Here is a 57,671-nt window from a genome sequence, read left to right as displayed (position 1 = left end):
CTACGGCAAGGATACCGTGCGCGGTGTGGAACTCAACGTGACGAGCGAAACGGACGTCCTCTCCTCATTCATCGAAGCGTCGGTCGAGTTCGGAGGCGTCGACATTCTCGTGTCGAATGCGGGCATCGCGTCCTCGGCCCCCGTCGAGGAGACCGATCTCGCCATGTGGAACAAAAACATCGAGATCCTCGCAACCGGCTACTTCCTGGTCTCCCGCGAGGCGTTCCGGCTGTTCCGCCGTCAGAAGCTCGGCGGCAATATCGTCTTCGTCGCCTCCAAGAACGGTCTCGCCTCCTCCCCCAACGCCTCGGCCTATTGCACCGCCAAGGCCGCCGAGATCCACCTCGCCCGCTGCCTGGCGCTCGAGGGTGCGGAGGCCGGCATTCGCGTCAACACGGTCAATCCGGACGCGGTGCTGCGCGGATCCAAGATCTGGTCCGGCGAATGGCGCGAGCAGCGCGCGGCATCCTCCAACCTCGCCGTCGACGAGCTGGAGGAGCATTACCGCAAGCGCTCCCTGCTGAAGCTGAACGTCTTTCCCGAGGATATCGCGGAGGCGATCTACTTCCTGGCCTCCGATGCCTCTGCGAAGTCCACCGGCAACATCATCAACGTGGATGCCGGCAACGCGATGTCGTTCACGCGCTGAGAGGCGACAAGGGAGGAAGCCATGTCAGAACAAATCATCCGCGCCGACATCATCGCCGCCGACAACGAGAAGCGCCTGGCCGCTCTCAAGGCCGACTACGAGGCTCTCGGGGCGAAGCTCGCCCGGGAGGGCGTCGGCATCGACGCGATCACCGACAAGGTGGCGCAATTCTTCGTCGCCGTTCCCTCCTGGGGCGTGGGGACGGGCGGTACGCGCTTCGCGCGCTTTCCCGGCCCAGGCGAGCCGCGCGACATCTTCGACAAGCTCGATGATTGCGCGGTGATCCACCAGCTCACGCGGGCGACGCCCACCGTCTCCCTCCATATCCCCTGGGACAAGGTGGATGACCCGCGGCGCCTGAAGGCCCACGCGGATGCGTTGGGCCTCGGCTTCGACGCCATGAACTCGAACACCTTCTCCGACGCGCCTGGCCAGGAGCACAGCTACAAATACGGCTCGCTCAGCCATCCGGATCCGGCGACCCGTCGGCAGGCGATCGAACACAACATCGAATGCATCGAGATCGGCGAGGCCATCGGCTCGAAGGCGCTCACCGTGTGGATCGGCGACGGCTCGAACTTCCCGGGTCAGTCGAACTTCACCCGTAGCTTCGAGCGCTATCTCGATGCCATGAAGGCGATCTACAAGCAGCTTCCGGATGACTGGCGCATCTTCTCCGAGCACAAGATGTACGAGCCCGCCTTCTATTCCACCGTCGTGCAGGATTGGGGAACCAACTACCTCATTGCGACGGAGCTCGGCGAGAAGGCCTATTGTCTCGTGGATCTCGGTCATCATGCGCCGAACGTCAACATCGAGATGATCGTGGCCCGCCTGATCCAGTTCCGGAAGCTCGGCGGCTTTCACTTCAACGACTCGAAGTACGGCGACGACGATCTCGATGCGGGTTCCATCGATCCCTACCGCCTGTTCCTCGTGTTCAACGAACTGGTGGATGCCGAGCACCGCAGGGCGGACGATTTTCACCCCGCCCATATGATCGACCAGTCGCACAACGTGACCGATCCGATCGAAAGCCTGATCCGCAGCGCCAACGAGATCCGCCGGGCCTATGCCCAGGCGCTGATCGTCGATCGGAAGGCTCTCGAAGAATACCAGGAATCCAACGATGCCCTGATGGCGTCGGAAACGCTCAAGAGTGCCTTCCGCACGGATGTGGAGCCGATCCTCGCCGTGGCTCGCCTGAACGCAGGCGGTGCCATCGATCCGGTCGCGGCCTATCGCGCGAGCGGCTATCGCAAGGCGGTCGGCCAGGAGCGCCCTGCCGTGTCCGCCGGCGGTGGCGGCATCGTCTGATCCCGCCGGCCCTCGCCTCCCAGCCCATTCAATCGCGGCGAAGGCTCCCGGAAGGGGCGGGCCGTCAGTTGCCGATGGCCACGCCCTCGCGGCGGCTGTCGGCACCGCCGGTGAGGCCATTGGGACCCACTACGATCGCCTGAATGCCGGAGTTCATCTCAATCGCCCTGACCTCGTGCCCCTTGGCCTCGAGAGCCGCTTTCCAGGCTTCAGCCTCCGTGCCGGCCTCGATTTCCGTAGGGCCGTTGCGGCTGCCGAAATTCGGCAGATCGACCGCCGCCTGCGGGTCGAGCTTCCAGTCCAGGAGGCCGACCAGGGTCTTGGCCACATAAGTAATGATCTGGCTCCCGCCGGGCGATCCCAAAACCGCGTAGAGATTGTTGTTGGCGTCCAGCACGATCGTCGGCGCCATGGAACTGCGCGGCCGCTTGCCGGCTTCGACCCGGTTCGCCACCGGCTTGCCCTCTTCGGTCGGCGCGAAGTTGAAATCCGTGAGCTCGTTGTTCAGGAGAAAACCGCTCCTGGTCATGATGCGGGCACCGAATCCATCCTCGATCGTGGTGGTCATCGACACGGCATTGCCCTCGCGGTCGACCACCGAGATGTGGCTCGTGCCGAACTCGATGCCGTCGGACGGGGCGAAGCGGAACTCGGTCTTCTGGAACGGCGGGTCGCCGGCCTTGGCCCGGCCCATGGAGCGGTCAGGGCTCACCAGAGCGGCGCGGCTCTTGAGGTAGCCCGGATCGACAAGGCCGCGGACCGGGACACTCACGAAGGCCGGGTCTCCAAGAAAGAGAGCGCGATCCGCGAAGGCGAGGCGGCCGGCCTCAGCCACCCAATGCACCGCGTCGGGACCCGGCTTCATCGCTGCCATATCCTGAGTTTCGAGCACGCTCATCATCTGCTGGACGGCCACGGCGCCGGAGCTCGGCGGACCCATGCCGCAGATGCGGTAGGTGCGGTAGGAGCCGCAGACCGGCGCTCTCTCCTCGATCCTGTAGGCCTTGAGATCGTCCAGGGTCATATCGCCGGGATTGGTGGCGTGGCGCGTCACCGTCGCGACAATGTCGGCCGCGATCTCGCCGGTATAGAAGACGTCCGCTCCTTTCTCCGCGATGTCCCGAAGCGTTTTCGCGAAGGCCGGGTTCTTCAGGACCGTGCCGACGGGCTTCGGAGTGCCGTCCTCCCGGTAGAAGTGAGCGCGGGCGATCGGGTCGCTCGGGAGGAACTTCTCCATGCCGAGAAGGCCGTTGAGACGCGGCGAAATCGGAAAGCCCTCCTCCGCGACGCGCAGGGCCGGCGCGATCACCTGGGACCACGGCAGCTTGCCCCAGCGCCTGTGCGCCGTTTCCAGCAGGCGAAGCGTTCCGGGGATGCCAACGGACCGTCCGCCGACGACGGCATCGTAGAATTTCATGGGCTTGCCGTCAGGCCCCAGAAACCGCTCAGGCGTTGCCGCAGCGGGGGCCGTCTCGCGCCCATCCAGGGTCACGAGGCTCGTTTTGTCCCAGTGGAGCAGGAATGCGCCGCCGCCGATGCCCGAACTCTGCGGCTCGACGAGGTTGAGCACGAGCTGCACCGCGACCGCGGCATCGACCGCGCTTCCGCCGGCGGCGAGAATCTCCCGTCCCGCCTGCGCGGCCAGCGGGTTGGCCGCCGCGACCATGTCGCGGGTGGATGTACCGGCCTGCTTGGCGATGCGCCCGGTCGAGGCTTCGGGAGCCGGAGCAGCGGTCTGGGCCTGAGCACCCGACGTCAGAACGGGAACCAGGGCCAACAGGCCTACACCGAGAACGCGTCGCCAGGGGGAGGAGACGAGACGGGTCATAGAGCGGTCCTCATCAAAGGTGCGCCGATCCTGAAACCATAGCAGCAGGCCCGGGATTCGGCGAACTCCGCCGGTGCCGGAAAGCCCGAGCAGACCGGGACCACACCCCCGCGGAATTCCGATCGGGATCGTTTCCGCAGGCCGGATCCGCGCGCACGGCTACGATATCGTCCCTCTCGGAAGCACGAGGACGACAGGCCCGTCCCGGCGATCTTACGAAAGTCTGCTGCCGCCCAGGAAGTGCCGATAGGCGGGATTGCTGCTCTCGTCCCAGTAAGGATAGGCGAGCTCATCCAGGCTGCGCTTGAGCTGCGGCCGTTCCTTGAGCGGAACCTGGATGCCCGCGAGCACCCGCCCGTAATCGGCGCCGTGGTTGCGATAATGGAACAGCGAGATATTCCAGCGACCGGACAACCCGTTCAGGAACTTGAGAAGCGCTCCGGGCCGCTCCGGGAACTGGAAGCGGAAGATCAGCTCGTCCTCGAGACCGGGCGTCCTCCCGCCCACCATGTAGCGCACGTGGAGTTTGGCCATCTCGTTGTCGCTCATGTCGAGCACGGGATAGCCCTGCTCCCGCAGCATCGCGATGATCTGGCGCTTCTCCTGGTCGCCCTCGACGAGCTGAACGCCGACGAAGATCTGGGCATCCTGCGGATCCGAGTAGCGGTAGTTGAACTCGGTGATCGAGCGCCTCCCCAAGAGCTCGATGAACCGGCGGTAGCTGCCGGGCTGTTCGGGGATGGTCACCGCCAGCAGAGCCTCGCGGTGCTCGCCGATCTCGGCCCGTTCGGCGATATGGCGGAGGCGGTCGAAGTTCATGTTGGCGCCGCTGTTGATGGCGACGAGACCGCGCGAGCGTGCTCCTTCCCGCTCCACATACTTCTTCAATCCGGCCAGGCTGACGGCCCCGGACGGCTCTGCGATGGCGCGGGTATCCTCGAAGATGTCTTTGACCGCCGCACAGATCTCGTCGGTGCTGACGGTGATCACCTCGTCGAGCAGCTCACGGCAGAGGCGGAACGTCTCCTCCCCTGCCTGCCGCACGGCGACGCCATCGGCGAAGAGACCGACCTGGTTCAGGATGACCCGGTCGCCTGCTGAAAGGGCCGCCGCCATGCTGGCGGCATCTTCCGGTTCGACACCGATCATCTTCACCTCGGGGCGGAGGAACTTGGTGTAGACCGCCACCCCGGCGGCCAGGCCCCCTCCTCCGATCGGCACGAACACCGCCTCGAGCGGATCGGGGTGCTGACGCAGGATCTCCATGCCGACGGTGCCCTGTCCGGCGATCACATCGGGATCGTCATAGGGGTGGATGAAGATAAGTCCCTTCTCCGCCTCGAGCTGACGCGCATGGGTGTAAGCCTCGTCGAAGCTCTCGCCATGGAGCACCACCCGGCCGCCCTGCCCCCTGACCGCCTGGGTCTTGATGGCGGGTGTGGTGCGCGGCATCACGATGGTCGCCTTGGCGCCGAGCCTGCGTGCCGCCAGGGCGACGCCTTGGGCGTGGTTGCCCGCAGAGGCGCAGATCACGCCCCGCTCGAGCGCCTCCCGCGGCAGTCCCGCCATCTTGTTGTAGGCGCCGCGCAGCTTGAACGAGAAGACCGGCTGGAGATCCTCGCGCTTGAGCCGGACAGGCCCTCCCAACCGTTGGGACAGGCGCGGCATCGGGTCGAGCGGGCTCTCGATCGCCACGTCGTAGACCCGGGCCGCCAAGATTTTCCTGATGTAGTCCTGCACGTCTCGTGTACTCCTGTCACCCGCACGCTGCCATGTGCCTTTTCCACCAGATGAGCCGGTCCGCACAAGTGCATCCGGCATCCGCCCAGCCGTGCAGGCCGCGCAGAGGACGAGCCGCCGAGAATGGGAAAGTTCACCTTCGGGAATGCCGTGCCTCTCGCTCTACGCGTGAAGAGCGTGGCCGAGCGCGCCGAGCGACGCCTCCTGAAACGCTTCGCCCTGGGTCGGGTGCGCATGGATCGTCCCGGCGATATCCTCCAGGCGCGCGCCCATTTCCAGGGCAAGGCCGAAGGCCGCGGAGAGCTCGGACACGCCGTGCCCGACGGCCTGGATGCCGAGCACCAGGTGGTTGTCCGCCCGCGCGACGACGCGCACGAACCCTTCTTCCCCAACCTTCGTCATGGCGCGTCCGTTGGCCGAGAAGGGGAAGTGGCCGATCCGGACATCGCTGACAGCCCGCCTGGCCTCCTCCGGGCCCAGGCCGACGGCAACGATCTCCGGATCGGTGAAGCAGACGGCCGGAATGGCCCGCTTGTCCCAGACGCGTCGATGTCCGGCAACGATCTCGGCCACCATCTCGCCCTGCGCCATGGCGCGATGAGCCAGCATCGGCTCACCGGTCACGTCGCCGATGGCATAGAGGCCCCGCATCGAAGTCTGACATGTCTCGTCGATGCGGATGAAGGGGCCATCCCTATCCAGCACCAGCTCCTCCATGCCCCAGCCCTGCGTGACCGGCTTGCGTCCGACCGTCACCAGGATCCTGTCGGCGGCGAGCGACACCTCGGATCCGCTCTCCGCCTCGACCAGCAGCGTGCCGCCGGCCTTGGCCAGCCCTTTGGCTTTTGCGCCTGTCATCACGTCGATGCCGAGAGCCTGCAATCTCCTCGACACCGGCCGGGTCAGCTCCGCGTCGTATTGCGGCAGGATGCGGGCCTGAGCCTCCACGACCGTGACCTTCGCACCAAGCTTGGCGAAGGCCGTGCCCAGTTCCAGGCCGATATAGCCGCCTCCGACGACGACGAGCCTTTCGGGAAGCTCGGTCAGCGCCAAGGCTTCGGTGGAGGAGATGACGGCATCCCCGAAGGGCAGGCTCGGAAGCTCGACCGGAGCCGATCCCGTGGCGATCACGACCGTCTCGGCCCGGATGACCTGACGGCCCGTTTCGGTTTCCACCTCCACGGTCTTGCCGTCCCGGAAGCGCGCCTGCCCCTGAACCATCTTGACCTTGGCCCGCTTGAGCAGGCCCGAAACCCCATTGTTGAGGCGGCCCACGATGGCGTCCTTCCAGGCGACGGTCCGAGAGAGATCGATCTCGGGCTTCGTTGTCCTGATGCCCAGCGTGTTCCGACCGGAGGCGAGATCGGCGATCCTGTCGTATTCCTCCGCCGCGTGAATGAGCGCCTTCGATGGAATGCAGCCGACATTGAGGCAGGTTCCGCCGGTTTTCCGCGCCTCGACGATGACCGTGTCGATTCCGAGCTGTCCGGCCCGGATGGCGCAGACATACCCGCCCGGCCCGGCTCCGATGACGAGGAGCTTGCAGGAAATGTCCCTCATCGGTGTCAGGCCTCCACGAAAATCATCGCGGGCGTCTCTAGCAGCGTCTTGATGCGCTGCACGAAAACCGCCGCGTCCCAGCCGTCGACGATGCGGTGATCGAAGCTGGACGACAGGTTCATCATCTTGCGGGGGATGAAGCCCGAACCATCCCAGACCGGACGCATCATGATCTTGTTGACGCCGATGATGGCGACCTCCGGATGGTTGATCACCGGCGTCGTGACGATGCCGCCCATCGAACCCAGGGACGTGATGGTGATGGTCGAGCCGCTCAGTTCCTCCCGCGTGGCGAGGCCGGCCTTTGCGGCCTCGGCGAGACGATTCAGCTCCGCGGCGCAGCCCCAGAGGTCACGGGCTTCCGCGTGTCTGACGACCGGCACCATGAGACCCGATCCGGTCTGCGTCGCAATGCCGATATGGACTCCGCCGTGCTGATGAACCACGCCGGCTTCATCGTCGTAGATCGCGTTCAGATGCGGCTGTTCGGCAATGGCCTTCACCATGGCGCGCATGAGGAACGGCAGGAGCGTGAGCTTCGGCCGGTCGGCCTGCTTGTTGGCGTTGAGCGCCGCCCGCAGATCCTCGAGAGCCGTCACGTCGACTTCCTCGACATAAGTGATGTGCGGAATGCGCGATTTCGCAAGGGCCATCTTCTCGGCGATCTTGCGGCGCAGCCCAATCACCTTGACGTGCTGAACCGAAGTATCCTGAACGAGCCCCGGCGCCTTCGCGACCTGCCGTCCATGGGTGAGGAACGCGTCCAGATCCTCGTGCGTGATCCGGCCGGCGGGGCCGGTGCCCGGAACCTGGCGCAGATCGATTCCGGCCTCCCGGGCCCTGAGCCGAACGGCCGGCGGGGCGATCGGCTTTTCGCCCTCGGTCCGGGGAGCCAGGGGCCGGTGCATTCTCACGGCAGGACCCGGCGGGGATTCGGCGGGCGGGGGTGGCGAAGCGCTCTTCGCCTGCTTCTCGACGATCGCGTCCGATGTCCTGACCGCGCCGTCCGCCTGAGCCTCGATCGGGCCTTTTCGCCCGGGCAGCTCCGCCAGTTGCGCTTTCGCGTCAGCCTCTGAGGAGACGCTGTCGCCGCCGGCTACCTTCAGGCGGATCAACGGCGAACCGATAGCCACCACATCGCCGATCTCGGCGCCCAGCCATTCGACCTCGCCTTCGACGGGCGATGGAATCTCGACGGTCGCCTTGTCGGTCATCACGGCCGCGAGCACCGTATCCTCGCGAACGATGTCGCCGACCTTCACATGCCACTCGACGAGTTCGGCCTCGGCGATGCCTTCGCCCACATCGGGCATCTTGATCAGATGCTCGCCCATCTCACGCCTCCACGGTCTCGACGAGCGCACGGCCGACGCGCGCCGGCCCCGGGAAGTAGTCCCATTCCTGCGCATGCGGGTAAGGCGTGTCCCATCCGGTCACTCTCGTGATCGGAGCCTCCAGATGAAAGAAGCATGTCTCCTGGACGAGCGTCGCCAGCTCGGCGCCGAACCCTGACGTGAGGGTCGCCTCATGGACGACGACGCAGCGGCCGGTTTTCCTCACCGAGGCGGCGATCGTGTCCAGGTCGAGGGGGATCAACGTGCGCAGATCGATGATCTCCGCATCGATGCCCGTCTCGGCGGCGGCCGCCTGCGCGACATAGACCATCGTTCCGTAAGTCAGCACGGTTACGGCCGATCCTGCGCGAACGATCGAGGCTTTCCCGAGGGGCAGCACGAAATGACCGCTCGGCACATCGGCCAGCTCATGCTTGGACCAGGGTGTGACGGGCCGGTCGTGGTGACCGTCGAAGGGTCCGTTGTAGAGCCGCTTCGGTTCCAGGAAGATGACGGGATCAGGATCCTCGATCGCAGCGATCAGGAGGCCCTTGGCGTCATAAGGGTTCGACGGCACCACCGTTTTCAGTCCCGCCACATGGGTGAACAGCGCTTCGGGACTCTGGCTATGGGTCTGACCACCGAAGATGCCGCCGCCGGTCGGCATGCGGATCACGAGAGGACAGGTGAACTCACCATTCGAGCGGTAGCGCAGGCGAGCGGCCTCGGACACGATCTGGTCATAGGCCGGATACATATAATCGGCGAACTGAATCTCGACGCAGGGCCGCAGGCCGTAGGTCGCCATGCCGATGGCGGTCCCGACGATGCCGGACTCGTTGATCGGCGTATCGAAGCAGCGCGTCTTGCCGTATTTCTGCTGGAGCCCTGCCGTGCAGCGGAAAACGCCGCCGAAGTACCCGACGTCCTCGCCGAAGACGACCACCTTCTCGTCGCGGGCCATCATCACGTCCATGGCGTCGCGAATGGCCTCGATCATCGTCATGCGCGCCATGGCCTAGACTCCGGCCTGCTGACGCTGCCGGCGAAGATGCGGCGGCATCTCGGCATAGACGCCCTCGAACATGTCGCGTGCGGAGGGTTTCCCGCCCGCGTGGAGGGTGCCGTAGCTCTCGGCCTCCTTCTGGGCGGTGATCACGGTGTCGAGGATCTCGGCCTCCGCCTGCTTGTGCCGCTCCTCCGACCAGACGCCCTTCACGGTCAGGTGGTTCTTGAGCCGGATGATCGGGTCTCCGAGGGGCCAGGCGTCGGATTCCGTCTTCGGGCGGTACGCCGATGGATCGTCGGAGGTCGAATGGGCTCCGGCCCGGTACGTCACGTATTCGATCAGGGTGGGCCCGAGATTGCGGCGGGCGCGCTCGATGGCCCATTTCGCAACCGCGTGGACGGCGAGATAATCGTTGCCGTCCACCCGCAGCGACGGAATGCCGAAGCCGAGGCCGCGAGCCGCGAAGGTGCCCGAACCTCCCCGCGCGATGCCCTGGAAGGTGGAGATCGCCCATTGGTTGTTGACGATGTTGAGAACCACCGGTGCCTTGTAGGTGGAGGCGAAGACCAGGGCCGCGTGGAAATCGGATTCCGCCGTCGATCCGTCCCCGATCCAGGCAGCCGCGATCTTCGTGTCGTTGCAGATCGCCGAGGCCATGGCCCAGCCGACAGCCTGCACGAATTGCGTGGCGAGATTGCCCGAGATCGTAAAGAAGCCATGCTCCTTGGACGAGTACATGACCGGAAGCTGACGCCCCTTCACCGGATCGCGCGAATTCGAATAGACCTGGCACATCATGTCGACCATGGAATAGCCGCCTGCGATCAGCAGTCCGGCCTGCCGGTAGGTCGGAAAGTTCATGTCGCCCGGCGCGAGCGCCTTGCGGAAGGCGCAGCTGATGGCCTCCTCGCCCAGATGCTGCATGTAGAAGGACGTCTTGCCCTGGCGCTGGGCGATCAGCATTCGCGCATCGAAGGTGCGCAGCGTCATCATGTGACGCATGCCCTCGATGAGCTCCTCGTCGCTTAGCAGGCCGGCCCAGGGCCCGACCGCCTCTCCGTTCCGATTGAGGACGCGAATGATGGAAAAGGCAAGCTCGCGGATCGCTTCCGGATCCACGTCCACGTCCGGGCGGGGAACCGCCCCTGCCCGGGGAATCTTCACATTCGAGAAGTCGGGACTCCCGCCCGGGCGAACGGCCGGTTCGGGTACATGAAGGCTGAGGGGCTTGGGTTCAGACATGACCTTCCGCAATTCCTGAAGGCTCATGCTACCATGCCCCATGCGCAATCGAGAAGAGCGCCGGCGACGGCTTTTCTCTCCTATGCGGGAACAAGCTGGCAGGAGTGTCTCGGATTGGGAGCGCACCCGAGCGACAGGAGCCCGGAGACGTGCTTGCGGGCCCCTATCACCCTTGCTGCAATCGGATCCGGCTGAGATAGGTGGGATCCGGCACTGTCGCCCGTGCGGGCGGAAGATAGAGGGTGGTGGTCGCCGTGATGCCCGACGTGAGAAGCTGCTCCAGGACGATCGGGCGGATCACCGGCTCGCATCCCGGAGCCGAGGGCGCCTCGTAGAGATAGACCGGGTGCGTCCGCGGATAGGAGAGCAGCAGCTTCTCGAGCAGGAGCGGCATCGCCGAGGTGTCATAGGCATAGCGGCGAAAGGTCAGGTCGCCGATCAGGCCTGCCTGCCAGAGGATCAGCTGAGACGAGTTGTCGATGGAGCGCGCATTGAGAAGGAAGTCCGTGGCCTCATAGGACTGGCAGCCATTGGACGAGGGATCGATGCCGAGATCCGCGAAAAGGCAGTCCTCGGCCGATATGCCAGGCAGCATCCTGGCCCGGTAGCCTTCCGCTCGCGCGCGCCGGATCGACTCGTGGGACGCGTAGGCGAAAACCCCCGGGTGACCATAGAAGGCCGCGACGGTCCGCTCACCCGTCCGCACGCTCGTGAGAATGCGGTCGACCATCTCCTGATAGGTCTGCATGCGCGGCTTGCCCTCTCCGTAGAGACCGTAGAGGGATTCGGCTCCATCGGGGCAGAAGCGTCGGATCACCTCCTCGGCCACGGGATCGGCGACGATGTAGAAGATCCGAGCGGCACATTGCATGCAGGCGACCGTTTCGACCGTCAACTGGCCGGTTGTCCGGATTCCCGTTCCAACCACGAGGAGATGATCGTCGTACACAGCAGCCCCCTTCCTTCATGCGGGCAGCGTGCCCGGACAGGCATGAGTTTCCGATCAGGATCGGCCCCGCCTATCGCCACCAGATCGGCATCGGGACCAGCACATACGAGATCTGCGGCGCAACCGCTCCCGGCGGTGGCTGAAGCCACGGGCCGATCTGGGGAGCGAAAGCGCCCGGCGGCGCCTGCTGCCAGAGCGCCACCTGCGGGGCTACGGCTCCCGCCGGCATCTGTTGCCATGGGGCGACCTGCGGGGCTACGGCTCCCGCCGGCATCTGTTGCCATGGGGCGACCTGCGGTGCCACGGCGCCTGCGGGCATCTGCTGCCCAGGCACAACCTGGGGCGCCACGGCTCCGGCTGGCAGTTGCTGCCCCGGCGGGACCTGGGGCATCACGGCTCCCGCAGGCATTTGTTGCCAGGGGATGACCTGCGGTGCGACGGCCCCGACCGGCATCCGCTGCCATGGGGCTATCTGGGGTGCCACCGCGCCAGCGGGCATCTGCGGCCGTCCGCCAATCTGCGAGGCCTCGGCTCCGGGTGGAGGCATCGCATGCATATGGTCGGCGTACATCCTCCGGAGCTGCTCCAGCCCGGCCACCACGACGATTTGTGGCGTAGCGGCGCTACCGGCATCCACGCCCGCGAGGCGTGCCTGTATGGCTGCGAGATCGCCGCTCCGCAGAAGCGCACGATCCTCATCGGCGAGTTCCGCCTGTTCCATGGCGGCATCCGCATCGACGATGAATCCGGCAAGGCTTTTCGGATCGGTCGCAAGATCGGCCAGAAATTCACGCAGCTCGGTTGCCATGGCACCCTCCGTGAAACGCCAGGAGGAAGTGTACCGTCGCGGTGGCACAGTGACTAGCTGAAGTGCTCTCTGAACAGACCGGCGCCCATGGGAATTTCGGGGCAGTCGCATGAAGGCACGAGGATCCGACGTGGCATGAGGATTGCACCTTCGGAGACGAACCGGCGCATCCACGTCATGCTGAGCGCTCCATGCTTCATGGAAACGTCCTAACGAAGCTCGTCGAGGAGATTTCGCGCTTCAGGAAGCTCCGTTGTGCCCCAGCCCTCGGTAAAACCTGCATAGATGGGGCCAAGCAGTGCGTGGCCCTCGCGCCTTTTGCCCTGCTTTGCCCACAGCCGGGACAGAGAAACAGCCGAGCGCAGTTCGAAAGCCTTTGCCCCTTGCTGTCGCGCAATATCGACCGCGGCCTGCAGGATGGCCTCGGCCTCGGCCTCACCGCCACCGCTCGCCAGCTTTCCAAGGGCTTCGACCCGCAGGGCCTCCGCCTCCCAGACCGCCTCGCCGGTCGCCCGTATCATCGACAGGGCCTCACCGGCCGCTTCATGGGCTGCTTCTCCTTCTCCGCCCGTCTCTTGCGCCACGGCGAGATGAACAAGCAGAATCGGAATGAAGCATTGCCACCCGGCCCGGTTCAGCCCGGCCATGCTCTCGCGCGCGAGGGCCACTCCATGCGCAATGTCGCCCTTCATGGCAGCCGACACGCCCACCAGCAGATTCCCGAACAGAACGTAATCCGGAATCCGGTGCTGCATGCTGATCTCGAGCGTCTCCTTGGCAAGAGCTTCCGCTCTATCCCAATCCCTGGCGAGGATCCGGAGCAGTGCACCGTTGCCGAGAGCCTGGACGAGGGAGAATGGCTGCATCGCATTGCGGGCAATCGCCACTGCCTCATCGGCGGTTCGCAAGGCTCCTTCCGGCTGTCCGGTCAGCCATTCGGCGATGGCGAGGTGGAAGCGGATCAGGGAAGACATCTCGTGTCCTGTCAGCCGGATATGCTGATCGCGATCGTCGTCGTGGTAGCACCGGAGAGCCTCCCTCAGGCATTCGACCGCCCCCGTCGGCTCGCCTCGGAAGAGCCGCGTCGCGCCATCGATCATCCAACGGATGCACAGCATCACGCGATCGTCGAGACCGTCCGTAGCGGCACAGATGCGGTGGGCCACCCGGGCGGCGTCCGACCACCTGGCAGCCACGTAGTACGCGCCGAACAGACCACGGAGTGCGTGCACGAGGCTGACGCGATCCCCGAGCTGCTCCGAGAGCTCGCATGCTCGGAGAAACACCTGCTCGGAATCGGGCACGCTGTAGCCTCTGGCGGCGCGGACCGCGACGCCTTTGGCGAGTTGCACCTCGAGTTCCGCTCGCATCTGCTCGCGGGATGGGGGCAGAGCACGAATCTGCATCACGGCCTTGTCGCAATGGGCGATCGCCTCGCTGTTGGCAAAGCGCTGGAGTGCCCTCTCGGCTGCTCTCCGCCAGGAATCGGCAGCCTGCTGCGCCTGCCCGGCTCCGGCATAGTGATGCGCCAGAAGCTCCGGCTGGGCGTCCTTGGCTTCCGGCCAACGCTCCTCAAGGGCTCTTGCGATAGTAGCGTGGATCTGGCGCCGTCTGCTCTTCAACAGACTCTCGTAGGCAGCATCGCGCACCAGCGCATGCTTGAAGCTGTAGACCGCCGCAGGCGGCAGCCCGCCCGACTTCACCAACCCGGACGAGACGAGCTGTTCGAGCATCTCCCGCAGCTCCTTTTCCGGACGGCCGGCGACCGCTGTCAGCATCGCGTAGGAAAAATCGCGGCCTATGGCAGCTCCGACCTGCGCAATTTCCTTTGCTCGTCCAAGACGATCCAAGCGTGAGAGAAGGGAGTCGTGCAGCGTGGCCGGAATGGCGAGCGGGAGAAGAGGTCCGGTCAACGTGTAGCTGGATCCCGCATCGACGAGGATTCCGGATTCGATGACCTGCTTGGTCAGCTCTTCGATGAAGAGCGGTATGCCGTCGGTCCGTTCCAGGATTTCCTCGAGCAACTCTCCAGGAAGCACTTTTCCATCCGCGATCTGCTCGGCGACGGCGGCGCCCTGCTCCCGTCCGAGCCCGTTGAGGGACAGCGCGGTGATACGCCCATGGCCCGCCCAGGGAAGAGGGAAATCCGGTCGGGCGGTGATCAACAGCATCATCCTCAAGGGCTCGATGCGCTGGACCACAAGTCCCAACAGCTCGAGCGTCGTAGGATCGAACCACTGCACGTCTTCGCAGATGAAGAGCACGGGTTGCGCGGCGGCCAGCCCTTCCAGCTGTTCGACCGCTGCCTCGAGGGTCAGCTGCTTCTGGTGCTGCGGCGTCAGGTCGGCAAGCGTGCTGCGGGATTCCGCCGAGATACCAAGCAGGGCCGCCATCAGCGGGATCACCACATCGGGCTGCTGCGTATTGGGGGCGAGCAGTTTCTGCAGCTTGTCGAACTTCACCATGGGCGTATCGTCACGCTCCAGGCCGGCAGCATGAGCGAGATAGTGAATGACAGGATGCAGGGGGGTGGACGTGTGAAAGGGCGAGCCCTGCAAGAGAGGCGCAACATAGGCCTCCCCTCTCAGGCGCTCGCGCAGTTCACTCACGAGCCGCGACTTGCCGATGCCCGGTGGGCCCGACAGAACGACGATCTGACCCTCGCCGCCTTTGACCTGCTGCCATCGATGCAAGAACAGCGAGATCTCCTCCTCGCGCCCGACCAAGCGCGTATAGCCGACCGGATGCTTGGCTTCGAAACGGTGCGGCAGCCGGATCTCGCGTTTGACGCGCCACACGGTCTGCGCGTTCGCGAAGCCTTTGAGGCGCTGCGGGCCCAAATCTTCGAGTTCGAACAATCCGCTGACGAGGCGGCGCGTTGTCGGGCTGATGAGAACCGCGCCTGGTTTGGCAAGGGTCTGGAGTCTCGCCGCGAGATTGGGCGTCTCTCCGATCACCGTGTCAGCCGCTTCCCGCCCGGCCAGGTCTCCGATGACGACCGGCCCGGTTGCGATGCCGATGCGTGCCTGCAGGCGCGTATTGTCAGCAGACCTCAATCGGGAAATCGCTTCGATCAGCGCGAGCCCTGCCGACACCGCCCGCTCGGCGTCGTCCTCATGAGCCTGCGGCCAACCGAAATAGATCAGCACGCCATCCCCCAGGAATTTGGCGACGTAAGCATCGAACCGGGCGGCCACCTTGACGCAGGCATCCTGATAAGCGCCGATGACCTCGCGCAGATCCTCAGGATCGAGTCGTCCGGACAGTGCGGTCGATCCGACCAAATCACAGAAAAGAACGGTCAGTTGCCGTCGCTCGGCGATTCCGGGGGTTGCTTTCTGCAATTCATGGTAACGCTGGGATGCCGTGGCTTCCAGCTGCGTTCGAAGCGCGGCGATCGAATGGAGCAGCCTCTTGCGGTGCCCCAGCGCCGAAATACCCAACTCCTTCAGATCGGCTTCGGTGAGACTGCACAGAATCTCGCCCTCGACGGCATTCGCGGCGAACACCTCGGCGTATTGTCCAAGTCCCTGTTCCGCCAGCCATCGTGCGACGTCAATCACGGCGCGCCTCGACTGCAAACGCCTTGCTCAGCAAGGAAACTAGCATAGATCGCGGCGTACCGAGAACCTTTTCGGCCGCAGCATGACAGCAGCGTCCGGGGATGTCCTTCAGGTCCGCAACCAGCGGAGCGCACAGGGAGCCGCACCCGTGCCTCCTTGAGAACGCCTCAAGGGCTTCCGATCCGCCGCGCTATCCGCTGGAGGATAAGCGCTTCTCCGGTCAAATCCTTCTCGGATGCCTCAGGCGCCGTCGCGCGGGTTATAGGACCGCCTTGCCTGTCGCCGGTACGACCTCGGGTCCCGTCCGGGATCGCCCCGGTCTTCACGGAGCGCACGCGCTGGGCAACGATCTCGTGCATGCGGGCCAGGGCCTCCTGGACATCGGGCCGATTGGAGACGTCCTTGGCCGAGAACTCGTGCCGGCACAGACGGCAGGTCAGATCGGCCCCGAACTGAAGCTTCCGCAGCCGGACCTTGAACATCTTCCGGCACTCGGGGCAGGCCAGGTCGATCCGTGTGCTCCCGTGATCCTCGAACACGCTGCCCTCTCCGATTAAGCTCCGCCCCACCCTTTCGAAGCATGGCAGTAAGGCGACAAAGAGGCGCTTCTTTCGGGATTGGCCTCATGGGCTGGCCTTCCTTTGCGCCCCGGCTGCGATGCGGCAGGCGGTCTTCCCCGCATCCACAATCACATCTTCCGGCTGACGAAGCAGGACCCCGCAAGAGCAAAGCGCCATGGCGCATCCGTCGCGCGCGTGATCCCGATCCGTGGGCCCGCCACGATCTCGACCGGGCTCGCCCGGCCGAGAAGCTGAAACGGGACATGGTCCAGCGGCAAGGCATTGTGGGCGTGCGTCACGCCCAGGGCCTGACTCAGGCGGCCGGGACCGGAGCAGAGAAGGTGCAGATCATGAACGCGCCGCCGCGCCTTCATGATCTCGATTCCCGTTATCGGTTGGAGAGCCCTGACGAGAACGGCGCTCCCCGGCGAGCAGACGAAGTTCAGGCACCAGTGGATCCCATAGGACCGGTACACGTAGGCGTGGCCCGCGGGACCGAACATGGCGGCGTTCCGGAGGGTCGGGCCGCGGAAGCTGTGGGACGCGGGGTCGTCGCCGGTATAGGCCTCGGTCTCGACGATGTGTCCGCCGACTCCGTCGACGAGCAGAACGGCTCCGATCAGGTCCCGGGCGACCGACACGGCGTCGCGGGCGAAGAAGGAGCGGGACAGCGTCGTTTGCATTCTTCCTTCAGCCCAGGAGCCGGCTCAGTCACCGCTCCTAAGTCGCGGCAGCCGGGTTGATGGCGTCCTCGGCCAGCTCGGAGAGGATCTGATCGGTGTTCTCTTCCTCCACCAGGGTCTCCTGGATGAGGCCTTCCGCTTCCGTCAATCCGAGCTGCTTGGCCCATGCCAACAGGGTGCCGTAGCGGGTGATCTCGTAGTGCTCCACGGCCTGGGCCGCCGCGATCAGCCCGGCGTCCAGAGCCTCGCCGCCCCCGAAGGCCTGAGCAATCTCCCGGCCCTCCTCGATGATGCCCTGAATGGCTTTGCACTCCACGCCTGCGGGCTTCTCCCCGAGGAGCTGGAACACCTGCTCCAGGCGCTTCACTTGGCCTTCCGTTTCCTTCACATGGACGGCGAATGCCCCCTTCAGCTCCTCGGCCTGGGCCGCTTCCGCCATTTGCGGCAGGGCTTTGAGGATGGCCTGCTCGGCGAAATAGGTGTCCTTGAGCTGATGCAAAAAGAGTGCCTTGAGGTCCTTCTCGGCCATGCCCCGTCTCCTGCGGTTTCGAGCGATGATCCGGTAACCGTCGATCCGCGCGAACGTTCCGGATCGTCTTTGCCGATCGGAAGATCGCCGGAGGGACTCGAGGTCCGGCCGGGATGGCCTCTTGCGTTTCGGCGGCTGAATGCCCAGGTTAGCTGATATGGGGTCCGGGCCCCTCTGGCGGGTGGGTTGCCGCTCGCGATGTCGGACACCTTCCCGCGCCCTCGCGGCCGGGGACGACAGCAACCGAGGAACCCGCCATGGACTTTATCGGCCACAGAACAACAACCACCCGCCCTCATTCAGGCCGGTTCCTGGCGACCCTCGTCAGATTGGCCATCATGGCGGCAGCAGGAGCGATCCTGCTGGCTCTGGTGCTGGTCGGCTTTCTCGTCGTGCTCCCCCTGATGCTGGTGGGCGGGGTCGCTTCGTATTTCTACCTTCGGCGCCGCGTGCGCCAGGCGCGCCGGCAGCAGCGTCCCGACGTCGAGGTGATCGACGCCGAGTATACGATCATCGATCGCCGCTAGGACGCTGCGGGCCGGCTCGCAGGGTTCCGATCACGGTACGGCCTGACCGACCGTACCTCCCTTGAACGATGGGGAGAAGTGCCCGACCAGGTGATGTCTTTCGCCCGGATAGGTGATCCGTGCCTCGGTGACGAAGGCTCCTGCTTGCCAGGTCCGTCGTTCGAGGACGAGACAGGCCGCTCCCGTCTGTGTCTGGAGCCGCTTGGCCATTGAGGCGTCGGCATTGACGGCACGAACGATATGCTCCGCATCCGTCCACGGAACGCGCCTCAGAAGCCACGTGCCGGGCGGATCATCCCGGAAGGCTTCCTTGTCCGCTTCCGGCACGGTGGCGAGATTGATCAGGCGCTGCTCGAAGGCCTGGGGGACGTCGTCCATGATGTGAAGGGTCGAGACGCAGAGCATCTCTGTTCCGGGCGGCAACCCTGTCCGCTGCGCGGCGGCGGCATCGATGGGCTCGATGGATCGGCTCAGGATCCTGAACCGATAGACGGTGCCGGTGCGCGCCGCCTCGCGGGCGAAATCCTGGATCTCCAGAACGGCCTGCCGGGTGCTCGGCTCCGCGACCACGGAACCGGCCCTGCGCCGCCGCGTGATGAGTCCGTTGACGGCAAGCGTCGACAGCACCTTGTTCACGGTCATGCGCGAGCAGCCGTATTTCGCCATGAGTTCGTGCTCGAAGGGAACCCGGTGCCCCGGGGGCCACTCCCCGGACATGATCTTGGCTTCGATATCGTCGCGGATGCGCTGGTAGAGATGTTTCATGCCTGGCGACATTCCCTCAAGCCACGATGCGGGTCATGGTGCGCGCATAACGGGCCGTAATGGCGTCGTGGGCGATGTGGCGACCCTTCACCACCAGGGACCGGCCGCCGACCATCACCGTATCGACGGCCGCCTTCCCGGCGACGAAGACGTAAGAATCAATCCAGCGATCCTCCGACACCGCAGCAAGATCCGGGTGGGTCTGATCGAGGATCACAAGGTCGGCGCGATGCCCGGCTGCGATCGCGCCGACGCGCCGGCGCAGCGCCTGCGCACCGCCCCTAAGCGCTCCCTCGTAGAGGCTGCGTCCGGTCGACCGGCCCTCCCGCTCCGCCAGAACGTTGCGGGCACGATGCTGGAGGCGCTGGCTGTATTCGAACTGCTTGAGCTCCCCGGGCGCGGAAATCTCGATGTTGGAATCCGATCCGACACCGAACCGTCCTCCTGCCGCGCCGTAAGCGACCCCTTCAAAAATGCCGTCACCGAGATTGGCCTCGGTGATGGGACACAAGCCTGCCACGGCACCGCTGGCCGCGATGCCTGCAATCTCCCGCCCGTCGAGATGGGTCGCGTGGATCAGGCACCAGCGCTGGTCGACCGGCGCATGGTCGAGCAGCCATGCGACCGGACGCTGACCCGACCATGCGCGACAATCCTCGACTTCCTTCACCTGCTCGGCGATGTGGATGTGAATGGGTCCCTCGCCTGCCGTGGCCACGACCTCCTTCAGGCTCTCGGGCGTCACCGCACGCAGGCTATGGGGGGCGAGACCGACAACCGCGTCCTCGAGATCGGCGACGGCCTTGCGGGCGCCTTCCGCCAGCCGGGCATAGCTTTCGACATCGTTGATGAAGCGCCGCTGCCCTTCCGTCGGCGCCGCCCCCCCGAAGCCTCCCTGAGCATAGAACACCGGCAGAAGCGTCAGACCCATGCCCGCCGTTTGCGCCGCGGCCGCGATGCGACCGGACAGTTCCGCGATGTCGGCATAGGGGCGTCCGTCGGAATCATGGTGGAGGTAATGGAACTCGGCGAGCGACGTGAATCCTCCCTCCAGCATTTCCATCATGGCGAAGGCCGCCACGGCCTCGACGTCATCGGGAGTAAGCGCGCCGAGAAAGCGGTACATCACCTGACGCCACGTCCAGAAACTGTCGCCTTCCGGTCCGCGGGTCTCGGCCAATCCCGCCATGCCACGCTGGAAGGTGTGGCTGTGCAGGTTCGGGAGGCCCGGCAATGCAATCCCGGCGATGCGCTCGCGTCCCTCCAGAGAGGCATCGGGCCGCACGGCGGCGATCGTGCCGTCCTCCACGTCGAGACCGACATTCCGGGCCCATCCCGCTGGAAGGAGGGCATGATCGAGAATGAGCCTGCGCATCATAGGCACCTTTGTTCGAGAGCGGCCTGAACTCAATCGTGGGAGCCGCCAAAAAGCCACGCCGGCACCCGACCATCAAAGCCGATTGAATACGTCTAGACAATATCGCTTGCTTCCGATTATGTATAGACATTATTGGGAGCTCACCGGAGCAGGAACATGCGCTTCGACCGGGTCTGGTTCAACGCCCGTCTTGCAACGCTTGCCGGCGATGATCTCGGGATTGTCGAGCACGGGGCGGTCGCGTCGGTGGATGGCCGGATTGCCTTTGCGGGACCGGCGGAGGACCTGCCTCGCGATGTGGATGCCGGAGAGTGCATCGATTGCGAGGGACGCTGGATCACCCCCGGGCTCGTGGATTGCCACACCCACCTTGTTTTCGGCGGGGATCGCGCTCATGAATTCGAACTGCGCCTGAAGGGAGCCAGCTACGAGGAGATCGCGCGGGCCGGTGGCGGCATCGTCTCCACCGTTCGAGCGACCCGGGCTGCGAGCGAGGAGGATCTCGTCGCGAGTGCGCTCCCCCGTCTGGACCACCTCATCGCCGAAGGCTGCACGACCATCGAGATCAAATCCGGCTATGGCCTCGATCTCGAGACGGAAGTCCGGAGCCTGAGGGCAGCCCGCCGCCTGGCCGACGAACGACCCGTCTCCGTGACCACGAGCTTTCTCGGCGCCCATGCGCTGCCACCCGAGGCCAACGGCGACAAGGAAGCCTTCATCGAGACGATCTGTACGCAGATGCTGCCGGCCATTGCCCGGTCCGGTCTCGCCGATGCCGTCGATGCCTTCTGCGAGGGGATCGCCTTCTCGCCCGAGCAGACAGGGCGGGTCTTCGATGCTGCCCGCGCGCTCGGCCTGAAGGTCAAGCTCCATGCGGACCAACTGTCCAATCTGCACGGCGCGCAGCTCGCCGCGAGGTATGGTGCTCTGTCGGCCGATCATCTCGAATATACGGACGAGGAAGGCGCCGCCGCGATGGCGAAGGCCGGTACCGTCGCCGTGCTGCTGCCCGGGGCCTTCTACATGCTGCGCGAGACGAAGGCTCCGCCTGTCGCGGCCTTCCGCCAACATGGCACCCGCATGGCGCTGGCGACCGACTGCAATCCGGGCACCTCGCCGCTGACGTCGCTTCTGCTGACCATGAACATGGGCGCGACCCTGTTCCGCCTCACGGTCGAGGAATGCATCGCCGGCGTGACGCGGGAGGCCGCTCGCGCCCTGGGGCTGCTCGACGAGATCGGCACGCTGGAGCCGGGCAAGTCATGCGACCTCGCGATCTGGAACATCGAACGACCCGCTGAACTCGTCTACCGCATCGGCTTCAACCCGCTTCACGCGCGTGTCTGGAGGGGACATTGGAAAACAAAGTGATTCTTCACCCCGGCTCGGTTGCCCTGGCCGGCTGGCGCCGCGTCTATTTCGACGCGGGCATCTCGCTCGATCCCGATTGCCGCTCCGCCATCGAGGCGGGCGCGAAGACGATCGAGGCGATCGTCGCCAAGGGCGAGCCCGTCTACGGGATCAACACCGGATTCGGAAAGCTCGCGAGCGTCCGCATCGGCGCTTCGGATCTGGCGACCCTCCAGCGCAACATCGTGCTGTCTCATGCCGCCGGCGTCGGCGAGCCCCTGCCCGCCTCCGTCGTGCGGCTCGTCATGGCCCTCAAGCTGGCGAGCCTTGCGCAGGGCGCTTCGGGCGTGCGGTGGTCCACCATCGAGCATCTGACCGCCTGTCTGGCGGCAGGCCTCATCCCCATCATTCCGGGTCAGGGCTCGGTCGGCGCTTCGGGCGACCTCGCCCCCCTCGCCCACATGGCGGCGGCCCTCATGGGCGTCGGCGAGTTCCTGGTCGACGGCATGCGCATGCCGGCGGAGGCCGCGCTCGCGCAGGCGGGGCTCGCGCCGCTGTCCCTCGGGCCGAAGGAGGGCTTGGCCCTCCTCAACGGAACTCAGGTATCGACCGCTCTGGCTCTGGCAGGATTGTTCGAGGCCGAGCGCGTCTTCCGGGCCGCCCTGGTCACGGGTGCGCTGGCGACGGACGCCGCCAAAGGATCGGACGGACCGTTCGATGAGAGGATCCAAAAGCTGCGGCGACACAAGGGGCAGATCGAGGTTGCTGCCTCCCTGCGTGCGCTGATGCAGGGCAGCGCCATCCGCGCCTCGCACCTGACCAACGACGACCGGGTGCAGGATCCCTATTGCCTGCGCTGCCAGCCTCAGGTCATGGGCGCGGTGCTCGACCTGCTGCGCCAGGCCGCTGAAACGCTGGGCACGGAGGCGAACGGCGTCTCGGACAATCCTCTCGTTTTCTCCGATACGGGAGAGGTCATATCGGGCGGCAATTTCCACGCGGAGCCTGTGGCGTTCGCCGCCGACATGATCGCGATGGCCCTGTGCGAGATCGGCTCCCTCGCGGAACGCCGCATCGCCATGCTGGTCGATCCGACCCTATCGGGCTTGCCGGCGTTTCTGACGCCGAAGCCGGGGCTCAATTCCGGTTTCATGATCCCGCAGGTGACGGCCGCGGCGCTCGTGTCCGAGAACAAGCAGCGGGCTTACCCGGCGAGTGTCGACTCCATTCCCACCTCCGCCAATCAGGAAGATCACGTGTCGATGGCGACCCATGGGGCACGGCGTCTTCTCCCGATGGCGGCGAACGCCGCGAACGTCATCGGCATCGAGCTCCTGGCGGCCGGTCAGGGCTGCGACTTCCACGCTCCGATGCGGTCGAGCGATCGGTTGGAGCGCGCCCGTGCTCTGCTGCGCACGAAGGTCTCCCGTCTCGATGACGACCGCCACATGGCGCCCGATATGGAACAGGCGACGGCACTCGTCGTCTCCGGCGCACTCGCCAGCGCCGTCGGAGACGACGTGTTGCCTCTCGTTGCGCCAGAGGTCATGCAATGACGGCTCTGGAACCGTCCTGGCTGACGGTCGTTCGTGGCGATGCGCCGCTCATCGTGAGCCTGCCGCATACCGGCACCGATATCCCGGCTGACAATGAGCCCGGCCTCGTCTCGCCATGGCTTGCCCGAAAGGATGCCGATTGGTGGATCGAGCGCCTCTACGCCTTCGCGGCGGATCTCGGTGCAACCGTGATCCGCACGACGATTTCCCGCACCGTGATCGACGTGAACCGCGACCCCTCGGGCGCCTCGCTTTATCCCGGGCAGGCGACGACGGAGCTCTGCCCCACCACCACATTCGACGGGGAGCCGCTCTACAGGGCAGGCATGGAGCCCACGGCCGAGGACATTGCCGAGCGTCGCGCCCGTTTCTTCGACCCTTATCACGCGGCCCTGCATGCCGAGATCGAGCGGCTCCGGGCACGACACCACAATGTGGTGGTCTATGATTGTCATTCGATCCGTTCGGTCATTCCGCGCCTGTTCGAAGGAACCCTTCCCCACTTCAACATCGGCACCAATGGCGGGAGCACCTGCGCGTCCGCCTTGAGCGGCTCCATTGAGACCATCTGCGCGAGCAGCGGCTTCAGTCACGTGACCAACGGCCGGTTCAAGGGCGGCTACATCACGCGCAGCCTCGGCCGGCCGGAGGATGGCGTCCACGCCATCCAGATGGAGCTCGCCTGCCGCGGTTACATGCGGGAGCCGCTCGGCCCCGTCGCCGAGAACCAATGGCCGACGGTCTATGACGAGAGCTATGCCGCCCCCATGCGGGCGGCGCTGACCCTCATTCTCCAGACCTGCCTCACATTCGCCCAATCCAAAGCCTGATCGAGGACGCCTGCCATGACCCGCATCGACAACGCCCGCGTGATCCGCGCACCCCACGGCACCGACCTGTCGGCCAAGAGCTGGCTGACCGAGGCGCCGCTGCGCATGCTGATGAACAATCTCGATCCGAACGTCGCCGAGAAGCCGGGCGAACTGGTGGTCTATGGCGGCATCGGCCGTGCGGCCCGCGATTGGGACAGCTTCGACCGCATCGTTGCGGCGCTGAAGGATCTGGAGGCCGATGAGACGCTGCTCGTCCAGTCGGGCAAGCCCGTCGGCGTCTTCCGCACGCATGCGGACGCGCCACGGGTGCTGATCGCCAATTCGAACCTCGTGCCGCATTGGGCGACTTGGGACAAGTTCCATGAGCTCGATCGCAAGGGGCTGATGATGTACGGCCAGATGACGGCGGGCTCGTGGATCTATATCGGCACACAGGGCATCGTGCAGGGCACCTACGAGACCTTCGTCGAAGTGGGCCGCCAGCACTACAACGGCGATCTCGGCGGGCGCTGGATTCTCACCGGCGGCCTCGGCGGCATGGGTGGCGCGCAACCGCTCGCCGCCACCATGGCGGGCGCATCCTGCCTTGCGGTGGAATGCCAGCCAAGCCGCATCGAAATGCGCCTGCGAACCGGTTATCTCGACCAGCGTGCGGACACGCTCGACGAGGCGATGGCCATCATCGAGCAATCCTGCCGCGACAGGAAGCCGGTCTCCGTGGGCCTTCTCGGCAACGCCGCCGAGATCTTTCCCGAGATCTACCGGCGAGGCATCCGTCCCGACGCGGTCACCGACCAGACCTCCGCGCATGATCCGATCAACGGCTATCTGCCGAAGGGCTGGACGCTGGCCGAATGGGAATCGAAACGCGAAAGCGATCCCAAGGCCGTCGAGCACGCCGCCAAGCAATCCATGGCCGAGCACGTGCGCGCCATGCTGGATTTCCACAAGGCGGGCGTGCCGACTCTGGATTACGGCAACAACATCCGCCAGATGGCGAAGGAGGAAGGCGTCGAGAACGCCTTCGACTTCCCGGGTTTCGTGCCGGCCTATATCCGCCCGCTCTTCTGCCGGGGCATCGGACCGTTCCGCTGGGCCGCGCTATCGGGTGATCCGGAGGATATCTATCGCACCGACGCCAAGGTGAAGGAGCTGCTGCCGGACAACAAGCACCTGCACAACTGGCTCGACATGGCGCAGAAGCGGATCAAGTTCCAGGGGCTTCCGGCGCGCATCTGCTGGGTCGGCCTGGGTGATCGCCATCGGCTGGGACTGGCTTTCAACGAGATGGTCGCCAGGGGCGAACTCAAGGCCCCCGTCGTGATCGGCCGCGACCATCTCGATTCCGGCTCGGTGGCAAGTCCCAACCGGGAGACGGAATCGATGAAGGACGGGTCGGACGCCGTGTCCGATTGGCCTCTGCTCAACGCGTTGCTCAACTGCGCCTCGGGTGCAACCTGGGTGTCCCTGCACCATGGCGGCGGTGTCGGCATGGGGTTCTCGCAGCATTCAGGCATGGTGATCGTGTGCGACGGCACGCCGGAGGCGGCCAAGCGCCTCGAACGCGTGCTCTGGAATGATCCGGCGACCGGCGTGATGCGCCACGCGGATGCGGGGTACGAGATCGCCGTCGACTGCGCGCGCGAGTTCGGCCTCAATCTGCCGAGCCTGCATCCATGATCGCCCGCGTCATCCGCGAGAACGATCTCATCCGGGTTCCCTGGAAGAACGGCGGCGGCACCACGGCAGAGGTCGCAGCCTTCCCGGAAGGCTCTGGCTTCGAGACCTTCGGCTGGCGCGTCAGCATGGCGGATGTAGCCTCGGACGGACCGTTCTCGGTCTTTCCGGAGATCGATCGCACATTGATCCTGGTCGAGGGCGACCGCATCGAGCTCGACGTGGAAGGCGTCGCCTATCGCCTCGATCGAACCTCGCCGAAGCTCTCCTTCTCGGGCGATGACAGGACCACCAGCCGGCTTCCCTCCGGACCGATCCGGGATCTCAACGTCATGACGCGGCGTGGCCGGTTCCGGCACCGCACACGCTTCGTGGAATCCGGCGTGGCACTGCTGTCAGAGGACACGGCGACAGCCTTCCTCGTCGTGCTGGACGGCCCCTTCGACGTGACGCTCGGCTCGATCATCCATTCCCTCGGACGTCTCGACATCCTCCGGCTCGAAGGGCCGCAGGATCTCATCCTTCTCTCCGGGGCCGGGCGAGCGATCCTCATCGAGATCGCGCCCGAGGTTTCGCGCGGGAAGCATAGTTTTTAGGGCGCGATGCTCAAACCAGCAGCAGGCATAAATGTCTAGACATTTGACATTGACGCGCGGGCGTGGTGGCATTCGCCGGCCTGGAGAACAAAGCTCGGTCCGCAGGTCCTGATCGGACAGCGGAACAGAACGGGCAAGGGATCGGATCGGATGGAGGTAACCATGAAATCGGTATTGGGTGGGCTGGCTATCCTGGCCCTGGCGATCGGCCCCGCCTCGGCGCAGGAGACCAAGGTCGCCGTCGGGATCTCGGGCTGGACGGGCTTCGCGCCCCTGACCCTCGCCAAGGAGGCCGGCATCTTCAAGAAGAACGGCCTCGACGTGACGATCAAGAAGATTCCGCAGGCGAGCCGCCATCTCGCGATCCAGTCCGGCGACGTGCAATGTGCCGCCACCACCGTCGAGACCTGGGTCGTTTGGAACGCGAACGGCGTTCCCACCAAGCAGATCTTCCAGCTCGACAAGAGCTACGGCGCTGACGGAATGGTGGTGCGCAACGACATCGCCTCGATCAAGGACATCAAGGGCAAGACCGTCGCGGCCTCCGCGCCCGGGACGTCGCCCTATTTCGCCCTCTCCTGGATGCTCAAGAAGAACGGCCTCTCCGTGAAGGACGTGACCGTTGTCAACATGGAGCCGGGACCGGCCGCCCAGGCCTTCATCGCCGGGCAGAACGATGCGGCCATGACCTATGAACCTTATCTCTCCTCGGTGCGGGCCGCGCCACAGGCCGGAAAGATCATCGCCACCACGCTCGACTACCCGATGGTGATGGATACGTTCGGCTGCACGCCGAAGTTCCTGAGCGAGAATCCCAAGGCTGCGAAGGCTCTGGCCGACAGCTATTTCGAGGCTCTCGACATGATCGCCAAGGATCAGGCGAAGTCCTACGAAATCATGGGCGCGGACGTGAAGCAGACGGGCGAGGCCTTCGGGGCGTCCGCCAAGTTCCTGCGCTGGCAGGATCGTGAGGCAAACAAGAAGTTCTTCGAAAGCGAGTTCAAGACGTTCTCGGCCGAGGCCGCCGACCTGCTGCTGGAAATCGGCGTCATCAAGCAGAAGCCCGATATGGAAGCTCTGGCGGATACGAGCTTCATTCGTTAGCACTAGGCTCAGGAGCGACGGCGGGTCGCGTCGACCCGGACATCGCCGAAATCATCCATCCTCATTGCTCTCCCGGTTCAGGCACCGTCCTGGCCGGGAGACAGAACAGATTGCCCATGCCTCGTCCTCTCGAACCTGTCAGCCAGGGCACGCGCGTCGTCCTCGGCATATCGTTCTTCGTGCTCTTCTTCGCGGCCTGGGCTTTCGCGACATTGGGAGGCTTCGTCTCCCGTACGTTTCTGGCCGATCCGATCACCATGGTGCAGGATGGCTGGCTGCTTCTCACGCGCTTTGGTTTCATGAGCGATATCGGCGTGACCGTGTGGCGCGTCGTCGGTGGGTTCGTTCTCGCCTCCGTCATCGCCGTGCCGCTCGGGATCATGATGGGCGCTTACAAGTCGTTCGAGGCGTTCCTCGAGCCTTTCGTATCGTTCGCACGCTATCTTCCGGCCTCGGCTTTCGTTCCCCTGCTCATCCTCTGGGCGGGCATCGGCGAGATGCAGAAGCTCCTCGTCATCTTCATCGGTTCCGTCTTCCAGATCATCCTGATGGTGGCCGTCGCAGTCGGCAACACGCGGCGCGATCTCGTCGAGGCGGCTTACACCCTGGGATCCAGCGACCGGAGCGTGGTGAGGCGCGTGCTCATTCCCGCCAATGCTCCGGAGATCGCGGAGATCCTGCGGCTCGTGCTCGGCTGGGCCTGGACCTATGTGATCGTCGCCGAGCTCATCGGTTCCTCCTCCGGCATCGGCCACATGATCATCGACAGTCAGGCGCTGCTGGCGACGGGACAGATGATCTTCGGCATCATCGTGATCGGCGTGATCGGCCTCATCTCCGACTTTCTGTTCAAGGCCCTCAATCGCTCGCTCTTCCCGTGGAGGCTCGCATGACCGGCACGATCCTTCAGATCGACAGCGTCTCGCGGGTGTTTCCGGGCGTGCGTGGCGGCACCCCCGTGCGCGCGCTGGAGCCTACGAACCTGCAGGTGGCGGAGAATGATTTCATTACGATTCTGGGCCCTTCCGGCTGCGGCAAATCCACGTTGCTGCGCATCGTGGCGGGCTTGGATCGTCCCAGTGGCGGGCGTGTGTTGCTCAATGGTCGCGAGATCAAGGGACCGGGCGCCGACCGCGGCATGGTGTTCCAGTCCTACACCCTGTTCCCGTGGCTGACGATTGCCGAAAACATCGCCTATGGCCTGCGTGAGAAGGGGATGCCGAAGTCGCAGCGCCAGGACATCGTGGCGTCCTATACCGAGAAGGTGGGTCTGCGGGGCTTCGAGAACCACTATCCGAAGCAGCTTTCCGGCGGCATGCAGCAGCGGACCGCCATCGCCCGTGCGCTGGCGAACGACCCGGCGATCCTGCTCCTCGACGAACCGTTCGGAGCGCTCGACAACCAGACGCGCGGTCTCATGCAGGAATTGCTGCTCGGCATCTGGGAGCGTGAGCGCAAGACCGTCCTGTTCGTCACCCACGACATCGAGGAAGCGATCTTCCTCGCCTCCCGCGTCGTCGTCATGTCCGCGCGTCCCGGCAGGATCAAGGCCGATATCTCGGTCGAGCTTCCCCACCCCCGGCACTACACCATGAAGACCACGCCGGAATTCTCGGCCCTCAAAGCGCAACTCACCGAGGAAATCCGGCATGAGGCGCTTGAGGCGGACGTCGCTCACTAGAGCTGTTTCACGGACGGGCAATCATCTCTCTTCTTTAGTTCGCCGCATTCTTTGCGGAGAACCGGATCCACTTCGCCGAAAAATGTTCTGAGGGACGACGCGGCCTCCGAGACCGTGGCGGCCGCAAACCGACCGAAGCGGCGCAGTCGCCCACCTCCGACCGGCAGATCTTCTTCCGACTAGGCGACCTTGTTCTCAGTCAGGGACGCGATCGTAGCCGCCGCCGTGTCGGCTTTCTCTTGCAGCCGGTACTCGGCCAGTTGCTGCCGAACGTCGTGATACAGCGGGCGGAAGGCCGGACTCTGCTTTTCGACGATGTCGGCGAGGATATGGACGGCCTTGAGGAGCTTCTCCTCGGTAATCGGTCCCCGGTCCCGGTGATGCCATTGAGTCATGGTGCCGTCTCCTTTGTCGTGAGACGGCACCATGCCGGGATGAACTTGATGTCAGGTTAATTTTCCCGCGGCCTCAGGAGCGCTTGTTCTGGAGGGTGAACTCCATTTCGCGCATGATGGCTTCTTCAATCTCGTCCAGATTGGCCTTGTTGGATGAGCCTTGTGTTTGCCCATGGCGCGGCGAAGCCTTGGCCGCAGCACCTTGGCTTGAGGCAGGCCGGCGCAGATGCGCTCGCGACTGCTCCGGGAAGCGGTTCTCGAGGGTGTCGAGCAACCCGTTGAGAGCCATGTTGGACAAAGGAATGTCGGACGGCCCATTGAGGCGCCCAAGTGCAATGGCCTTGTTGGTGTACCGGCTGTCACCCGTCACCTCCGGGCCGAACCAGGCCAGCGGCCGGAAATCCCTCGCCTCGCCCTCGGTCTCGAATTCAACTGTTGCGAGGTGTATGTCGCAGGGGTGGATCACCTGATCGATCAGGGCAGCCCGCTCACCGATCTGGAGCTTCGTGCGGTCATAGGCGAGTTCGCCGGCGCAGACATCCAAGAGAGCATGGGCATGGGCTATGGGGACTTCTGTCTGTTCCTCCGTTTCCCCCTCGGGATTGGCTATTCGCAGGATCAGCAGGGCCCGGTTCTCCTCGAGACGAACGGAGGCCGCGCGACCCGACTGCTCCGGGAAGAAGCCCTCGATCTGGCGCAGGCCACCCCGTTGGCGCTGGACGAGGCGGACCAGGGATGAGGCGAGGAGAAAACGACGGCGAACGGTCATGAAAGTCAGAGGAGAGTGAAATGGATCGGGCCTGACTTCGTATAGGATGGGCGGAGAATGAAGCAAGCCTCATTAATGCAAGCTGGTTGGCACTAAGCCCCGGAATGGCTGTTTTTCTCCACTCGTGAGGTGCTTGGTGCCCGACATCGACGCCGTTGCGATATATTGAATCACCTTCCTTTGAGCACGGCCTGTCAAACGGGAGGGCATCTTCAGACGCGCAGGGTACGGTGCAACGAGTTCCACGCGAAGCGACCAGAGCTGATTCCACTGGTGTGGAATCAGCTCCCCTTCTCTGGTTCACCGCATTTTGGACGTCGCACCGGATCCATTGCGCCAATAATGCTCCAGGAGCCTCGGAGCACCCGCCTGTCGGCCATCACCTCGGAGATCACATCACGGCGCCGACTTGCCAAGGAACAAATTCAAGGTCGCCGTAGCCGAGATCTTCGGACTTCGTGTGCTCACCCGATGCGACCCGCAGGAGTTTGTCGAAGATTTCGGCACCTTTCTGCTCAAGCGAGACTCCGTCGAGGATATCGCCGCAATTGATGTCCATATCCTCCTGCATGCGCCGGTAGATGTCGGAGTTGGTTGCGAGCTTGAGCGAAGGCACGGGCTTGGCCCCGAAGGCGGAGCCGCGCCCTGTGGTGAACGCGATGAGGTTTGCCCCACCTGCCACCTGGCCGGTGGCTGCCACCGGATCGTAGCCGGGGGTGTCCATATAGACGAAGCCGTGTTCCGTCACGGGTTCGGCGTATTCATAGACGGCGCGCAGGGTCGAGCGCCCGCCCTTCGCGGTGGCACCGAGGGATTTCTCCAGGATCGTCGTGAGGCCGCCCGCCTTGTTTCCAGGAGATGGATTGTTGTTCATCTCCCCGCCGTTGCGGGCCGTGTATTCCTCCCACCAGCGGATCCGGGAGACGAGCTTTTCGCCAACCTCACGGGTCGCAGCGCGCCGGGTCAGCAGGTGCTCGGCTCCGTAGATCTCCGGTGTCTCGGACAGGATCGACGTGCCACCGTGACGCACCAGAAGGTCGGACGCGACACCAAGCGCCGGGTTCGCCGTCAGGCCCGAATAGCCGTCGGACCCGCCACATTGAAGGGCAAGGACCAATTCGGAAGCCGGGCGCGTTTCACGTTTGGCGCGGGCCGCGATAGGAAGCATGTCGCGGATTCCTGCCGTGATCGCCTCGACGGTCTTGCGCGTGCCGCCCGTCTCCTGGATCGTCAGCGTCCGGAAGGTTTCCGTCTCCTCCAGGCCGTATTCCTTCTTCATGCGCCCGATCTGGAACACCTCGCAGCCGAGGCCGACCATGACGACGCCGGCGAAGTTCGGATGACTGGCGTAGCCCCACTGGGTCCGCCGCAGGATATCGAATCCTTCACCGTAGGCCGCATGGCCGCAGCCCGTGCCATGGACGATCGCCACCACCCCGTCGATGCCCGGGTAGTCCTTCAGAACCCCCGAACGCTCGATCTCCGCTGCGGCGAACCGGGCGACCGAGGCGGAGCAGTTCACCGAGGTAAGGATGCCGAGATAGTTCCGGGTTCCGGTCTTCCCCGACGCGCGCCGAAAGCCTTCGAAGGTGGCCTGCATCTCCGGCGGCAGCAGATCGTCGTCGCGGGCCTCCGCGCAGAAGGCGTAGTCACGCTCGAAATCGTGCAGGCCGACATTGTGCTCATGCACCCATTCCCCCGGTGCGATATGAGCTTTGGCGAACCCGATGATCTGGCCGAACTTGCGGACCGGTTCGCCCTCCCGGATCGGCTCGATGGCCATCTTATGGCCGCGCAGGATGCGCTCGCGTGCGGTGAGATCCGAAACCGTATCCCCCTGGCTCACGAGGTCGATGGCGATAACGACATTGTCGTCGGCGGAGAGGCGGATCGTGCGGGGGGATGTCATGATGTTCTCGATCAATGGTGATTCTAATCTGATAGCCTCGGCCGGGCCGTCATCGCCCGAGGCCTACCTGTCGCGGCAGCCAGAGAGTCAGTTCGGGAATATAGGTGATCGCAAGCAGCGCGATCATCAAGGGCACCAGCCAGGGCAGAATCGCCATGGTTGTCCGCTCCACGGAGAGTTTCGCCACCCTTGCAAGCACGAACAGAACCATTCCGAGGGGAGGATGAAGCAGACCGATCATCAGGTTCAGAACCATGATCAGGCCGAAATGGACCGGATCGATGCCGAGCTTGAGCACGATCGGGAGGAGGATCGGCACGAGAATGGTGATGGCCGCAATCGTATCGATGAAGCAGCCGACGAACAGGATGAGAATGTTGGCCAGCAGCAGGAAAACCCACTTGTTCTGGGTCAGGCCGAGGATCGCATCGGAGAGAAGCTGCGCCGCCTGGCTGACCGTGAGGAGCCAGGCGAAGATCGATGCGGCCGTAACGATGAAGAGCACGGACGCGGTCGTCTCGATCGTGTCGAAGGTCGCCTTCGCAAGGCTCCTGAACGTCATGGAGCGATAGCGTACAAGCCCCAGGAACAGAGACCAAATCACCGCCGCCACGGCCGCTTCCGTTGGGGTGAAGATGCCGAGCGTCATGCCGCCGATCAGGATAACCGGAGCCATGAGCGCCATGACGGCGGAAAAATCGAAGTACCAATCCAATGCCAGGAGGATCGCGAGTCCGACGCCGATGGCCCAGTTGGTCGAAAGCCCAGCCTGAACCAGGAGCCAGACGACAACCGGAAAGGCCAGAACCGTCACGACCTCGATGCTGGCGCTTCCCAATCGGCGCCAGGAGAATGGCGTGTCCGACCCCCACCCGTTTCTGTGGGCGAAATAGGCGACGGTCGCCATCATCATGATGGTCATGAACACGCCGGGGATGAGACCGCCCAGGAAAAGCGCGCCGATCGAGACATTCGCCATCATGCCGTAGATCACGAAAGGCAACGAGGGCGGAATAATCGGTCCGAGCGTGGCCGACGCCGCCGTCACCCCAACGGAGAACTCGGTCGAGTAGCCGTGGTCCTTCATGGCCTTGATCTCGATCGTGCCAAGACCTGCCGCGTCGGCGATCGCCGTGCCGGACATGCCTGAGAAGATCACGGAGCCGATGATGTTCACCTGGCCGAGCCCGCCCTTCATCCATCCGACAAGGGCGACGGCAAAGGAATAAATGCGGCCGGTGACGCCGGCGATGTTCATCAGGTTGCCGGCAAGGATGAAGAACGGGACCGCAAGAAGCGGAAAGCTCTCGACGCCAGCGATCATGCGCTGCGCCACGATCACGTCCGGCACGACGCCCGTGGCAAGAATGTAGAGCAGCGAGGCAACCGCCATGGAAACGGCCACGGGCAACCCGAGGACCATGAGGACGAGAAAGGAACCAAGCAGGATCAGCATCAGGTTTCTGCCACAACGGGAGCATCGAAGGCTTCGGGCCGCTCAAGCACGGAATAGCCACGCCGCCAGTTGGCGATCGCCACCTGGATCGAGCGGAAGCACATTAGAAGAAAGCCGATGAAAACAAAGGCATAAGTCAGGTTCTTCGGCAGATTGACCGTGGTCATCTGCTCGCCTTCGACGATGCTCATGAAACGCCAGATCAGGACCGCCCCATAGGCGAAGAACGCAAGGCGCGCGAGATCGACCAAGGTCGCCAGGGCGCGACCGAGAGCCGCCGGGACATACCGGTAGACGAAGTCGACCTGAATGTGACGGCTCATGCGCACGCACATGGCCGATCCGACAAAGACCAGGGCCACGTTGAGATTGGTGGCGATCTCTTCCGTCCAGGCAAAGGAGTCGTTCAACACGTAGCGCGTGAAGAACTGCACGAAAACGGCAACAGCCATGGCCCAGAACAGCCCCAGCGCGAGCCAGTCTTCAAAGGCGTATTCGGAAAGATCGACGGGCGCATGTTCGCTCTCATCGAAGGTTTGAGCCAGTTTTTCGGCATCCACTTGAGCATGGACTTCAGTGACCATCGATCAATAAACCTCATCCTCGGAGCCATGGCGGCACCATCCGGCAGAACACCCAGCCAATGGGCCGACAGGGTCGCCGCACGACGACCCTGTCGAGCTTCTCAGAGACCTTCCGACTTCAGCGCCTGAATCTTCTCGTAATCCGCTTTCCGGTAGCCGAGGGATTCCAAGCTGACGTTCTTCATCACCGCGTCCTTGAACTCGTCCTTGTTCACTTCGGTGATCGTCAGCCCTTTCTGCTTAAAGGTTTCGATGAGCTCCTTCTCCTTGGCCTGAATCTCGGCAGAAGCGCGCACGGCGGCCTCCTGGGCGACCTCGGCGAAGATCTTCTTGTCCTCATCCGACAGCTTGGCCCAGAGCTGCTTGGAGATGATGGTCGCGAGATGGTCGACGATGTGGCCCGTGAGCACGATATGCTTCTGAACCTCGAAGAACTTCTTGGCCTCGATCGTCGTCAGCGGATTCTCCTGAGCATCGACGGTGCCGTTCTGGAGCGCGAGATAAACCTCCGCGAAAGCGATCGGCGCCGTGTTCGCGCCGCAGGATCGTGGTGTTGCTAGGTAGGCCGGCGCGTCGGGCACGCGGATCTTGAGGCCCTTCATCTCCGCACACGTTTTGAACGGCTTGTTCGTGGAGGTATGACGTACACCGTAATAGGTGAGAGCGACCATGTGGTGGCCCGTCTTGTCGGTGTAGCCATTGGCCAGCTCCTTGAACACGTCGCTCTTCGCGAAGGCGAGAAGATGACTGGCGTCTCGGAAGATATAAGGATAGTAGCCGATGCCGACCGGGGGATAGCTGCGGGCGGCGAAGCTCGGACCGGAGATGATCATGTCGACAGTGCCGAGGGACAGGCCCTGGTTGATGTCGCTTTCCTTGCCGAGCTGCGAAGCCGGGTAGACGTCGATCTGGTAGCGGTTATTGGTGCGCTTGGCGATTTCCTGCGCAGCCCATACGGACTGCGTGTGGAAAGGCTCCGAGGTCTCATAGACATGGGCCCATTTGAGCTTCGTCTGCGCGCCGGCCGGTAGCACCGGCAGGGTCAGGGCAATGGCGGCCGTCAGGCCAAGCATTAGGCGGCGGGTCACGAAGGACATGCTGGCGTTTCTCCCAGGACATCCGGCTCTTTGGCCGGTTGGTGAGCATGGACGAGCGCATCGGCTCGCATGGGACCCGACAAGACGGTAGCGTCCGCCTGCCGGAGCAGCTAACATGTTAGCGCCGTGAAAATGATCGACAAGATAGAACAATATAGCTTTCTCGAACCCATCGAACGGGGACCTCGCGGGAACACGACCGAGCAGGTGGAGCGCTCGCTTCGGGCGGCCATTGTGGCCCTGGACTTCGCGCCAGGTGAATTCATCGACAAGGGTCTCGTCTGCGCCAGGCTCGGCGTTTCGAGATTTCCGGTCTCGGAGGCTCTTGCGCGCCTTGCGGCCGAGGGCCTGGTCGAAATCCTACCCCAGAGGGGCACGCGCGCCGCCCGAATCGGTTTGGCGGAAGTCAAGGAGTCGATGCTGATCCGCAAAGCTCTGGAAACGATGGTCGCACAAGCAGCGGCCGAGCGCCTGCCCGCATCGGCTCTCGCAGCGCTGAAAGAGAATCTGCAGGCCCAGGAGCTGGCAGTCGGACGAGACGACAGAGCGCGGTTTCACGCCCTCGATCTCGCCTTCCACGCCCTTCTCGTGGACAGCCTGGAAATGCCACGGGTCGCGGCCGTGATCGAAGCCTCGCGCGCCAATATCGATCGTGTCCGGCAGCTCCTGTCCTCCCCGCGTCGTCATGCCGTGACGCTTGCCGAGCACCGGGACCTCCTGAAGGCTCTGGAAGCCCGCGACACAGCGGCCGCACGGCGCACGATGGAAGCCCATCTGGAGGCAGTGATGGACGAACTGGAGCACTTCTCGTCCGATCATCCCGAGGTTTTCGCGCCGCAGTGACCAGTTGAGCCTGCTCCTAAGGCCGTCCGCGCCCCGTCAGGTAGATGCGGGCGGCATTGCCGCCGAGGATCGCATTCCTCTCCGCGTCGGACAGGGTGGCGATGAGATCCAGCGTTGCCGCCAGCCAGCGGTCATAACCACCGGCGAGATTGGCCACGGGCCAGTCGCTGCCCCAGAGCAGCCGCTCGGGCCCGAACACGTCGAGGAGATGATCGACATAGGGGCGCAGGTCATCCACAGCCCAATCCGCCCGGGCCTCGGTGACCAGACCGGAGAGTTTGCACGCGACGTTGGGACGGGCCGCCAGGGCGGCCATGTCCGCCCGCCATGGATCGAGGCGTCCCTCCCGGATGAAGGGCTTGGCTCCGTGATCGACGACGATGGATAGATCCGGGAAGCGGTCGGCTATCACGAGAGCCCGGGACAGATGACGGGGCAGGACGAGCGCGTCGAACACGAGCCGCCGCTCGACGAGATTGCGAAAGGCCGGAGCCAGATCGGGACGCAAGAGCCAATCATCGTCGGGGATGTCCTGCACCATGGGACGAAAGCCGACGATCAGAGGGTGGGTTGCGAGCCTTGCCATGGTTGACGGGGCGTCCGGGGCTGCGAAATCGACCCATCCGACGACGCCGGCAACGAAGGGGGCTCCTTCGGCCGTCTGGAGCATGAACTCGGTTTCGGCGACAGTAGGGGCCGCCTGCACAAGAATCGTCCGATCGATCCCGTGGCGGGCCAAAAGGGGCTGGAGATCCTCAGGCGAGTAATCGCGGTAGAGCACTCCGACATCGGGGCTCATCCAGGAATAATCGCCCCGGCTTACGCGCCAGAAATGCTGATGAGCGTCGATCCGCATCGTTGAGCCTCATGAAGTGTCCGCACCTCGGGGTCGGGTCCTATGACCTTCATCACCCAGCGCGAACGACACCTTTCTTCAGGATGATGTTGCCGTAGAGCCTGGCTTCTCCCGTCGAGACGATGGCGTAGGCAGCCTTGGCCCGCTCATAGAACGCGAAACGCTCAAGGGCCGCGAGACGAAAACCTGAGCCCGCGTGATGGCCGATGGCGGTGCGAAACTCGCCGAAGATCGGCTGTTCGGCCTGCGGATCACCCACGACCTCCATCCGCCATGCCGCCTCGGGCACGAAATCGTCGAGAGGCATCACCGACAGGATGGCATCGGTCGCGGCCGTTGCCGTCACCCCGTCAAGCCTCACGAGACGCTGCGCCATGGAGGCGGCCGGGAAGTTGGCATCCACGACGGCGATATCGTCGCCGTGCCCCATCGAACGCAGGACCATCAGCAACTCGGGGGACAAAAGCGGATTGATGTTCTTCAGCATGACGGAGGGTCCCTCGAATGCTCCACTACCCGGCCTTGTAGTCGCGTGTCGCCTCGGGGTCCTCGGTCGAAAAGGACAGCGACGCCAGTTCATCCCACACCTCCTGTGGGATCGGCCAGCGCGCCCAGTCGAGCGTCTGCTCGACACGCTCAGGCCGGCTTACGCCACATATCGTGGAGGTGATCCTCGGATCGCGCATCGAGAACTGCAGGGCCGCCGCGCCGGGTGGGATGTCGTGCTTGGCGCAGATCGCCTCGACGCGCCGGATGGGATCCAGCGTGCCCTCTGACGCCTCCTGGTACACATAGCGCCGGTAGGAACTCGAGCCTTTGGCCAGCACGCCGCCCGCATAGGGAGCCGCGTTCAGGACGGCGATGCCTTTGGCACAGGCAAAATCGATCATCGAATGCGCATTGCGATTCGTGAGAGTGAACCGGTTATGGGTGATCAGCACGTCGAAATCCCAGTCCTGGAGGAGCGGCATCATGACATCAACCGACCCCGCAGCGAGACCGACGGCGGTCGCCAGCCCCTCCTCCTTCATCTTGAACAGTTCAGGAAGCGCTCCCCCCGGACCCGTGGTGGCCTCAAGCGAGTCCGTGTGTTCCGGATCATGGAGATGCAGGACGTCCACCCGGTCGAGGCCGAGCGCCTTCAGGCTCTCCTCCAACGAGCGCCGGGCCTGGGAAGCGTCGAACCGGTTTGTTTCAGGATCGCGATCCAGCTTGGTCGAGATGACGAACCCGCGCGGGACACCGCCCCGTTCGCGGATGACCTCGCCGATCCGCTCCTCGCTGCGGCCGAATCCATAGATCCGGGACGTATCGAGAAACTTCACGGGGCTGTCGAAGATGGCGCCGACCGTCTTCTTGGCTCGCTCCTCGTCCACGGCATAGCCGTAGGTGTCGGGCATGTCGCCCAAGGAGGAGGTGCCGAAGCAGATCTTCGTTACGGCAAGCTTCGTGCGTCCCAGTTTGGTCTTCTCGATCGGGTCTTCCGCCATAGGATCACTCCGTTCATTGCCAGGTCTCTCGGCATCGTATCCAAGCTATGGCGTATCCCCAGGCGGACAAGAAGGTGTATGGGCAAAGATCGCCCCGTCCTGAGGAACGTTCCCCGGGTTCGACCCACGGGGTTACCGCTGACGCCGAGTGAAATCATTTCAGTTGCGTCCTGCAACTCTTCATGAATATCATCCTCTCCACAAGAAGAGGCCTCTCCGCCTTCCGGTCAAGTCCGGCCTGCTCGAGCCGAACAGAGAAAGGCGCAAGGGGCTCAGGATCGTCGGGGGCCGGCGGTCGGGAGGAACATATGCGGGTCCAGGGCAGAACCTTGCTCTTTTCCGCAGACGTTTGGCGTTGTGAATGCGCCAGGACGATCGTGCACGGTCGCAGCGGCGGCGTGCGCCTTGCATCACGCATACCGTCAGGGCGTAGGACGGCGGGTCGAGCGCGATGAGCCCACTCGTTACGATCCGCAATCTCGACAAAGCCTTTCCGGGTGTTCAGGCGCTGAAGCAGGCTCGCTTCGAGCTTCTCCCCGGTGAGGTGCACGCTCTCATGGGGGAGAACGGTGCTGGCAAGTCCACCCTCATGAAGATACTGGCGGGCATCTATACGAAGGACACCGGTGAAATCCACATCGAGGGGGTTCCCGTCGACATCCCCTCTCCCCGTGCGGCGCAGGACCTCGGAATCAGCATCATTCATCAGGAGCTCAACCTGATGAACGATCTCACCGCCGCTCAGAACATCTTCATCGGCCGTGAGCCCAAACGGGCTTTCGGGCTCGTCCTCGACGAGGAGGCCCTGAACCGGAACGCAGCCACGATTTTCGAGAGAATGCATCTGAGGCTCGATCCGCGGGTCGAGGTTGGCAAGCTCACCGTGGCCAAGCAGCAGATGGTCGAGATCGCCAAGGCTCTCTCCTTCAGATCCAAGGTTCTGATCATGGACGAGCCCACGGCAGCTCTGAACAATGCAGAGATCGCCGAACTGTTCAGGATCATCCGCCAGCTCAAGGCGGAAGGTGTCGGCATCGTCTATATCTCCCACAAGATGGATGAGCTGAAGGAGATCTCCGATCGTGTCACGGTGATGCGCGATGGCGAATATGTCGGCACCGTGCCGACGATCTCGACATCCGTCGACACCATCATCTCCATGATGGTCGGACGAAGTCTCACGGAGACGAAGACTGAGGTCCGCGACTTGCCGCAGCATGAAGTCGTTCTCGAGGTGAAAAACCTCCGGCGCGGCTCGGCAATCCGCGACGTGAGCTTCAGCGTGCGCAAAGGCGAAATCCTCGGGTTCGCGGGTCTGATGGGCGCGGGGCGCACGGAGGTTGCCCGCGCGATCTTCGGCGCCGACCCGCTGGATGGCGGCGAGATCGTCGTCCGAGGTCGGCCCGTGAGAATCCGATCCCCGCGAGACGCGGTGCGCCTGGGCATCGGCTATCTCTCCGAAGACAGGAAGCGGTTCGGACTGGCCACCGGCATGGATGTGGCGAGCAACATCGTGATGCCTTGCCTGAACCGGTTCCTTTCCCTTCGCACCTTTCTGAGACTGCGCGCAATCCGGGAGACGTCGCGCTCCTACATCAAGCAATTGCGGATCAAGACGCCTTCCGAGACCCAGGAAACCCGTCTCCTCTCGGGTGGAAACCAGCAGAAGATCGTCATCGCGAAATGGCTCGCGCGGGACTGCGAGATCCTGTTCTTCGATGAACCGACGCGCGGAATCGATGTCGGCGCCAAGAACGAGATCTACAAGCTCCTGAATGCGCTTGCCGCCCAGGGCCGCGCCATCGTGATGATTTCGTCCGAACTGCCGGAAATCCTCCGGATGAGCCATCGCATCGCCGTCATGTGCGAGGGCCGGCTGACCGGCGAGCTGCCGGCTGAAGGAACGACCCAGGAAGATATCATGCGACTTGCCACACAACGGCGTAGCGTAACCGACGCCGGAGCGGGCGCCGCTGCAAAAGGATAGGAACGTGACGACCATCGTAGAGCAGGAAACCCCGGCCGTCATCAAATCCCATGTGTTCAGTCAGGGGACGTGGCAAAAGATTCTTGCCTTCGCTTCTCTGATCGCGCTCATGGCGGTGTTCAGCATCGCGTCCGAGAACTTTCTCCAGAGAGACAACATCATCGGCATCCTCCAGGCGACAGCCGTGAACGGCGTCCTCGCGGTTGCGGCGACCTTCGTGATCATCACGGGCGGGATCGATCTCTCGGTTGGAACGCTCATGACCTTCTGCGCCGTCATTGCCGGCGTTGTCCTGACCTATTGGGGCCTTCCGATGCCCGTCGGCATCGTCGCGGCCATCGCGGCAGGCGCCGTCTGCGGCTCCATCTCGGGAACGATCATCGCCAAGATGAAGGTTCCTCCCTTCATCGCGACGCTCGGCATGATGATGCTGCTGAAAGGGCTCGCCCTCGTGATCTCCGGGACCCGGCCGATCTACTTCAATGATACGCCGAACTTCTCCATGATCTCACAAGAGTCGCTGATCGGGGCCATTCTGCCGGTTCTGCCGATACCGAACGGCGTGCTCATCCTCTTCGTGGTTGCGATCGCCTCGAGCATCGTTCTCACCCGCACCGCCCTGGGCCGCTATACGTTCGCTCTAGGCTCCAACGAGGAAGCGGTACGCCTGTCCGGCGTGAACACGGATTTCTGGAAGATCATCGTCTACACCGTGGCCGGCGCGATCTGCGGCATTGCCGGCCTGATCATCGCTTCACGCCTGAATTCCGCGCAGCCGGCGCTTGGACAGGGCTATGAGCTCGATGCCATCGCGGCCGTGGTCATCGGCGGCACGTCGCTCAGCGGCGGTCGCGGTACCATACTCGGAACGATTATCGGAGCGTTGATCATCAGCGTACTCACAAACGGACTGAGGATCCTCTCGGTCGCCCAGGAATGGCAGACGGTCGTGACAGGCGTCATCATCATCCTGGCGGTTTATGCCGATATCCTTCGCCGCAAAGGCCAAGGATGAGCTTTCCCACGCATGTGTCATTGAAGGAGAACGGACCCGCTCAAATCGACGATCATCCGGCACGCCCGTCCCAGTCGAATGCCGGAACAAAGAAACAATAACGTTCAGGAGGATACCATGTTGAACAGGCGCACGCTGATCAGTGCCATCGGAATCGGAGCTCTCGTGGGCCTCACGGCTCCGGCAACCGCTCAGGAAACCTATATTCCCCTCATCTCGAAAGGGTTCCAGCATCAGTTCTGGCAGGCCGTCAAGGCCGGCGCTGAACAGGCGGCCAAAGACTACAAGGTGCGGATCACCTTCGAGGGACCGGACAGCGAGACCATGGTCGACAAGCAGATCGACATGCTGTCGGCAGCTCTCGCCAAGAACCCGCAGGCCATCGGCTTCGCGGCCCTCGACAGCCAGGCGGCCATTCCCCTTCTCCGAAAGGCACAGGCCGCAAAGATCCCGGTGGTCGCCTTCGACTCCGGCGTCGACAGCGACATCCCGCTGACGACGGCGGCGACGAACAACATCGCGGCCGCTGCGCTCGCAGCCGACAAGATGGCGGAGCTCATCGGCAGCGAGGGAGACATCGCGCTCGTCGTCCACGATCAGACAAGCCGCACCGGGATCGACCGGCGCGACGGGTTCGTCAACAGGATCAAGGAGAAGTATCCGAAGATCAACATCGTGAGCGTTCAGTACGGCTCGGGCGATCACCTGAAATCCACGGAGATCACGAAATCCATCCTGCAGGCCAACCCGAAACTCAAAGGCATCTTCGGCGCCAACGAAGGCTCGGCCATCGGCGTGGTCAACGGCGCCAGGGAGATGAACCGCAAGATCGTCATCATCGGCTATGATTCCGGGAAGCAGCAGAAGCAGGCCATTCAAGAGGGCTTGATGGCGGGCGCCATCACCCAGAACCCGGTCGGCATCGGCTACAAGACGGTTGAAGCCGCCGTGAAGGCTCTCAAGGGCGAGAAACTCGACAAGGTGATCGACACGGGCTTCTACTACTACGACAAATCAACCATGAACGATCCAAAGATTTCGGCCGTCCTTTATGACTGAGCTTTAGGGACGCGGAGAGGGCCCGTACCCTCTCCGCAGCTTTCCTCCCATGAGGCTAGCCTTCGGTTGGGAAAGTCGAACGTACGAATTCCCACGCGGCGACGAGATGGCGCCGCATGGCTTCCTCGGCGTTGTCCGGATCACGCATGACGATGGCATCGAAGATCGCCCTGTGACCCGCGTAGTTCATCTGGTCGATATCCGCGCCTCGCTTCATGGAGCGCCAGTGCTGGGTCAACCATTCCACATAGGCCTTGTGAATGGCCGGGTAAATCGGGTTTCCGGGGATGCGATACAGCACTGCGTGGAAGGCGGCATCGGTCTCGTCGAAAGCAGTCGAGCTTCCGATGGCTTGGCGGTTGGCCTCGAGCGCCGCGCGAAGCTCCTCGACGTCATCGCGGCGCGCCCGGTTCGAGGCCCAGCGGGCAAGCGCGGATTCGATGAAGATCCGCGTTTCGAAGAGGTTCCAGACCCCTTCACGCTCGACCACCAGATGGCTGACGAGATCCACGATCTTGTCGACGGCAATCTCGTAGCCGGGCTTGCGCACGATCGGGCGATGGCCAAGGCGCGTCTCCACAAGACCGCGATTGGCGAGGGAGAGAATGGCTTCGCGCACCGCAGCGCGGCTGACCCCGTAACGCTGCATCAGGTCGCGCTCGGCCGGAAGGCGCTCGCCCTCCTGGAGGTTGCCGGACTGGATCATCCGGACCAGATCCGCAACAACGGCGTCGGAGCGTCGCCCGCCAACGGCAGCTTCACGGCGGTACACCCCCGGGTCCTGATCCATCGCGTTCCCTCTTGGCTCCAGTGTCATCGGCGTGCCCTCACCGGGGCGGGAAATCGGGCTCCCTCGAGCTGTCTTCTGCCTAGCACATGGTCTGACCAAAAATCCAGCTACCCGAATGAGGATGGCTGCATTTCCACGCAGTCCAGTCGCGCTTCAGGGCAATCTTGTGCCTTGCCCAACAGGTCCGATCCGACACTTGACAGCCTTCGGGGAGACCATCATTCTGATTTCGGTCGTACCAAAATAGATCTTCAAAAGGCATTTGGTTTGACAATGCTCAATGAGAGCAGCTTGGAGGAAAGACGAGTGACGCCCATCTCAGGCACGACGCTGTCGCCCCCTGTTCCACACCTGTTTCGTCCTGGACCCAGCGAGGATCGGCGATGACCTCATCGGTTGCAGACGCTCGCCCGCAATCCGTGGCGCACTACCAGATGTATATCGACGGAACCTGGACGGATGGCCGCAATCCGGCCCGTTCGGATGTCGAGAACCCCGCCAACGAAGTGGTCTTCGCCACGGTCCCGGCCGGCTCGGTGGAGGATGCGGTTGCCGCCCTTGAAGCAGCGAAGCGTGCCCAGCCGGCTTGGGCGGCGCTGCCGCCCATCGTCCGTGCCGGGTATGTGTCCGAGCTTGCCGCGGCCATCAGGCGCGAGAAGGACCGTCTTGCCCGTACCGTGGTCTTGGAGCAGGGAAAGCCCCTCAATCAGGCCGAGGGCGAGATCGACGCCGTCGTCACCTTTCTGACCTTCGCGGCCGAGAGTGCCCGCCGCATCGAGGGCGACATTCTTCCCTCCGACTTCCAGAATGAAGAGGTCTGGATCCGACGCGTTCCGTTCGGCGTCGTGGTGGGCCTGACGGCCTGGAACTATCCGGCGGCGCTCGCGGCGCGCAAGATCGGGCCGGCTCTCGTCGCCGGCAACACCATCGTCGTCAAGGGGCATGAATCCACCCCCCTCTCGGCCCTGGAGATCGCCCGGCTCGCCCACGAGATCCGGCTCCCGAAAGGCGTTCTCAACGTCGTGACCGGCGACGGACGCAGCGTGGGCGACGCGCTCGTGCGATCGCCGCTGAGCGACATGATCACCATGACCGGGAGCGTCCGCGCCGGGCGGGAAATCTATGCGGCAGGCGCTCACGAGCTGAAGGTCGTCCGTCTCGAACTCGGCGGCAAGGCACCGTTCATCGTGCTCGACGACGCCGATCTGGATGCGGCGGTGGAAGCCGCCATCGTCTCGCGTTTTACGAATTGCGGGCAGATCTGCACCTGCAATGAGCGAATGTATCTGCATCGGGATATCGCCGAGCCGTTCCTCGACAAGTTCGTTTCCCGCGTGAAGACCATGCGGATCGCCGATCCGATGACCAATCCGGATCTGGGGCCGAAGGTGAACCGCCCGGAAGTCGACAAGGTCGAAGAGATCGTCACCCAGGCGATCGCATCCGGGGCCGAGGTCCTCGCAGGCGGTCGCCGCCTGAAGGATGGTGAATTCGCCCGCGGACACTGGTTCGAGCCGACGGTCCTCCGGGTCGACAGCAACCAGGCGAACGTCATGCAGCGGGAGATCTTCGGACCCGTTGCGCCTGTCATGACGGTCGATAGCTTCGAGCAGGCGCTGACCTTCGCCAACGACTCGAGCTACGGCCTGTCGGCCTATGTCTATACGAACGATCTGCGTCGGGTCATGCGCCTGTCGCGGGAGCTGTCCTTCGGCGAACTCTATGTGAACCGCCCATGCGGCGAGCTCGTCCAAGGCTTCCACACGGGGTGGAAGCATTCCGGCCTCGGGGGGGAGGACGGCAAGTACGGTTTCGACGGTTACCTGCGGAAGCAGACAACCTATGTCCGCTGGTGACGATCCGCAGCCATGAAGGGCTGCGGCAATAGACCCATAGAACCCCGAAAAACGGGGCGAAACCCATGGAGAGGAAACATGATGCTTAGACGGACTTTTCTTGCGCTCGCAACGGGCGTGGCTGCGATCGGGCTGGGGCTCGGCGGCGTATCGGCACAGGAACTGCCGAAACTGAAGAAGAAGGATCAGTACAAGGTCGGCTTCGCGCAGACGGAATCCAACAACCCGTGGCGTATCGCCCAAACCGAAAGCATGAAGGCTGAAGCCGCCAAGCGGGGCCACCAGCTCGTCTATACGGACGCAGCCGGTTCGGCTGCCAAGCAGGTGGCAGACGTCAATTCGATGATCGCTCAGGGCGTCGATCTGATCTTCCTCGCGCCGCGCGAGGAGAAGCCGCTGATTCCTGCCGTGATGGCCGCCAAGAAGGCCGGCATTCCGGTGATCCTGCTCGACCGCAACGTCGACCAGAGCCTCGCCAAGGCCGGGCGCGATTACGTGACCTTCATCGGCTCCGACTTCGTCGACGAGGGAAAGCGCGCAGCCGAGGCTCTGACCAAGGCGATGGACGGCAAGGCCAAGATCATCCAGCTCGAAGGGACCACCGGATCATCGCCTGCGAACGACCGGCGCAAGGGCTTCGTGGATTACATCAAGGCTCATCCGGGCATGCAGATCGTCGCCTCGCAATCCGGCGATTTCGCCCGCGACAAGGGCCGCCAGGTCGCCGAGACCCTGCTGCAGGCACATCCCGATGCAACGGCGATCTATGCTCACAACGACGAGATGGCGATCGGCGCGATCGCGGCTCTCGAGGCGGCCGGCAAGAAGCCCGGCAAGGATGTGATCGTCGTCTCCGTCGACGGAACGCGCGATGCGCTCCAAGCCATCATCGACGGCAAGATGCTCGCGACCGTTGAGTGCAATCCGAAGTTCGGCCCGAAGGCTTTCGAAACCCTCGACCGTTATGCGAAGGGCGAGCAGATCGAGCCTTGGGTGGTGAACACCGACCGCTTCTTCGACAAGTCGAACGCCGCGCAGCTCATCGCCGACGCCTATTGATTGCTGCGGCGCTGCCCGCTTCAGGCGGGCAGCGCCTGTTTCTCCTCAGCGACACGATGGGTCAGGGAGTTCATGGCGCCGCTTCTTTCTATGCACGGGATCAACAAGCGCTTTGCCGGAATACCGGCTTTGCGGGCTGCCGAACTCACTGTGGAAAAGGGTGAGGTGCATGCTCTCATCGGCCAGAACGGCGCGGGCAAGTCGACTCTTATCAAGATCCTGACCGGGTACTACGCGAAGGATTCCGGCGAGATCGTCTTCGACGGGAGGCCGGTGGCCTTCACGTCTCCCCAGGAGGCTCAAGCCGCGGGCATCAGCACGATCTACCAGGAAATTAACCTGGTGCCCTACCGGTCGGTCACAGAGAACATCTGTCTGGGCCGGGAGAAGCGCCGCTTCGGTCTGCTGGACTGGCGCTCCATGCACGCGGAAGCCCGCGCCCTTCTGGCCCGCTTCGATATCGATATCGATGTCCACCGCCCCCTCATGGCGTACCCGACGGCCGTGCAGCAGATGGTGGCGATTGCGCGGGCGATCGGGTTCGACGCCAAGCTCGTCATCATGGACGAGCCGACGTCCTCCCTCGACGAGCGCGAAGTGGACGTGCTCTTCGGCGTGATCCGCCAGCTGAAGTCCGCCGGCGTATCGGTGATCTTCGTCAGCCACAAGCTCGACGAGCTCTACGCGGTCTGCGACCGGGTCACCATCATGCGCGACGGACGCACGGTCCAGGTTGCCGCCATGGCGGAGCTGTCCCGGCTCGACCTGGTGACCACCATGCTCGGGCGCGAACTCACCCAGGTGCTGCAGGAAGGACATAAGGCCGACGATGACGCGGAAGCTGGTGAGCCTGTCCTGAAGGTTCGCAACCTTGCCGTGGGACGCAAGGTGCGCGACGTGAGTTTCGAAGTCCACGCGGGCGAAATCGTCGGGCTCGCGGGCCTGCTCGGGGCCGGACGGACGGAATCCGTCCGGGCGGTGTTCGGCGCCGACCGCCCCGATGCGGGAACGATCCGGCTTTCCGGCGCCGCAGGCGCGATCTCCCAACCTGCGGATGCCATTCGGGCCGGCATGGGGTTCTGCTCCGAGGATCGCAAGCTGGAAGGCATCATCCCGGACATGTCGGTGCGCGAAAACATGATGCTCGCCCTTATGCCGCAACTGGCGAAGCGCGGCATCGTGGATGAAACCCGCAGCCGTGAGATCGTTGACCAGTTCATCAGACGCCTGGGCATCCGGTGCTCGGGGCCGGAGCAGCGCATCCGTGAGCTTTCGGGGGGCAACCAGCAGAAGGTTCTTCTCGCCCGCTGGCTGTGCATGAACCCCAGGCTTCTCATCCTCGACGAACCCACGCGCGGCATCGATGTCGGCGCGAAGGCAGAGATCCTCAACCTGGTCCGGGAGCTGGCCGGCCAAGGGCTCGGTGTCCTGATGATCTCGTCCGAGCTGGAGGAAGTCGTGGAGGCCGCAAGCCGGATCTTCGTCCTACGCGACGGGCGCACCGTGGCGGAACTCGAAGGTGACGCCGTAAACGAGCAGACGGTGATGGCCGCTATGGCACACGGGCATGAGGAGACGCGGGAGGCTGTTCATGGCTGAGACCGCAACGACATTGCCGCCGGCACCGGCGCGGGAAGCGTCCCGCTTCGACGTCAAAGCCTTCCTGACTCGCTATGGCGCGTGGATCGCCCTGGCGCTTCTCATTCTCGTCAACCTCGCGATCACGCCGAACTTCGCCACCTGGCAGACGCTCAACGTGAACCTGACGCAGGTCTGCGCCATCGTGATCGTCGGCGTCGGCATGACGCTCGTGATCGCGACCGGAGGTATCGATCTGTCCGTCGGTGCGCTCATGGCCATTGCCGGTGCTCTTGCGCCATTGATCTTCCTGGGGAAGCTCTTTCCCCTGCCCCATCCGGCCATCGGCATCGCGCTCGCCTTCGTGCTGCCGGTTCTCGTCACCGGCTTTCTGGGCTGGTGCAATGGCTGGCTCATCACCCACCTGCGCATTCAGCCGATCATTGCCACGCTCGTTCTGTTCATTGCAGGACGTGGAATTGCCCAGGTCTTCACCAACGGCAATCTGCAGGTGTTCAATCTGCCGGAATTCCAGTTCATCGGTCTCGGACGTGTTTTCGGCATCCCTTTCCAGGCCGTTCTCATGGTCATCATCGTCGCCGTAGCCGCATGGATGCTGAAGCGAACCGTGTTCGGCCGGCAGGTCCTGGCCATCGGCGGCAACGAACGTGCCGCGCGGCTCGCCGGCATTCCCGTGGCAACGGTTAAACAGCGGGTCTATCTCATCAGCGGCCTTCTCTCGGGCATCGCCGGTCTGATCGTGATCGCCCGCAACTCCGCCGCCGACGCGAACCTCGTCGGCCTCGGCATGGAACTCGATGCCATTGCCGCCGTAGCCGTGGGCGGAACGCTCCTGACAGGCGGGCGCGCGACGGTGGTCGGGACGCTCGTGGGAGCTCTCATCATTCAGCTCGTCCGATACACCCTTCTCGCCAACGGCGTGCCGGATGCGGCTGCACTCGTCGCCAAAGCGGCCATCATCGTGCTGGCCGTCTGGCTTCAGCGGCAGGGACAGCGTTGAGATCGATCATGACGGCTTCCGCGACCCTCAAGACGCTTCAAACCATCGGACGCTTCGGCGTGCTCCTCGCTCTCGTTGCATTGATCGTGTTCGGCTGGCTGCGCTACGAGAACTTTCTCGGCACGTACAACGTGCTCTCCGTCCTACGCTACAACAGCATGTTTGCCCTGGTTGCTCTGGGAATGTGCTTCGTGATCATCACCGGAGGCATCGATCTCTCCGTCGGGTCGACAGCGGCCCTCGGCAGCGTCGTGGCGGCGCTGGCTTCACCTTACGGGGCCGTGCCGGGACTTCTCGCGGGGCTGGGAGCGGGGCTGATCGTCGGCGCCTGCAACGCCTTCATCATCACGCGCCTCAACATTCTGCCGTTCATCACGACCTTGGCCACGATGCTGGCCGCGAGCGGATGCGCGCTGCTCCTGGCCGGCAACCAATCGGTGTCCGTTTCCTATGAATCAGGTTTCACGGAGCTGGGCCAGGGTGACTTCCTGGGTTTTCCCATTCCGGCCTGGATCGCCATCGCCGCCTATCTTCTCGGTTCACTCGTCCTGAATCTCACATCGTTCGGGCGCACCGTGCTGGCGATTGGGGGCAACGAGGATGCGGCTCGGCTCATGGGGTTGCCTGCGAACCGGGTCAAGGCGCTCGTCTATCTGGCGAGCGGTGGGCTTGCCGGGCTTGCCGGCGTGATCCTCGCGGCTCAGTTCGGCGCGGGGCAGCCCATCGAGGGCGTCGGCTGGGAGTTGTTCGCCATTGCGGCGGTCGTGGTCGGCGGCACATTGCTCACGGGCGGCGTCGGGTCGGTTGGCTCAACGCTCGCGGGCGTGCTGCTGCTGGGTTTGATCTTCAACATCCTGAATTTCGAAAACGGCCTCGGCTGGATCAGCCTCTCCGCCTATTGGCAGTCGGTCATCCGCGGCCTGTTCCTGCTTCTCGTGGTCGCCATCCAGGCGCGCCTGAGCGTCCGCGCGGAACAAACGGTTTAAAACTCAAGAACGCACGATAACGAGCGAGATTCTCATGCCCCGGATTACCTCAATCGAACCCGGCTTTTACCGCATTCCGCTTCCGACGGTCCTGACCGATTCCATGCATGGCGAGATGCGGGCTTTCGAGCTCAACACCGTGCGCATCCGTGACGCCGATGGCGCAGAAGGGGTCGGATACACCTTTACCGTGGGCCGCAACGGCGCGGCGATCGACACCATCCTGGCTCGCGAACTCCCGGAGATCATGGACGGCGAGGAGACCGATGAAATCGAACGCCTCTGGCACAAGGCCTGGTGGGCGCTCCATTACGGAGGGCGGGGTGGACCGACGGTTCTCGCGATCTCGGCCTTCGATATGGCCTTATGGGACCTGAAGGCGAAACGCGCCAATCTCCCGCTCTGGAAGGCCCTCGGCGGCTATGATCCGCGCGTGCCCTGCTATGCCGGAGGCATCGACCTCGACCTGCCCCTCGACAAGCTCCTGCGCCAGACGGACGACAATCTCGACAAAGGCTTCCGAGCGATCAAGATGAAGGTGGGACGCGCCAACCTGTTCGAGGATGTGGAGCGCGTCAAGGCGATGCGTGAGCACCTCGGCGAGGGCTTCCCTCTCATGGCGGACGCCAACATGAAGTGGAGCGTCGACGGGGCCATCCGAGCCGCACGTGCCCTTCAGCCCTTCGACCTGACCTGGCTTGAGGAGCCCACCATCCCCGACGACCCGGCGGGCCACGCCCGCATCGTGCGCGAAGGTGGATTGCCCATCGCCGCTGGCGAAAACCTGCGCACGCTCTGGGAGTTCAAGCTCTATATCGCGGACGGGGCCGTGACTTATCCGGAGCCGGACGTCACCAATTGCGGCGGCGTGACGCCCTTCATGAAGATCGCCCATCTGGCGGAGGCCTTCAATCTCCCGGTCACGAGTCATGGCGCGCATGACGTGACCGTGCATCTTCTCGCGGCGTGCCCCAACCGCTCCTATCTCGAGGCGCACGGCTTCGGGCTCGAGCGGTATATCGCCGAGCCACTCAGGATCCAGGATGGCCTCGCCCTCGCGCCGGACCGCCCTGGCCACGGCATCGTCTTCGATTGGCAGGGCCTCGAACGCATCAAGGCCTGAATACAACATCACCGGCGAATGGTAACAATGAACCCTTTTTCAGATCGTCTTCTTTCCGGAAGAAAAGCACTCGTGACGGCGGCGGCTCAGGGCATCGGACGCGCCTCTGCCCTGGCATTGGCCGATGCGGGTGCGACAGTCTTCGCGACAGATATCAACGAGGACGCGCTGGCCTCTTTGAAGACCGAGCGTTCCTCCATCACGCCGTTGCGCTTGGACGTGCGCGATCCCGCCTCCATCGCGACGGTCCGTGAACGTACCGGCCCGGTCGAGATTCTGTTCAACTGCGCCGGAACCGTGCATCAGGGGGCCCTACTCGAATGCGACGACGACGCCTGGGCCTTTTCCTTGGACCTCAACGTCACGGCCATGTTCCGTATGATCCGCACCTATCTGCCCGCCATGGTGGAGCAGGGCCGCGGATCGATCATCAACATGAGCTCGGTGGCAGGGGCCGTCAAAGGCGTGGCCAACCGCGCCGCCTATTGCGCCACGAAAGCAGCCGTTGCGGGGCTCACCCGATCGGTCGCGGCCGATTACGTCACCACGGGCGTGCGCTGCAATGCGATTTGCCCGGGAACCGTCGAAACGCCATCGCTCCATGATCGCATGCGGGCTCAGGGAGATTATGAGAAGGCGCGGGCCGCCTTCATCGCCCGCCAGCCCATGGGCCGTCTCGGCACGCCGGAGGAGATCGCAGCGCTCGTGGTCTATCTCGCCAGCGACGCCTCGGCCTACACCACCGGGCAACTTCACATCATCGACGGCGGCTGGACCGCCTGATCAGGATAGAATTCATGAAGCTCTTGCGTTACGGCCCACGCGGCCAGGAAAAACCCGGTCTCCTCGACGCTCAGGGACGCATTCGCTCCCTCGACGGCATCGTGCCCGATATCGCCGGTCAGGTGATCACGCCGGACGGCATGGCGGCTCTGAGACAGGTCGACCCGAACACTCTGCCTCTCGTGGACGAGGCTGTCCGCATCGGCCCTTGCGTCGCAGGCACGGGCAAGTTCATCTGCATCGGCCTCAACTATTCAGACCATGCGGCCGAAACAGGCGCGACTGTTCCGCCTGAACCCATCATTTTCATGAAGGCCACATCGGCCATCTCCGGTCCGAACGACGATATCGAGATCCCGCGCAACTCCCAGAAGACGGACTGGGAGGTGGAACTGGGCGTCGTGATCGGCAAGCACGCGAAATATGTCGGCGAGACCGAGGCTCTCGATCATGTCGCCGGTTATTGTCTCATCAACGATGTTTCGGAGCGCGCCTTCCAGGCCGAGCGCTCCGGGCAATGGACGAAGGGCAAGAGCGCAGACACGTTCGGGCCCATTGGGCCCTGGCTCGTGACGCGCGACGAAATTCAGGATCCGCAGAATCTGGCCATGTGGCTCACGGTGAACGGCAAGACGTTCCAGAACGGCTCGACGAAGACCATGGTCTACGGTGTGGCGTTCCTCGTCTCATACCTGTCGCAGTTCATGAGCCTGCATCCGGGGGACATCATCTCGACCGGTACGCCGCCCGGCGTCGGATTAGGGCAGAAGCCCCCCGTCTATCTCACGCCCGGCGATGTGGTGGAACTCGGAATCGAGGGATTGGGAACCCAGCGGCAGAGATGCGTTCAGGGCTGAAAGCCGCCGGCGTCATCCACGCGCAGGAGATTGGCAGGGAGAGTTCAGGGATGAAAGAGCGTTTCGACCACATCGTCGTCGGCGGTGGCTCTTCAGGCTCGGTGGCCGCCGCAAGGCTCGTCAACGAAGGTGCGCGCGTGCTGTTGCTGGAAGGCGGTTACTCCCATCGTCACCCGCTTCTGGACATGCCGCCCGGCATCTTCAAGATGATCAACGGCAGCAAGTACATGCGGTATCACCACACGGTGCCGCAGGAGCATCTCGATGGCCGCGTGCATGACATTCCGCAGGCCAATGTTCTCGGCGGCGGCTCTTCGGTGAATGCCCAGGTCTACATGCGCGGCAGGCCGTCCGACTACGACGAATGGCATGAGCTTCTGCGTGGCGAGAACGATTACCCAGGCTGGAGCTGGGCCGACGTCCTGCCCCATTTCCGCACCATGGAAGGCAATAACAGGTTCTATAACGAGTTGCATGGCGCGGATGGCCCGCTTCTCGTTTCGGATCCCGGGCACATCAACGACATGTCCCGCTGGTTCGTCCAGGCCGTGCAGGCCTTGGGCGAGCCGTTCAACCCCGATTTCAACGGGCCGAAGCAGCGTGGCGTCGGCTTCTATCAGTTCATGAACCGGCGCGGCAAACGCAGCAGCGCCGCCTATGCGTTCCTTGCGCCCCTCGCCGACAATCCGAATCTGGTCATCCGCCTGCAATCGCGGGTGCGCAGGATCGAGATCGAGAACGGCCGCGCCATCGGCGTCACCTATCGCGACGCCAAAGGCATCGACCATCAGGTCTATGCGGATGGCGAGATCATCATGGCGGCCGGCGCGCTCGTGACTCCCCAGTTGCTCATGCTGTCCGGGATCGGCCCGGCCGATCAGCTGAAGGAGCACGGGATCACCTGCATCGCGGATCTTCCCGGAATCGGAGAGAATTTGATCGACCATCCGGAGGTTCCGATGATCGCGATGGCGAATGGACCCTATGGCTATTACAAACAGGGGGTCGGCTGGCGGATGCTGCTCAACGGCATCCATTTCAGGCTGTTCGGCAGCGGTCCGATTCTCTCAGCCGGCGTCGAGGCCGGAGCCTTCGTCAACCCGGCCGATCCGGATGCGGAACCCACGATCCAGGCCTTCTGCGTACCGATCGTCTATCTCGACCGGGATACGCTCAACCTTGTTCCGGATACCTATGGGCTGACGATCACCACCGTCGTGGTGAAGCCGAAATCCCGCGGCTTCGTCCGTCTTCGGTCCGCCGATCCCGACGACATGCCCCTGGTTTCACCCAACCTCCTGCAGGATCCTGCCGATGCGCGCACGATGATCGAGGGGCAGCGCTATTTCCTGAGGGCTTTTCGAACGACCCCCCTCGCTGAGCGGATCGAGCGCGTCGCCATTCCGGATCCGAGCGATCTCAGCGACGGAGCGCTGATGAAGCATTGCCGGCGGTTCGTCAAAACCAACTATCACCCGAGCGGCACATGCCGGATGGGCACAGCCAGCGATCCGATGGCGGTTCTCGATTCGAGATTGCGCGTTCGAGGCATTGAAAACCTTCGGGTTTGCGATCTCTCCGCCATGCCCAACATCAATGCGGGCAACACGAATGCTCCTGCCATGATGCTCGGGAGCCGCTGCGCGGAACTGATCACGGGCCGCGCCACCGTCAGCACCTCGCAATTCGGTCCTCGTCTGTCCGAGCAGGGGGACATGAGCGTTGCGGCCCTGCCCGGGTAAAGCAAGCAAAAGCTGAGCCCGACACTGGCCCGCTGTCGGTCCCGCCGAGCACGGAAGCCTTGTGCAGCATCTCGAATCCGCCGGTCTTCCTTGGCCAAGAGGTTGCTGTGACCGGAGGTCAGCTCCACCGGAAGCTCGGGTGGAGGGACCTGTTGCAACCCTTCTTCCGCGAGGTTCCCGGTGCGAAATCAGGAGGGGCCCGCAGACAGGACCCCTCCTGACCGTCTTCTAGTCCTCGCCCATTCCGCGCAGGATCTCGCGTTTTCCGGCGTGGTTCGCGGGTCCGACGATCCCCTCCTGCTCCATGCGCTCCATGAGCGAGGCGGCGCGGTTGTAGCCGATCTGCAGGCGGCGCTGGATGTAGCTCGTCGAGGCCTTCTTATGCCGGAGGACGATGCCGACGGCCTGCTCGTAGATATCCGACGTCGCCAACCCGACGTCGTCGTCATCGACCGGAAGCTCCGATGCGTCCAGGTCTTCCGGATCCTCATCGTCGGCCGTGACCGCGTCTAGATAAACAGGCTCTCCCTGGCGCTTCAGATGGGTCACGACCTTTNAGGTCACCTGGAACGAGATGCGGGTCGGGAAGTTCGCCTTGATGGTGCCGGTGATCACGTCGACCGACGGGCGCTGCGTCGCCAGGATCACGTGGATGCCGGCCGCGCGCGCCATCTGGGCCAGGCGCTGGATCGCGCCCTCGATCTCCTTGCCGGCCACCATCATCAGGTCGGCCATCTCGTCCACGATCACCACGATGTAAGGCAGAGGCGTGAGATCGATCGTGACCTCCTCATAAACCGCTTTCCCGGTTTCCTTGTCGAAGCCGGTCTCGACGGTTCGCGTGATCACCTCCCCTTTCGCTTTGGCCTCGCTCACGCGGGCATTGAAGCCGTCGATGTTGCGCACGCCCAGCCGAGCCATCTTCTTGTAGCGATCCTCCATCTCGCGCACCGCCCAGCGCAAGGCGATGATCGCCTTCTTGGGGTCGGTGACGACCGGCGTGAGCAGGTGGGGAATGCCGTCATAGACGGAGAGCTCCAGCATCTTCGGGTCCACCATGATCAGGCGGCACTGCTCGGGCGTGAACCGGTAGAGCAGCGACAGGATCATGGTGTTGATCGCCACCGACTTGCCCGAGCCGGTGGTGCCCGCGACAAGCAAGTGCGGCATGCGGGCGAGGTCCGCGATCACGGGCTCGCCCCCGATGGTTTTGCCCAGGCAGATCGGGAGCTTCTGTGTCGATGCCTTGAAATCGTCGGCCTCGAGCATCTCGCGAAGATACACGGTTTCCCGCGTATCGTTCGGCAGTTCGATGCCGATGGCGTTGCGACCAGGGATCACGGCCACGCGGGCCGAGACCGCGCTCATGGAGCGGGCAATATCCTCGGAGAGCGCAATGACGCGTGAGGATTTGACTCCCGGGGCAGGTTCGAGCTCGTAGAGAGTGACGACCGGGCCCGGATGGACATGAATGACCTCGCCCTTGACGCCGAAGTCCCGGATGACCTTCTCGACCCTGCCCGCCCGCTCCTCGAGGATATCCTCGGTGAGAACGTCGCCTTCGGTCTCTGGCGGCTCGGCCAGGAGTTCGATGTCGGGAAGCTCGTAACCTGCGCTCCTCATCCGCCCGGGCGCAGGGAAGGTGATGACCTGCCCTGTCGGCGCCGGTTCCGGAGAGAGGGAAGCCTCGGGAGCAACGGGTTCGACATCGGACAGCATCAAGGTTGCCTCAGTCGTCTCTCCTGCAACCTTCTCGGATGCTGGAGCAGGTGCGATCTCCTCTCCGTACAGGGCCAGATAGCCGACCTCGAAGTCCCCGGTCGGCTGCTCTGTCGCGACCTCGTGCACCTCGGGAGCTGGCTTTTCTCCTTCGGGCTCGTTCCACCCGGATTCATCCTGCGCGATCTCCAAGGACGGGGAGAGGTCGCCCTCCGCCTCGACAGCAAGGCCATCATCCCGAAATGCGTCCTCCGTCGGCATATCGGTCGCAAAATCGGAACCCAGGGAAACTGCGACGCGGTAGAGACCGGACTGGAACGCAAACGCGGAAAAGGCAGATTGTGCGGTTATCACCGGAACAGGCAGCAGCACCTCGACCAGCTGCTCAGGAGCAGCCCCGTCGCCGTCGAGGCGATCCGTCGCCGGTTCGATCCGTCCGCTGTCAAAAGCATCCGGGATGTCGTCCTGATTCCCGGACAGGGCATGAAACTCGGCAGCTGGCAGGGCTCCGCCATTCACCCCCTCCTGAGCATCAGGGAACGAAGCAGTCTCTTCCACGCCGCGCTCCTCGGGTGCGGCCGAAATCGGCTCCGCATTGGGCAGGCTCTCCCCCTTGGGCGTGGCCGGTGAGAAAATCGTCGACTTGGTTTCCATCGCTGCCCGAAGCCGCTCCAGGCGTCTGCGGATCGCTTCTTCGCAGGACCTGTCCGCAGCACGGGCGAGACGGACCGCATCCATCGCCTCGCTGGCTGGAAGGGGAACGATGTTGGTCTCCGGCTGCCTCTTGATGAAGCGGTCGGGAGTTCGGGTGGCCCTCACATCCTTATCGAGCGCGAAAGCCTTCCACCAACCTGGTTCCGTTTCCCCTGCAGAGGACCAAGGAGCCTCCCAGACGAACCGATCGCTGCTCGGCTGCACCGAATCGCTCCGCTTGTGAGCCTCTGCCGGAAGCGCCGGGATCCGGCCCTCCCCCTGGGCTGCAGCTGGAACGAAGTCGTTGGGCTTAAAGGGCTTACGCATGAGAACTGACAAATCTGTTGGAGCTGGAAACAGGTGACCGCGGATGCGGTGCGGGGACTCTGACCAAGAGGGGTAAAGACACCGTTAGTGAGCGGGTTCATATCCACGCCCGAGGCGTTGCGATGAAACCTTCAGCCGCCCGTCCCCTTGGCTCGCGGACAAGGAGCCATTATGTTTCTATGTACCGCCAGCCACCAGACTATCATCCCCGATGATCCGGCTCCGCTGGCTCCGCCGAGCCGAACCCTCTGGGTGGGTTTTCTTTTATTTTTGGCTTGGGTTTGGGGTTGCAAAGTGCGGGGGAATGGTTATGTGTCGCGTCCCGCGCTTTTGCGAGAGCAGGAGGCGGTGTTTTTCCGGACAGGCTGGCTGTCGGATCCCGGGCTTTGGCGCGGGAGGGCAGCGGCGTGTGCGGACGGAGGGTCGGTCGAGCCTGACG

General features: G+C 63.9%; 48 protein-coding genes and 2 pseudogenes (1 of these 50 running past the window's edge). 24 read left to right on the top strand and 26 right to left on the bottom strand.

Annotation, left to right across the window (positions count from 1 at the left end):
* Positions 1 to 649 carry the 3' portion of a bifunctional rhamnulose-1-phosphate aldolase/short-chain dehydrogenase gene (locus tag E4K09_RS01885; RefSeq protein WP_425293801.1) on the top strand. It extends 1,457 nt beyond the left edge of the window, so only the last 649 of its 2,106 coding nucleotides appear in the window; its start codon lies off the left edge, out of view; its stop codon occupies positions 647 to 649.
* A 21-nt stretch (positions 650 to 670) separates the two neighbouring features.
* Positions 671 to 1,966 (top strand): L-rhamnose catabolism isomerase, encoded by a 1,296-nt coding sequence (gene rhaI, locus E4K09_RS01880; RefSeq protein WP_134494709.1) that lies wholly within the window; start codon positions 671 to 673, stop codon positions 1,964 to 1,966.
* 64 nt (positions 1,967 to 2,030) lie between these two features.
* Here rhaI and ggt read toward each other — a convergent pair whose 3' ends face one another.
* The 12 genes from ggt to E4K09_RS01820 all read right to left on the bottom strand — a co-directional run bounded on the left by ggt (position 2,031) and on the right by E4K09_RS01820 (position 17,771).
* Positions 2,031 to 3,794, bottom strand: a complete 1,764-nt coding sequence (gene ggt / locus E4K09_RS01875; RefSeq protein ID WP_134494707.1) for a gamma-glutamyltransferase — start codon at positions 3,792 to 3,794, stop codon at positions 2,031 to 2,033.
* Between the two features lie 213 nt (positions 3,795 to 4,007).
* On the bottom strand, positions 4,008 to 5,615 hold the full coding sequence (ilvA, locus tag E4K09_RS01870) for a threonine ammonia-lyase, biosynthetic (RefSeq protein WP_280177435.1): 1,608 nt from the start codon (positions 5,613 to 5,615) through the stop codon (positions 4,008 to 4,010).
* A gap of 81 nt (positions 5,616 to 5,696) precedes the next feature.
* Positions 5,697 to 7,094, bottom strand: coding sequence for a dihydrolipoyl dehydrogenase (gene lpdA, locus E4K09_RS01865; RefSeq protein WP_134494703.1), 1,398 nt, complete (start codon positions 7,092 to 7,094; stop codon positions 5,697 to 5,699).
* Positions 7,095 to 7,099: 5 nt separating this feature from the next.
* Entirely contained in the window at positions 7,100 to 8,428 is a 1,329-nt protein-coding gene (locus E4K09_RS01860; protein ID WP_134494701.1) for a dihydrolipoamide acetyltransferase family protein, read from the bottom strand.
* A 1-nt stretch (position 8,429) separates the two neighbouring features.
* The gene (locus tag E4K09_RS01855) at positions 8,430 to 9,443 is read right to left on the bottom strand and encodes an alpha-ketoacid dehydrogenase subunit beta (RefSeq protein ID WP_134494700.1); all 1,014 of its coding nucleotides are present in this window, start codon (positions 9,441 to 9,443) and stop codon (positions 8,430 to 8,432) included.
* 3 nt (positions 9,444 to 9,446) lie between these two features.
* Entirely contained in the window at positions 9,447 to 10,679 is a 1,233-nt protein-coding gene (locus E4K09_RS01850) for a 3-methyl-2-oxobutanoate dehydrogenase (2-methylpropanoyl-transferring) subunit alpha (protein ID WP_134494698.1), read from the bottom strand.
* 166 nt (positions 10,680 to 10,845) lie between these two features.
* Positions 10,846 to 11,628, bottom strand: a complete 783-nt coding sequence (locus E4K09_RS01845; RefSeq protein WP_134494696.1) for an SAM-dependent methyltransferase — start codon at positions 11,626 to 11,628, stop codon at positions 10,846 to 10,848.
* A 70-nt stretch (positions 11,629 to 11,698) separates the two neighbouring features.
* Positions 11,699 to 12,436: a hypothetical protein gene (locus E4K09_RS01840; RefSeq protein WP_134494694.1), complete on the bottom strand. Its 738-nt coding sequence runs from the start codon at positions 12,434 to 12,436 to the stop codon at positions 11,699 to 11,701.
* Between the two features lie 209 nt (positions 12,437 to 12,645).
* A complete protein-coding gene (locus tag E4K09_RS01835; RefSeq protein ID WP_166802103.1) occupies positions 12,646 to 15,999 on the bottom strand; it encodes an ATP-binding protein in 3,354 nt (1,117 codons plus the stop codon).
* Between the two features lie 167 nt (positions 16,000 to 16,166).
* Positions 16,167 to 16,538, bottom strand: coding sequence for a hypothetical protein (locus E4K09_RS01830; RefSeq protein WP_134494690.1), 372 nt, complete (start codon positions 16,536 to 16,538; stop codon positions 16,167 to 16,169).
* A 149-nt stretch (positions 16,539 to 16,687) separates the two neighbouring features.
* Positions 16,688 to 17,242, bottom strand: a complete 555-nt coding sequence (locus tag E4K09_RS01825) for a DNA-3-methyladenine glycosylase (RefSeq protein WP_134494688.1) — start codon at positions 17,240 to 17,242, stop codon at positions 16,688 to 16,690.
* 37 nt (positions 17,243 to 17,279) lie between these two features.
* Complete coding sequence (locus tag E4K09_RS01820; protein ID WP_134494686.1) at positions 17,280 to 17,771, bottom strand: YciE/YciF ferroxidase family protein; 492 nt, start codon at positions 17,769 to 17,771, stop codon at positions 17,280 to 17,282.
* Between the two features lie 257 nt (positions 17,772 to 18,028).
* Between E4K09_RS01820 and E4K09_RS01815 the strand changes: the two genes are divergently transcribed.
* On the top strand, positions 18,029 to 18,298 hold the full coding sequence (locus E4K09_RS01815; RefSeq protein WP_134494684.1) for a hypothetical protein: 270 nt from the start codon (positions 18,029 to 18,031) through the stop codon (positions 18,296 to 18,298).
* Between the two features lie 30 nt (positions 18,299 to 18,328).
* On the opposite strand, the gene hutC is transcribed toward E4K09_RS01815, so the two are convergent.
* Complete coding sequence (hutC, locus tag E4K09_RS01810) at positions 18,329 to 19,063, bottom strand: histidine utilization transcriptional repressor HutC (RefSeq protein WP_166802102.1); 735 nt, start codon at positions 19,061 to 19,063, stop codon at positions 18,329 to 18,331.
* A 16-nt stretch (positions 19,064 to 19,079) separates the two neighbouring features.
* Positions 19,080 to 20,438 carry a formimidoylglutamate deiminase gene (locus E4K09_RS01805; RefSeq protein ID WP_134494680.1) on the bottom strand — a complete coding sequence of 453 codons (1,359 nt, stop codon included), beginning with the start codon at positions 20,436 to 20,438 and terminating at the stop codon, positions 19,080 to 19,082.
* A gap of 159 nt (positions 20,439 to 20,597) precedes the next feature.
* Here E4K09_RS01805 and hutI point away from each other — a divergent pair, with 159 nt between their 5' ends.
* The 8 genes from hutI to E4K09_RS01765 all read left to right on the top strand — a co-directional run bounded on the left by hutI (position 20,598) and on the right by E4K09_RS01765 (position 29,238).
* Complete coding sequence (hutI, locus tag E4K09_RS01800) at positions 20,598 to 21,812, top strand: imidazolonepropionase (protein ID WP_134494678.1); 1,215 nt, start codon at positions 20,598 to 20,600, stop codon at positions 21,810 to 21,812.
* Complete coding sequence (hutH, locus tag E4K09_RS01795; RefSeq protein WP_134494676.1) at positions 21,797 to 23,347, top strand: histidine ammonia-lyase; 1,551 nt, start codon at positions 21,797 to 21,799, stop codon at positions 23,345 to 23,347. Before hutI ends, hutH begins: the two co-directional genes overlap by 16 nt.
* Positions 23,344 to 24,177 (top strand): N-formylglutamate deformylase, encoded by an 834-nt coding sequence (hutG, locus tag E4K09_RS01790; RefSeq protein ID WP_193557228.1) that lies wholly within the window; start codon positions 23,344 to 23,346, stop codon positions 24,175 to 24,177. The genes hutH and hutG overlap by 4 nt, the downstream gene beginning before the upstream one ends.
* Positions 24,178 to 24,192: 15 nt before the next feature.
* Entirely contained in the window at positions 24,193 to 25,860 is a 1,668-nt protein-coding gene (gene hutU / locus E4K09_RS01785; protein WP_134494674.1) for a urocanate hydratase, read from the top strand.
* On the top strand, positions 25,857 to 26,453 hold the full coding sequence (locus E4K09_RS01780; protein ID WP_134494672.1) for a HutD/Ves family protein: 597 nt from the start codon (positions 25,857 to 25,859) through the stop codon (positions 26,451 to 26,453). The genes hutU and E4K09_RS01780 overlap by 4 nt, the downstream gene beginning before the upstream one ends.
* 162 nt (positions 26,454 to 26,615) lie before the next feature.
* Entirely contained in the window at positions 26,616 to 27,557 is a 942-nt protein-coding gene (locus E4K09_RS01775; protein WP_134494670.1) for an ABC transporter substrate-binding protein, read from the top strand.
* 116 nt (positions 27,558 to 27,673) lie between these two features.
* Positions 27,674 to 28,450: an ABC transporter permease gene (locus tag E4K09_RS01770; protein WP_134494668.1), complete on the top strand. Its 777-nt coding sequence runs from the start codon at positions 27,674 to 27,676 to the stop codon at positions 28,448 to 28,450.
* Positions 28,447 to 29,238 carry an ABC transporter ATP-binding protein gene (locus tag E4K09_RS01765; RefSeq protein ID WP_134494666.1) on the top strand — a complete coding sequence of 264 codons (792 nt, stop codon included), beginning with the start codon at positions 28,447 to 28,449 and terminating at the stop codon, positions 29,236 to 29,238. Before E4K09_RS01770 ends, E4K09_RS01765 begins: the two co-directional genes overlap by 4 nt.
* Before the next feature lie 179 nt (positions 29,239 to 29,417).
* Here E4K09_RS01765 and E4K09_RS01760 read toward each other — a convergent pair whose 3' ends face one another.
* From E4K09_RS01760 to E4K09_RS01735, 6 genes are all read right to left on the bottom strand, one after another.
* Positions 29,418 to 29,633, bottom strand: a complete 216-nt coding sequence (locus tag E4K09_RS01760; RefSeq protein WP_134494665.1) for a hypothetical protein — start codon at positions 29,631 to 29,633, stop codon at positions 29,418 to 29,420.
* 73 nt (positions 29,634 to 29,706) lie between these two features.
* Positions 29,707 to 30,402 carry a hypothetical protein gene (locus E4K09_RS01755; protein ID WP_134494663.1) on the bottom strand — a complete coding sequence of 232 codons (696 nt, stop codon included), beginning with the start codon at positions 30,400 to 30,402 and terminating at the stop codon, positions 29,707 to 29,709.
* A gap of 391 nt (positions 30,403 to 30,793) precedes the next feature.
* A complete protein-coding gene (locus E4K09_RS01750; protein ID WP_134494661.1) occupies positions 30,794 to 32,311 on the bottom strand; it encodes a UxaA family hydrolase in 1,518 nt (505 codons plus the stop codon).
* Positions 32,312 to 32,360: 49 nt separating this feature from the next.
* A complete protein-coding gene (locus E4K09_RS01745) occupies positions 32,361 to 33,767 on the bottom strand; it encodes a TRAP transporter large permease (RefSeq protein WP_134494659.1) in 1,407 nt (468 codons plus the stop codon).
* A complete protein-coding gene (locus E4K09_RS01740; protein WP_134494657.1) occupies positions 33,767 to 34,351 on the bottom strand; it encodes a TRAP transporter small permease in 585 nt (194 codons plus the stop codon). The genes E4K09_RS01745 and E4K09_RS01740 overlap by 1 nt, the downstream gene beginning before the upstream one ends.
* Positions 34,352 to 34,452: 101 nt before the next feature.
* On the bottom strand, positions 34,453 to 35,424 hold the full coding sequence (locus E4K09_RS01735) for a sialic acid TRAP transporter substrate-binding protein SiaP (RefSeq protein ID WP_134494905.1): 972 nt from the start codon (positions 35,422 to 35,424) through the stop codon (positions 34,453 to 34,455).
* A 156-nt stretch (positions 35,425 to 35,580) separates the two neighbouring features.
* On the opposite strand from E4K09_RS01735, the gene E4K09_RS01730 reads away from it, so the two are divergent.
* Entirely contained in the window at positions 35,581 to 36,291 is a 711-nt protein-coding gene (locus tag E4K09_RS01730) for a GntR family transcriptional regulator (RefSeq protein WP_134494655.1), read from the top strand.
* Between the two features lie 16 nt (positions 36,292 to 36,307).
* Here the strand turns inward: E4K09_RS01730 and E4K09_RS01725 are convergent, their stop codons facing one another.
* From E4K09_RS01725 to E4K09_RS01715, 3 genes are read right to left on the bottom strand one after another with little or no spacing between them, the layout of a single operon-like run.
* Entirely contained in the window at positions 36,308 to 37,147 is an 840-nt protein-coding gene (locus tag E4K09_RS01725) for an amidohydrolase family protein (protein WP_134494653.1), read from the bottom strand.
* Between the two features lie 52 nt (positions 37,148 to 37,199).
* Positions 37,200 to 37,634, bottom strand: a complete 435-nt coding sequence (locus E4K09_RS01720) for an RbsD/FucU family protein (protein WP_134494651.1) — start codon at positions 37,632 to 37,634, stop codon at positions 37,200 to 37,202.
* 25 nt (positions 37,635 to 37,659) lie between these two features.
* Complete coding sequence (locus tag E4K09_RS01715; protein WP_134494649.1) at positions 37,660 to 38,637, bottom strand: aldo/keto reductase; 978 nt, start codon at positions 38,635 to 38,637, stop codon at positions 37,660 to 37,662.
* Positions 38,638 to 39,088: 451 nt separating this feature from the next.
* Here E4K09_RS01715 and E4K09_RS01710 point away from each other — a divergent pair, with 451 nt between their 5' ends.
* The 3 genes from E4K09_RS01710 (at position 39,089) to E4K09_RS01700 (ending at position 42,698) form a co-directional block, all read left to right on the top strand.
* Positions 39,089 to 40,624, top strand: coding sequence for a sugar ABC transporter ATP-binding protein (locus E4K09_RS01710; protein ID WP_134494647.1), 1,536 nt, complete (start codon positions 39,089 to 39,091; stop codon positions 40,622 to 40,624).
* 13 nt (positions 40,625 to 40,637) lie between these two features.
* A complete protein-coding gene (locus E4K09_RS01705; protein WP_244610328.1) occupies positions 40,638 to 41,639 on the top strand; it encodes an ABC transporter permease in 1,002 nt (333 codons plus the stop codon).
* Positions 41,640 to 41,756: 117 nt separating this feature from the next.
* Positions 41,757 to 42,698: an ABC transporter substrate-binding protein gene (locus E4K09_RS01700; RefSeq protein ID WP_134494645.1), complete on the top strand. Its 942-nt coding sequence runs from the start codon at positions 41,757 to 41,759 to the stop codon at positions 42,696 to 42,698.
* Positions 42,699 to 42,753: 55 nt separating this feature from the next.
* Here the strand turns inward: E4K09_RS01700 and E4K09_RS01695 are convergent, their stop codons facing one another.
* Positions 42,754 to 43,488: an FCD domain-containing protein gene (locus tag E4K09_RS01695; protein WP_134494644.1), complete on the bottom strand. Its 735-nt coding sequence runs from the start codon at positions 43,486 to 43,488 to the stop codon at positions 42,754 to 42,756.
* 383 nt (positions 43,489 to 43,871) lie between these two features.
* Between E4K09_RS01695 and aldA the strand changes: the two genes are divergently transcribed.
* The 9 genes from aldA to E4K09_RS01650 all read left to right on the top strand — a co-directional run bounded on the left by aldA (position 43,872) and on the right by E4K09_RS01650 (position 54,493).
* Positions 43,872 to 45,344: an aldehyde dehydrogenase gene (gene aldA / locus E4K09_RS01690; protein WP_134494642.1), complete on the top strand. Its 1,473-nt coding sequence runs from the start codon at positions 43,872 to 43,874 to the stop codon at positions 45,342 to 45,344.
* A gap of 78 nt (positions 45,345 to 45,422) precedes the next feature.
* Complete coding sequence (locus E4K09_RS01685) at positions 45,423 to 46,403, top strand: ABC transporter substrate-binding protein (RefSeq protein WP_134494640.1); 981 nt, start codon at positions 45,423 to 45,425, stop codon at positions 46,401 to 46,403.
* Between the two features lie 72 nt (positions 46,404 to 46,475).
* Positions 46,476 to 48,002, top strand: coding sequence for a sugar ABC transporter ATP-binding protein (locus E4K09_RS01680; RefSeq protein ID WP_134494638.1), 1,527 nt, complete (start codon positions 46,476 to 46,478; stop codon positions 48,000 to 48,002).
* Positions 47,995 to 49,002: an ABC transporter permease gene (locus E4K09_RS01675; protein WP_134494636.1), complete on the top strand. Its 1,008-nt coding sequence runs from the start codon at positions 47,995 to 47,997 to the stop codon at positions 49,000 to 49,002. Before E4K09_RS01680 ends, E4K09_RS01675 begins: the two co-directional genes overlap by 8 nt.
* 8 nt (positions 49,003 to 49,010) lie before the next feature.
* The gene (locus E4K09_RS01670) at positions 49,011 to 49,988 is read left to right on the top strand and encodes an ABC transporter permease (RefSeq protein WP_134494634.1); all 978 of its coding nucleotides are present in this window, start codon (positions 49,011 to 49,013) and stop codon (positions 49,986 to 49,988) included.
* A gap of 34 nt (positions 49,989 to 50,022) precedes the next feature.
* Positions 50,023 to 51,111 carry a mandelate racemase/muconate lactonizing enzyme family protein gene (locus E4K09_RS01665; protein ID WP_134494632.1) on the top strand — a complete coding sequence of 363 codons (1,089 nt, stop codon included), beginning with the start codon at positions 50,023 to 50,025 and terminating at the stop codon, positions 51,109 to 51,111.
* A 27-nt stretch (positions 51,112 to 51,138) separates the two neighbouring features.
* On the top strand, positions 51,139 to 51,894 hold the full coding sequence (locus E4K09_RS01660; RefSeq protein ID WP_134494630.1) for an SDR family oxidoreductase: 756 nt from the start codon (positions 51,139 to 51,141) through the stop codon (positions 51,892 to 51,894).
* A 14-nt stretch (positions 51,895 to 51,908) separates the two neighbouring features.
* Positions 51,909 to 52,751 carry a fumarylacetoacetate hydrolase family protein gene (locus E4K09_RS01655; protein WP_134494628.1) on the top strand — a complete coding sequence of 281 codons (843 nt, stop codon included), beginning with the start codon at positions 51,909 to 51,911 and terminating at the stop codon, positions 52,749 to 52,751.
* A 50-nt stretch (positions 52,752 to 52,801) separates the two neighbouring features.
* The gene (locus E4K09_RS01650) at positions 52,802 to 54,493 is read left to right on the top strand and encodes a GMC family oxidoreductase (protein ID WP_134494621.1); all 1,692 of its coding nucleotides are present in this window, start codon (positions 52,802 to 52,804) and stop codon (positions 54,491 to 54,493) included.
* 228 nt (positions 54,494 to 54,721) lie between these two features.
* Here the strand turns inward: E4K09_RS01650 and E4K09_RS29970 are convergent.
* Positions 54,722 to 55,049: pseudogene (locus tag E4K09_RS29970) on the bottom strand (DNA translocase FtsK); the annotation flags it as partial.
* A gap of 1 nt (position 55,050) precedes the next feature.
* A pseudogene (locus E4K09_RS29965) lies at positions 55,051 to 56,263 on the bottom strand (DNA translocase FtsK); the annotation flags it as partial.
* Positions 56,264 to 57,671: the final 1,408 nt, after the last annotated feature.

The organism is Microvirga pakistanensis (genome assembly GCF_004458765.1).
GTDB lineage: Bacteria > Pseudomonadota > Alphaproteobacteria > Rhizobiales > Beijerinckiaceae > Microvirga > Microvirga pakistanensis.
The sequence above is the reverse complement of the archived record's forward strand: the minus strand, read 5'-3'. Positions and strand labels throughout refer to the sequence as shown.

Bases quoted from the DNA above. Each gene is read 5' to 3' on its own strand.
- E4K09_RS01660 (WP_134494630.1), top strand. From the start codon at position 51,139: ATGAACCCTTTTTCAGATCGTCTTCTTTCCGGAAGAAAAGCACTCGTG.
- E4K09_RS01725 (WP_134494653.1), bottom strand. From the start codon at position 37,147: ATGCGGATCGACGCTCATCAGCATTTCTGGCGCGTAAGCCGGGGCGAT.
- E4K09_RS01735 (WP_134494905.1), bottom strand. From the start codon at position 35,424: ATGCTTGGCCTGACGGCCGCCATTGCCCTGACCCTGCCGGTGCTACCG.
- E4K09_RS01780 (WP_134494672.1), top strand. From the start codon at position 25,857: ATGATCGCCCGCGTCATCCGCGAGAACGATCTCATCCGGGTTCCCTGG.
- E4K09_RS01860 (WP_134494701.1), bottom strand. From the start codon at position 8,428: ATGGGCGAGCATCTGATCAAGATGCCCGATGTGGGCGAAGGCATCGCC.
- E4K09_RS01720 (WP_134494651.1), bottom strand. From the start codon at position 37,634: ATGCTGAAGAACATCAATCCGCTTTTGTCCCCCGAGTTGCTGATGGTC.
- ggt (WP_134494707.1), bottom strand. From the start codon at position 3,794: ATGACCCGTCTCGTCTCCTCCCCCTGGCGACGCGTTCTCGGTGTAGGC.
- hutC (WP_166802102.1), bottom strand. From the start codon at position 19,063: ATGAAACATCTCTACCAGCGCATCCGCGACGATATCGAAGCCAAGATC.
- E4K09_RS01815 (WP_134494684.1), top strand. From the start codon at position 18,029: ATGGACTTTATCGGCCACAGAACAACAACCACCCGCCCTCATTCAGGC.
- E4K09_RS01805 (WP_134494680.1), bottom strand. From the start codon at position 20,438: ATGCGCAGGCTCATTCTCGATCATGCCCTCCTTCCAGCGGGATGGGCC.
- hutI (WP_134494678.1), top strand. From the start codon at position 20,598: ATGCGCTTCGACCGGGTCTGGTTCAACGCCCGTCTTGCAACGCTTGCC.
- E4K09_RS01770 (WP_134494668.1), top strand. From the start codon at position 27,674: ATGCCTCGTCCTCTCGAACCTGTCAGCCAGGGCACGCGCGTCGTCCTC.
- E4K09_RS01650 (WP_134494621.1), top strand. From the start codon at position 52,802: ATGAAAGAGCGTTTCGACCACATCGTCGTCGGCGGTGGCTCTTCAGGC.
- E4K09_RS01655 (WP_134494628.1), top strand. From the start codon at position 51,909: ATGAAGCTCTTGCGTTACGGCCCACGCGGCCAGGAAAAACCCGGTCTC.
- E4K09_RS01695 (WP_134494644.1), bottom strand. From the start codon at position 43,488: ATGGATCAGGACCCGGGGGTGTACCGCCGTGAAGCTGCCGTTGGCGGG.
- E4K09_RS01825 (WP_134494688.1), bottom strand. From the start codon at position 17,242: ATGCAAACGACGCTGTCCCGCTCCTTCTTCGCCCGCGACGCCGTGTCG.
- E4K09_RS01670 (WP_134494634.1), top strand. From the start codon at position 49,011: ATGACGGCTTCCGCGACCCTCAAGACGCTTCAAACCATCGGACGCTTC.
- E4K09_RS01760 (WP_134494665.1), bottom strand. From the start codon at position 29,633: ATGACTCAATGGCATCACCGGGACCGGGGACCGATTACCGAGGAGAAG.
- E4K09_RS01755 (WP_134494663.1), bottom strand. From the start codon at position 30,402: ATGACCGTTCGCCGTCGTTTTCTCCTCGCCTCATCCCTGGTCCGCCTC.
- E4K09_RS01775 (WP_134494670.1), top strand. From the start codon at position 26,616: ATGAAATCGGTATTGGGTGGGCTGGCTATCCTGGCCCTGGCGATCGGC.
- ilvA (WP_280177435.1), bottom strand. From the start codon at position 5,615: ATGCCGGATGCACTTGTGCGGACCGGCTCATCTGGTGGAAAAGGCACA.
- E4K09_RS01675 (WP_134494636.1), top strand. From the start codon at position 47,995: ATGGCTGAGACCGCAACGACATTGCCGCCGGCACCGGCGCGGGAAGCG.
- E4K09_RS01730 (WP_134494655.1), top strand. From the start codon at position 35,581: ATGATCGACAAGATAGAACAATATAGCTTTCTCGAACCCATCGAACGG.
- E4K09_RS01680 (WP_134494638.1), top strand. From the start codon at position 46,476: ATGGCGCCGCTTCTTTCTATGCACGGGATCAACAAGCGCTTTGCCGGA.
- hutG (WP_193557228.1), top strand. From the start codon at position 23,344: ATGACGGCTCTGGAACCGTCCTGGCTGACGGTCGTTCGTGGCGATGCG.
- E4K09_RS01665 (WP_134494632.1), top strand. From the start codon at position 50,023: ATGCCCCGGATTACCTCAATCGAACCCGGCTTTTACCGCATTCCGCTT.
- hutU (WP_134494674.1), top strand. From the start codon at position 24,193: ATGACCCGCATCGACAACGCCCGCGTGATCCGCGCACCCCACGGCACC.
- E4K09_RS01700 (WP_134494645.1), top strand. From the start codon at position 41,757: ATGTTGAACAGGCGCACGCTGATCAGTGCCATCGGAATCGGAGCTCTC.
- lpdA (WP_134494703.1), bottom strand. From the start codon at position 7,094: ATGAGGGACATTTCCTGCAAGCTCCTCGTCATCGGAGCCGGGCCGGGC.
- rhaI (WP_134494709.1), top strand. From the start codon at position 671: ATGTCAGAACAAATCATCCGCGCCGACATCATCGCCGCCGACAACGAG.
- E4K09_RS01745 (WP_134494659.1), bottom strand. From the start codon at position 33,767: ATGCTGATCCTGCTTGGTTCCTTTCTCGTCCTCATGGTCCTCGGGTTG.
- E4K09_RS01840 (WP_134494694.1), bottom strand. From the start codon at position 12,436: ATGGCAACCGAGCTGCGTGAATTTCTGGCCGATCTTGCGACCGATCCG.
- E4K09_RS01740 (WP_134494657.1), bottom strand. From the start codon at position 34,351: ATGGTCACTGAAGTCCATGCTCAAGTGGATGCCGAAAAACTGGCTCAA.
- E4K09_RS01685 (WP_134494640.1), top strand. From the start codon at position 45,423: ATGATGCTTAGACGGACTTTTCTTGCGCTCGCAACGGGCGTGGCTGCG.
- E4K09_RS01850 (WP_134494698.1), bottom strand. From the start codon at position 10,679: ATGTCTGAACCCAAGCCCCTCAGCCTTCATGTACCCGAACCGGCCGTT.
- E4K09_RS01715 (WP_134494649.1), bottom strand. From the start codon at position 38,637: ATGGCGGAAGACCCGATCGAGAAGACCAAACTGGGACGCACGAAGCTT.
- E4K09_RS01750 (WP_134494661.1), bottom strand. From the start codon at position 32,311: ATGACATCCCCCCGCACGATCCGCCTCTCCGCCGACGACAATGTCGTT.
- E4K09_RS01820 (WP_134494686.1), bottom strand. From the start codon at position 17,771: ATGGCCGAGAAGGACCTCAAGGCACTCTTTTTGCATCAGCTCAAGGAC.
- E4K09_RS01765 (WP_134494666.1), top strand. From the start codon at position 28,447: ATGACCGGCACGATCCTTCAGATCGACAGCGTCTCGCGGGTGTTTCCG.
- aldA (WP_134494642.1), top strand. From the start codon at position 43,872: ATGACCTCATCGGTTGCAGACGCTCGCCCGCAATCCGTGGCGCACTAC.
- E4K09_RS01855 (WP_134494700.1), bottom strand. From the start codon at position 9,443: ATGGCGCGCATGACGATGATCGAGGCCATTCGCGACGCCATGGACGTG.
- E4K09_RS01710 (WP_134494647.1), top strand. From the start codon at position 39,089: ATGAGCCCACTCGTTACGATCCGCAATCTCGACAAAGCCTTTCCGGGT.